Annotated in this window: 39 protein-coding genes and 1 pseudogene; 3 read left to right on the forward strand and 37 right to left on the reverse strand. The window is 58.9% G+C overall.

The features are described from left to right. Positions 1-33: 33 nt before the first annotated feature. Together VPH41_RS12055 and VPH41_RS12060 are read right to left on the reverse strand one after the other, a co-directional pair. Positions 34-282, reverse strand: coding sequence for a hypothetical protein (locus VPH41_RS12055; protein ID WP_328570187.1), 249 nt, complete (start codon positions 280-282; stop codon positions 34-36). Beyond that, positions 279-662: a DnaT-like ssDNA-binding protein gene (locus VPH41_RS12060; RefSeq protein WP_328570520.1), complete on the reverse strand. Its 384-nt coding sequence runs from the start codon at positions 660-662 to the stop codon at positions 279-281. The genes VPH41_RS12055 and VPH41_RS12060 overlap by 4 nt, the downstream gene beginning before the upstream one ends. 109 nt (positions 663-771) lie before the next feature. On the opposite strand from VPH41_RS12060, the gene VPH41_RS12065 reads away from it, so the two are divergent. Then, positions 772-1,461 (forward strand): PEP-CTERM sorting domain-containing protein, encoded by a 690-nt coding sequence (locus tag VPH41_RS12065; RefSeq protein ID WP_328570188.1) that lies wholly within the window; start codon positions 772-774, stop codon positions 1,459-1,461. Positions 1,462-1,803: 342 nt separating this feature from the next. Here the strand turns inward: VPH41_RS12065 and VPH41_RS12070 are convergent, their stop codons facing one another. After that, a complete protein-coding gene (locus tag VPH41_RS12070; RefSeq protein WP_328570189.1) occupies positions 1,804-2,817 on the reverse strand; it encodes a phage terminase large subunit family protein in 1,014 nt (337 codons plus the stop codon). 908 nt (positions 2,818-3,725) lie between these two features. Between VPH41_RS12070 and VPH41_RS12075 the strand changes: the two genes are divergently transcribed. Then, positions 3,726-4,697, forward strand: a complete 972-nt coding sequence (locus tag VPH41_RS12075; protein ID WP_328570190.1) for a hypothetical protein — start codon at positions 3,726-3,728, stop codon at positions 4,695-4,697. Here the strand turns inward: VPH41_RS12075 and VPH41_RS12080 are convergent. The 32 genes from VPH41_RS12080 to VPH41_RS12235 form a co-directional block, all read right to left on the reverse strand. After that, positions 4,671-5,132 (reverse strand): hypothetical protein, encoded by a 462-nt coding sequence (locus VPH41_RS12080; protein WP_328570191.1) that lies wholly within the window; start codon positions 5,130-5,132, stop codon positions 4,671-4,673. The two genes, VPH41_RS12075 and VPH41_RS12080, sit on opposite strands and share 27 nt — an antisense overlap. 196 nt (positions 5,133-5,328) lie before the next feature. Next, complete coding sequence (locus VPH41_RS12085; RefSeq protein ID WP_328570192.1) at positions 5,329-5,754, reverse strand: hypothetical protein; 426 nt, start codon at positions 5,752-5,754, stop codon at positions 5,329-5,331. Then, positions 5,754-6,101 carry a DUF1064 domain-containing protein gene (locus tag VPH41_RS12090; RefSeq protein ID WP_328570193.1) on the reverse strand — a complete coding sequence of 116 codons (348 nt, stop codon included), beginning with the start codon at positions 6,099-6,101 and terminating at the stop codon, positions 5,754-5,756. The genes VPH41_RS12085 and VPH41_RS12090 overlap by 1 nt, the downstream gene beginning before the upstream one ends. Further along, on the reverse strand, positions 6,098-6,340 hold the full coding sequence (locus VPH41_RS12095) for a hypothetical protein (protein ID WP_328570194.1): 243 nt from the start codon (positions 6,338-6,340) through the stop codon (positions 6,098-6,100). The genes VPH41_RS12090 and VPH41_RS12095 overlap by 4 nt, the downstream gene beginning before the upstream one ends. Before the next feature lie 21 nt (positions 6,341-6,361). Continuing rightward, positions 6,362-8,407 carry a flagellar biosynthesis protein FlhA gene (gene flhA, locus VPH41_RS12100; protein ID WP_328570195.1) on the reverse strand — a complete coding sequence of 682 codons (2,046 nt, stop codon included), beginning with the start codon at positions 8,405-8,407 and terminating at the stop codon, positions 6,362-6,364. Continuing rightward, on the reverse strand, positions 8,407-9,492 hold the full coding sequence (locus VPH41_RS12105; protein ID WP_328570196.1) for an EscU/YscU/HrcU family type III secretion system export apparatus switch protein: 1,086 nt from the start codon (positions 9,490-9,492) through the stop codon (positions 8,407-8,409). The genes flhA and VPH41_RS12105 overlap by 1 nt, the downstream gene beginning before the upstream one ends. Beyond that, on the reverse strand, positions 9,493-10,257 hold the full coding sequence (locus tag VPH41_RS12110; RefSeq protein ID WP_328570197.1) for a flagellar biosynthetic protein FliR: 765 nt from the start codon (positions 10,255-10,257) through the stop codon (positions 9,493-9,495). Positions 10,258-10,275: 18 nt separating this feature from the next. After that, positions 10,276-10,542, reverse strand: coding sequence for a flagellar biosynthetic protein FliQ (locus VPH41_RS12115; RefSeq protein WP_328570198.1), 267 nt, complete (start codon positions 10,540-10,542; stop codon positions 10,276-10,278). Beyond that, a complete protein-coding gene (locus tag VPH41_RS12120; protein ID WP_328570199.1) occupies positions 10,539-11,705 on the reverse strand; it encodes a tetratricopeptide repeat protein in 1,167 nt (388 codons plus the stop codon). The genes VPH41_RS12115 and VPH41_RS12120 overlap by 4 nt, the downstream gene beginning before the upstream one ends. An 83-nt stretch (positions 11,706-11,788) precedes the next feature. Then, entirely contained in the window at positions 11,789-12,175 is a 387-nt protein-coding gene (locus VPH41_RS12125; RefSeq protein ID WP_328570200.1) for a hypothetical protein, read from the reverse strand. Positions 12,176-12,202: 27 nt separating this feature from the next. Next, on the reverse strand, positions 12,203-12,790 hold the full coding sequence (locus VPH41_RS12130; RefSeq protein WP_328570201.1) for a tetratricopeptide repeat protein: 588 nt from the start codon (positions 12,788-12,790) through the stop codon (positions 12,203-12,205). A 56-nt stretch (positions 12,791-12,846) separates the two neighbouring features. Further along, positions 12,847-13,602, reverse strand: a complete 756-nt coding sequence (locus VPH41_RS12135; RefSeq protein ID WP_328570202.1) for a sigma-70 family RNA polymerase sigma factor — start codon at positions 13,600-13,602, stop codon at positions 12,847-12,849. An 8-nt stretch (positions 13,603-13,610) separates the two neighbouring features. Then, the gene (gene fliP, locus VPH41_RS12140) at positions 13,611-14,393 is read right to left on the reverse strand and encodes a flagellar type III secretion system pore protein FliP (protein WP_328570203.1); all 783 of its coding nucleotides are present in this window, start codon (positions 14,391-14,393) and stop codon (positions 13,611-13,613) included. Next, a complete protein-coding gene (locus VPH41_RS12145) occupies positions 14,383-14,769 on the reverse strand; it encodes a flagellar biosynthetic protein FliO (protein ID WP_328570204.1) in 387 nt (128 codons plus the stop codon). Before VPH41_RS12145 ends, fliP begins: the two co-directional genes overlap by 11 nt. Continuing rightward, positions 14,766-15,113, reverse strand: coding sequence for a FliM/FliN family flagellar motor switch protein (locus tag VPH41_RS12150; RefSeq protein WP_328570205.1), 348 nt, complete (start codon positions 15,111-15,113; stop codon positions 14,766-14,768). The genes VPH41_RS12145 and VPH41_RS12150 overlap by 4 nt, the downstream gene beginning before the upstream one ends. A gap of 31 nt (positions 15,114-15,144) precedes the next feature. Continuing rightward, positions 15,145-15,918, reverse strand: coding sequence for a FliM/FliN family flagellar motor C-terminal domain-containing protein (locus VPH41_RS12155; RefSeq protein WP_328570206.1), 774 nt, complete (start codon positions 15,916-15,918; stop codon positions 15,145-15,147). Then, positions 15,918-17,108: a flagellar hook protein FlgE gene (locus VPH41_RS12160; protein WP_328570207.1), complete on the reverse strand. Its 1,191-nt coding sequence runs from the start codon at positions 17,106-17,108 to the stop codon at positions 15,918-15,920. Before VPH41_RS12160 ends, VPH41_RS12155 begins: the two co-directional genes overlap by 1 nt. Positions 17,109-17,119: 11 nt before the next feature. After that, positions 17,120-17,524, reverse strand: a complete 405-nt coding sequence (locus tag VPH41_RS12165; RefSeq protein ID WP_328570208.1) for a flagellar hook capping FlgD N-terminal domain-containing protein — start codon at positions 17,522-17,524, stop codon at positions 17,120-17,122. Continuing rightward, complete coding sequence (locus VPH41_RS12170) at positions 17,524-18,348, reverse strand: hypothetical protein (protein WP_328570209.1); 825 nt, start codon at positions 18,346-18,348, stop codon at positions 17,524-17,526. The genes VPH41_RS12165 and VPH41_RS12170 overlap by 1 nt, the downstream gene beginning before the upstream one ends. Continuing rightward, positions 18,332-18,808, reverse strand: coding sequence for a hypothetical protein (locus VPH41_RS12175; protein ID WP_328570210.1), 477 nt, complete (start codon positions 18,806-18,808; stop codon positions 18,332-18,334). The genes VPH41_RS12170 and VPH41_RS12175 overlap by 17 nt, the downstream gene beginning before the upstream one ends. Next, positions 18,808-20,127, reverse strand: coding sequence for a FliI/YscN family ATPase (locus VPH41_RS12180; RefSeq protein WP_328570211.1), 1,320 nt, complete (start codon positions 20,125-20,127; stop codon positions 18,808-18,810). The genes VPH41_RS12175 and VPH41_RS12180 overlap by 1 nt, the downstream gene beginning before the upstream one ends. After that, the gene (locus tag VPH41_RS12185) at positions 20,124-20,879 is read right to left on the reverse strand and encodes a FliH/SctL family protein (protein ID WP_328570212.1); all 756 of its coding nucleotides are present in this window, start codon (positions 20,877-20,879) and stop codon (positions 20,124-20,126) included. Before VPH41_RS12185 ends, VPH41_RS12180 begins: the two co-directional genes overlap by 4 nt. Further along, the gene (locus VPH41_RS12190) at positions 20,867-21,385 is read right to left on the reverse strand and encodes a hypothetical protein (protein WP_328570213.1); all 519 of its coding nucleotides are present in this window, start codon (positions 21,383-21,385) and stop codon (positions 20,867-20,869) included. The genes VPH41_RS12185 and VPH41_RS12190 overlap by 13 nt, the downstream gene beginning before the upstream one ends. Next, complete coding sequence (gene fliF / locus VPH41_RS12195; RefSeq protein WP_328570214.1) at positions 21,382-22,830, reverse strand: flagellar basal-body MS-ring/collar protein FliF; 1,449 nt, start codon at positions 22,828-22,830, stop codon at positions 21,382-21,384. The genes VPH41_RS12190 and fliF overlap by 4 nt, the downstream gene beginning before the upstream one ends. A gap of 10 nt (positions 22,831-22,840) precedes the next feature. Beyond that, positions 22,841-23,134 carry a flagellar hook-basal body complex protein FliE gene (fliE, locus tag VPH41_RS12200; protein WP_328570215.1) on the reverse strand — a complete coding sequence of 98 codons (294 nt, stop codon included), beginning with the start codon at positions 23,132-23,134 and terminating at the stop codon, positions 22,841-22,843. Then, positions 23,134-23,568: a flagellar basal body rod protein FlgC gene (flgC, locus tag VPH41_RS12205; RefSeq protein WP_328570216.1), complete on the reverse strand. Its 435-nt coding sequence runs from the start codon at positions 23,566-23,568 to the stop codon at positions 23,134-23,136. Before flgC ends, fliE begins: the two co-directional genes overlap by 1 nt. Beyond that, positions 23,568-23,942, reverse strand: coding sequence for a flagellar basal body rod protein FlgB (locus VPH41_RS12210; RefSeq protein WP_328570217.1), 375 nt, complete (start codon positions 23,940-23,942; stop codon positions 23,568-23,570). Before VPH41_RS12210 ends, flgC begins: the two co-directional genes overlap by 1 nt. A gap of 69 nt (positions 23,943-24,011) precedes the next feature. Then, positions 24,012-25,130 (reverse strand): flagellar basal body P-ring protein FlgI, encoded by a 1,119-nt coding sequence (locus VPH41_RS12215; protein ID WP_328570218.1) that lies wholly within the window; start codon positions 25,128-25,130, stop codon positions 24,012-24,014. Positions 25,131-25,132: 2 nt separating this feature from the next. Beyond that, a complete protein-coding gene (locus VPH41_RS12220; protein ID WP_328570219.1) occupies positions 25,133-25,705 on the reverse strand; it encodes a flagellar basal body L-ring protein FlgH in 573 nt (190 codons plus the stop codon). Between the two features lie 3 nt (positions 25,706-25,708). Further along, a complete protein-coding gene (flgA, locus tag VPH41_RS12225) occupies positions 25,709-26,689 on the reverse strand; it encodes a flagellar basal body P-ring formation chaperone FlgA (RefSeq protein ID WP_328570220.1) in 981 nt (326 codons plus the stop codon). Positions 26,690-26,692: 3 nt separating this feature from the next. Beyond that, on the reverse strand, positions 26,693-27,472 hold the full coding sequence (gene flgG, locus VPH41_RS12230) for a flagellar basal-body rod protein FlgG (RefSeq protein WP_328570221.1): 780 nt from the start codon (positions 27,470-27,472) through the stop codon (positions 26,693-26,695). Between the two features lie 6 nt (positions 27,473-27,478). Continuing rightward, positions 27,479-28,192 carry a flagellar hook-basal body protein gene (locus VPH41_RS12235; RefSeq protein WP_328570222.1) on the reverse strand — a complete coding sequence of 238 codons (714 nt, stop codon included), beginning with the start codon at positions 28,190-28,192 and terminating at the stop codon, positions 27,479-27,481. A gap of 304 nt (positions 28,193-28,496) precedes the next feature. Between VPH41_RS12235 and VPH41_RS12240 the strand changes: the two are divergent. Beyond that, positions 28,497-28,685 (forward strand): annotated as a pseudogene (locus tag VPH41_RS12240) (IS5/IS1182 family transposase); the annotation flags it as partial. 317 nt (positions 28,686-29,002) lie between these two features. Here the strand turns inward: VPH41_RS12240 and VPH41_RS12245 are convergent. After that, positions 29,003-29,587, reverse strand: coding sequence for a suppressor of fused domain protein (locus tag VPH41_RS12245; RefSeq protein ID WP_328570223.1), 585 nt, complete (start codon positions 29,585-29,587; stop codon positions 29,003-29,005). 7 nt (positions 29,588-29,594) lie between these two features. Then, positions 29,595-44,969 (reverse strand): GH-E family nuclease, encoded by a 15,375-nt coding sequence (locus VPH41_RS12250; RefSeq protein WP_328570224.1) that lies wholly within the window; start codon positions 44,967-44,969, stop codon positions 29,595-29,597. Positions 44,970-45,065 lie beyond the last annotated feature (96 nt).

Here is a 45,065-nt window from a genome sequence, read left to right on the forward strand (position 1 = left end):
TTCGCCGCCAGATGAAATTTAATTCATGCTGTTTCAGGCCAGCCGCTGCGGCAGCGCCTGGGTGCAGTCGTTGCGTAGCGCATCAGGATGCAAGCAGATTACACAGGTGAGCATGCCGTCCTGCTGCTCCCACGTGTGCAAGCACGCCATCTGGCGATTGACGTCAAGCCATCGCCCCAGATCCACCACCTTGCAGTGCTCAACGGCTGACTGAAAATCTGCGGCCGATAGGCAGAGGGTCATGTGTGGCGTACGTATCGTGTCGCGTTCCAGCCACTTCATGATCGCACCACCTTGATCGTATTGCCGCCGCCGGCCGAGCCTAAGTAAGGCTCCAGAAGCGCATCCGCAGCCACGAAGCGGTCGCGTGCGTCGGTGGTGTTCTGGAAGTACTCCGTTTCCAAAGGCCCTGTCTTGTCCTTCCTGATCGCGTGCGAACCGGTATCGAGGTCGGGCAGAAGATCCTCGCCGCGGCCGGCGCGCACGGCGAGGTCGATGCAGGCGTTGACCACGTCAGCCGGCACGATGGTGCTGGGCACGATGAAACCGTCGACCAACACGTTGTAACGTGGCCAATCCAGCGCCTGGTGCTGAAACGCGCGGCGGCCGGCCCAGCGCGTGCGGTAGGTCGCCATGAAGATCATTGCCTTGCGCAGCGCGATTTACTTGTCGGCCTCGGCCAGCGCTTCGCCTGTTTCGATAATGATCATAAATATTCCTGCCATTTGGGCAATTAAGATATATCCAGCAAATACCGCATAAAATTGTCGCATGATTAATTTCAGTAATTTTTTAACATCAAAATACAGGGATGAAATGAACTCGAGAACTGTTGCCAAAATTACGATCAGCGCTCTCATTTTCTGCGCCTGCATCTACGCACAAGCCACAACCTTTTCCAACGTCGCGTTACCAGGCGGTGAAATCTCTTATCTGGGTGATCCTGACACGACCAGCTACGGCGAAACCTTCACGACACCATTCGGAGGAGTACTTCAGGATTTCAACTTTCATGCGGCTGAAGGTACCTATGGCGACTTGGGGTTCATTATTGCGGCTTGGGATGGCAGCAAAGCCATCGGGCCAGCCTTGTACGCCAGCTCACCATTCACATATAACAGTGGCGTCCAGATGCTCGGGGCGAATGAAATCAATTTGACATTGCTAGCCGATGTAACTTACATCGCATTTTTAACAACTGCAGGCATCAAATATCCAGTTTCAGCCGTGACGATGCAAGGTTCGACTGGCGACAGTGGATTGGGAGGCGAATTCGTATATCTGAATTCCAATGGCGCCCATCCCCTTGACTCGAATGGGGCGTGGGACCACTATTTTGTAAGCAACATGGCCTATACAGCGAATATCACGGTAGTACCGGAGCCAGAAACCTACGGCATGATGTTGGCAGGCTTGGGCCTCCTTGGCTTCGTGGGGCGTCGCAAAGCCAAGTCGCTTTAATTGAAATCGGCGCCTTGCACGATGGCGCCGGTTTTTTTCCAGCTATCACTGCCTCATCAAGCACCCAGCAGCGCTTGAAGTTCAGCCTTGTTTGCCGCCGCAGGGGACTTGATGCCCTTTCTATCTAGCGCCCCCTGCAGTTGCTCCTTGCTCATACCGGTGGCTTGCGAACTGGCGACCAAACCAACAGCCAAGGCTGCGGCCTCGCCACGCAGGCGCTGCGCTTCGGCTTCATTCGCGGCGGCCTCGTCCGCGCTGCGGATGGCAGCAACCCCGTTTTCGCGCGCTTGCTCGACAACGCACTCTTTCTCGGCCGCCAGCTCGCGTTCGCGTTGCTATAGGTTAGCGCTTCACGAGGAAGTACCCGTTTGCGTCATTCGGGTGGTCATGGCCAGATTTCTTGTCCGGCTGGCCGTCGGCGCCACACACCTGCGGCTCCAGCGCCTCGGTGGTGGTCGGGCACTGGTCGGTGTTGATCTTCCAGCGGCGCTCGCCCTGGGCGTTCAGGATCATGCCGTTGTAGGCGTTGACCCGGTCCTTGACCGCAGGGTTTGAGTGGTTCACTTCGAGCAGGAAGCCCGCCTGGCGCAAAATGGACAGGTCGGACTCGCTCGCGTTCTTGCTGCTGGTGTTCTGGCCGGACACATCCGGGAAAATCTTCACCTGGTGGCCTTTGTCCTTGAAGTCTTCCTTCAGGATCTTGGCCATGGCTGGCGTGTCACGCACTTGCACGCGCTCGGCCAGCGTGCGCGGCAGGCCGTCGCGCACCACGTTGACGCATGCTGTCATGTTCTGGACGTTGAAGTCCAGGCCAACCATCAGCGGCTCGCCGGGCAGGATGAATTCGTTCGTGTGGTTCAGCATGCGGTCGAAGTCGGCGTACACGCTGCCGCTCGTCAGGTTGGTGAACTTGCCGCGAAGGTAAGCATCGATCAGCGCTGGCGGGTAGCTGGCCATCAGCGAAGAGATGTAGTCGTCAAGCAGGTTCAGCCCATTGTCGAACGTGCTGGCCTGGATCAGGCCATACAGGCTGGCCAGCTCCGGCTTGTCCCGGATGGCCTTCACGCACTGCTGATAGACGAACTTGAAGCCCTCGGGCGTCGTCGTCACGTCGATGCCGTTCATGAGTCCCGGCACCTTGTAGCGCATCCGGGCGATGATCTTGCGCCAAGCCGTCTGCGCCTTCTTCAGCCGCATCACGTCCAGTTCATCGATCAGCGCGTGGCCGATCTTGAAGCCGGCGATGGTTTCCGGCTTTTCCATCGAGCGGCAGATGACGGTGCCACGGTACCGGCGGCCCTCCTCGTACACCTCGACTTCGTGGTCGCCCTGCTTCACCTTAATGCGCAGGCCCATCGCGTAGGCCACCTCCTCCATCCATGAGATCGTTTCGACGGAAGGCCATGCGCTGCCACCTCAAAACCACCAGCAACACCCTGCTGATAAGCCCATAAAATGGCATTTGGTGGTTTTCGCTATGCATAACAAACCAGCATAAGTCACTCAAAGTAGGCAAGTCGGGCAAGTCGCCAATCACGAAAAGAGGTATGCCAGGCGAGAAGAACTGGCGCGGTTCGACATATAGAGATAGAGAAGCGGACAGCTGCGGGCCCATGAGGGCCGGCAGCTTAGCAAGCAGCTGTTTACCCCTCCCAGCCAAGCTTCCTGTGATTGGTACCGGGTTAAAGCATCCCGGCGTCGATTTAGCGCGCGGCCTCAAGGCGGCGCCCGACCGATTGCCCTGCTTCGTTGCTGGATCGCTACTTTACTGGGCACCTCCTTTTCGCGCCTGCGGCGGCATAATTGCGCGCGCATCCAACCTGTTCAGTTTCGTTCGCCGCCCTTGGCCTGTATCTGGCGATCAGCAGCAATCAAGGTCCAGCCAGTTCGCGGCGCACCTCTTCCCCCGTGGGTAAAGATTGGGGCGCCAGCGTGCAGCGATCTAGGTAGTTGCGAACAAGGTGTTGTGGCAGTTAGGTAGTTTCGGACATAGCGGCCTCGAAAGTGGACACGTAATAGAAAAAGCCCGCATGAGCGGGCTTCGATGTTTACTCGCCACAACAATCTGCATGGTGAGCTACACAATTTTAACGCGAACTAATCCATCAATGGACGGGTGCCCGGCGAATTCCCACTATCGTTGCCGCATGATGCGATCATTACGAGTACGAGAAGTCTTTTCAGTTTACGTCAAAAAAAATAGAAATTACAAGTCAAACCTCGACAGCGAGCGATATTGCTACTAAAATAATATACTCACGAGAATGGAGATACCAATTCCTGATACTTCGCCTCAACCGATGCAAGCTAAAAATACAAGTTTGTGTATAGAACACGAAAAGCTTAAGTTACATTTTTCCTATCTAGTGATTATTCTAGTTTTTGCGATGATCTTACTGGCAACGGGCCAATTTACGCCTAAGGAAAAGTTCACAGAATACCTATCGAATGCCGCCACTCTCGTCTCTGTGGTGCTTGGCCTGGTAGCTATTTTTTATTCCTTTGTTTCAAATGACAGCCTTTCAAAAAGTTTAGGGTCAATTAGCAATGTGTCTGAGCAAATTGCAAAGACAAGAGAGCAAATAAGTATTTATGTTGATCGAACCGCGGAGACTGGACAAATTGCCGAATCTGGCGCTAAATTACTAAATTCTGCCTCCGTTGAAATGAAGCATAGTCTAAGTACATTAACGGAGGCAATGGAAGCCATTAGAACTCAGACCGGTGAATTTTCTTCTATTGTCGGAGAAATACCCGTAAAACTAGAAAAATTAGAAACAACCTTTCTAGATGCTGCAAAATCCTTTGGCGAGAAACCAAAGGTAAAAACAAATCAAGCACCCAATATCATATTGAGTGATCCAGTGATTGAAAAATTTCTTGCAACGTCCTCCCTAAGTTCAAATCTAATTACAATTGCCTGCGTACTAGCAGCCAAGGCAAATCAAGATCTAGAGCTGGATAAAATTTGCGACAAAATAAATATGCCAATATCTGACCTAATGACCGGATATGTAGCAGCAATGAATGCCGTAGGGCTGATTTCAGCTAAGTACATTTCCGGAACAAGGAGTTTCAAAGTAACAGAAATCAATAAACGTCTTACGGAAAATGCGGAGAGTTATTACGAAAAATACATAAATGACACTTTCAAAGACGACACTGAGAAACTGGAATTATGGAAAAAAAGACTAACTGCTATTAAGGAGCTATTCCCTACCCTTTTGACGAAGTAAAGATTGGCTATTAAATACATTTTTTATTTTACTAGCAGCGCGTGCATTGTGAGCCTGCAGCAACCCTTCCAGTTCGCTTACCATATCTGTAATGCGCTCGCGTTCAAACCCGCCTGCGCATTGCACCGTCACCTTCCCGCTCCCCTTACAGGCCACGCAAAACTGACGATTGGTCATCACATCGGTGCCACGGCAAGCTTCACACTTATCCGCTAGCCAGTGTGCAAGTGATGCGTTCGCAACGCGGCGGTAAAGAGCCTGCGCCGCCTGCTGATCCCACGCAGTGTTCGCCTTCACCCAGCCACGCGAGCGCCCCTTTTCAGCAACAGCTGCCGTCCAAATACGCAGTAACTGCGCCAGGTTCGCCGAGCCACTTTCGAAGAGCTGGCGCGCTGCACCGTCCGCGTACTTCACGCGCGACAGCAGGGCCCCCAAACCAGCGCCCGACCGATCAGCCAGCGCAGCAGCCGCAGCGCCTCCGCAAGGTGATGCCGCTCATCGTCCTTCAGGTTGGACGAGTTGATCGATGCGATATACTTTTCTGCGAGTCCCATGTATTCCCTTTCATTCCGTACGTCAACGTTAACACCCTTTTTTGACCTGTGCTAGCCCTGCCACTCCCAGGCGCCGCTCATACGCGCAGCACGCCAGTTCGGTTGAATTCGCGCACGGCCGCTAACCCGGCACGCGCGATCTCGACGTTCGACGCGCCGCGCAGGAAGACCATCGTCGTGCCGATGCCCTCTCGCAGCACGCGCATTTCGTCGCCGTTGACGCCGAAGCCGCCCGTGCGCTGGGCCAGCGCCTGGATTTCGGCAATCGCCTCGACCATAGCCTGGGCCACAGGCAAAATTTCATGACCATCTGGCGCGATGCGGCGAGCCATGTCCGCGTTGCTCAGCAGATCGTAGACGTGCTGCTCCTGGAAGTGGCCCTTGCCCATGGCCTCGCTGGCCTGGAAGCCTGGCATTTCGAAGGCTAGGTCTGAGCGCAGGCCAGCCGGCAGCACGGCCGGCTTCGGCATGTACCGCTTGCGCGGCTTCTTGTTCGCGCCCATCAGAATTCCTCCGTCTTCCAGCCGCCGCCCAGCTTCTTCGGCAGCGCCTGCACGGCGACGAAGCGCAGCGGATACATGTCGGCCGCGATCTTGATCTTCGCGCGCGCATCGTCTTGCCAGTGCCCTTTCACTTCGTGCGCCTCCTGCGCGCCGCCGGCCAGCTGCACGGCAAAATCTGGTGTGTAAAAAGTGTTGTCGGCAAGTCGGAATTTCAGGCCCTCGAACTTGTACCAGGCCACCTCGCCAGCGGCCTTGCGCAGCTCCAGCGTCTGCGCATACGCGGCCTCGGTCTTGTTCATGACGCCGACCTTGAGGCGGCCCAGCGCCTGCAAGCCGCGGGCCATCATCGCGTTTTCTCCAGGCGATGCGTCACCGCCTTGACGATTGCGGCGCGCGCCGCCGCATCCTTGTGCAGATAGAACCGGTACCACTCCAGAAAGCCACTGGCATCGACACCGGCAGACATCGGCATCAGCCGGATCTCGAACTGCACAAGCAGCGGCGCGGCCGCCTTCCAGTCGCCCAGCCAGTCCGGCACCATGGCTTGGCCGCGACTTGCGGCGGCGCCCGCCGGCGTCGAGTACATTCTCAAGACCGCTGCCGATCGCTACAAACTAACAGTACCATATGCCTTTAAATTGACCGTATTCGGGATTTCGGCCATCGACAGGACACGCATATGCGGAATCACCCGCTCGGACAAGGCACGGACATGGCGCCGCAAGTCGGGGGAGCATAACAACACCGGCAGCATATTCGCCTTCATCATGCGTTCGGACTGGGCGGCCAGGCGCGTCAGTAATTGCTCCGCATACTTGGGTTCCACCACCAGCGTGCTGCCCAACTCGGCATTGCGCACGCTTTGCATCAGGTTCTGCTCGATGGCCGGATCCAAGGTCAGCACATTGAGTGCTGGGGTCTCACCCAGCAGCGATTGACAGATGGCTGAGCCGAGCTTTTGACGCACCAGCTCCGTTAGATAATTCAGGTCTTTGCTGTTTTTGCCCATGTCGATCAAAGTTTCCAGGATACCTTCCAGATTACGGATCGAGACTTTCTCCCTGAGCAGGTTTTGCAAAACCTTTTGGACGTCGCCAACCGACAAAACGGTCGGAATCAGCTCTTCGACCATGCCAGGCTGCTGTTGCCGCACCCGTTGCAACAGCCGTTCGGTTTCCGCACGGGTCAGCAGCATCGCCGACTGCTGCTTCAGCACCTCGCTCAAATGCGTGATGAACACGGTGCTGGCGTCGACCAGCGTGTAGCGGGAAGCGCGCGCAAATTCCTTCTCGCTATCCTCGATCCATACCGCGGGCAGCCCATATGTAGGCTCGCGAGTTTCGATCCCCTTCAGCGGCCGCGCTTCTCCCCCCGAATGAATGGCCAGGGTGCGCTCGCTCATGATCTCGCCACGCCCGGCAGGCACACCAAATACCTGCAGCTCATACGCATTGGCCGATAAATGCGCAGCGGCGCGAAATCGCACGCGCGGCAACACCATGCCCGACTCCAGCGCATATTGCTTGCGTATTGCCGCGATGCGCTCCATAAAAACCGTTTTCTCGCCATCAACCAGCGGTGACAGACTCGCACCGACCAACACTTCGATCGGCTCCACTTTCAACATCTCGTAGGCATCCTGGTCGTCCGCTTCTTTCTGCTCGGACTTATCCAGATCCACCTTGCCTGCTTCACCTTGACCTCGCTTACGCACCAGGACGGCGGCCAGCAGCAATACGGCAATAATCGACAGCACCGGCAGTACTGGAATGCCGGGTAAAAAAATCAAAATGCACAGGGCAGCGGCCACCACCAGCAACGTTTTCGGAAAGGAGGTCAACTGCCGCAGCACTTCGGCACTCAGATTCCCGTCCGAAGCAGAGCGGGTCACAATAATGCCGGTACCAACCGCGATCACCAGCGCTGGCACCTGGGTCACGATACCGTCGCCGACTGTCAACAAGGTAAAGGTTTGCAATGCCTGGTCCCAGCGCATGCCCATTTGCATGACGCCAATCACCAGGCCACCAATGATATTTATCAAGAGAATCACGATGCCGGCGATCGCGTCGCCTTTAACGAATTTACTCGCGCCATCCATCGCGCCATAAAAGCCGGTTTCCTTTTCCAGCGTCTTGCGCCGCCGCTTGGCCTCTTCCTGATCGATGAAACCCATGTTCAGGTCCGCATCGATACTCATTTGCTGTCCAGGCATGCTGTCCAGAGTAAAGCGCGCCGCCACTTCCGACACGCGTTGCGCGCCATTCGTCACGACGACATACTGCACCACCACCAGGATCAGGAAGACGATCAGTCCAATCACATAATTGCCGCCCACGACATAGGCGCCGATGGAAGCAATCACGCGGCCCGCATCAGCGTCGGACAGGATCAGGCGCGTCGCGGCCACATTGAGCGACAGGCGGAACAGCGTGGCGATCAACAGCAGCGAGGGAAAGGTAGAAAACTCCACGGGCCGGCTGATATAGAACGTCAGCAACAGGATCAGCAAAGCAAAACTGACATTGGTCAAAATCAGAAAATCAAGCACGGCCGACGGTATGGGCACAAATAATACTGTCAGTATGCCCACCACCAGCAACACCATCACCAGATCCGCATTGCTGCTAAAAATACGACGCAAAGCCGACATCAAACTACCTTTCCAGAAGCACGCCTTGCATCGCGCATTGTATAAACCCAAATCATGATCTTGGCGATTTGCGGGTACAGTTTCTCGGGCACGAAGGCTTCCTCGCCCACCTCCCGAAACAATATCCGCGCCAACATTTTGTTTTGCACTACAGGAACATTATGGCGTCCGGCCATTTCCCGCATACGTCGCGCCATCTCGCCCGCCCCCTTGGCAACCACCTGTGGAGCACTGGACTTTCCATGCTGATAACGCAAAGCCACTGCCAGCCGGGTTGGGTTGGTAATCAGTACATCGGCCGACGGCACGTTGGCCAGTCCTTTGCTACGTTTCAACACTTCCTTGCGCAACTCGCGGATGCGTGCGCGAATGCGCGGATCCCCTTCACGATTCTTCGACTCATCCTTGACATCGCGCTTGCTCATCCGCATGCGCTTGGCAAATTCCCAGCGCGTGAAGCCGAAATCGACCAGGCCGATGAACAACAGCGTCAGCACCAGCTTGACCAGCAAGGCCGCAATCAGGGCGATCAGCATGCGCGAGTAAGCCTTGGCATCCAGCGACGGCAAACCGATCAGCCCAGGAATGGCCTCCCGCACCAGGTAGTACGCTACCGTCCCCAGGATCGCCAGCTTGATCAGGCTCTTGGCCGTCTCAAACAGCGTACGCATCGAAAACACGCGCTTCAGGCCAGTGGCCGGGTTGAGCCGGTTCAAATCCGGGATCAGGGGATGAAAACTGAAGATAGGACCAGTCTGAAACAAGTTAATCAGGACCGCTACGACGGCCAGGGTCAGGAACAGCGTTCCCAAAATGCTCAGCATATCTGTCAATAACTGCGCAATCCAGGCAGCCGTACCATCAACACTCCAGTCCGCTTGATTGCCATGGGCCAGAATTTTTTTCTGTAATAAACCAATACGCTGCCAGGCGTCCCAGCCACTGCCATAGATCGTCACCACCACTGCGGCCAACATGGCCAAGGCATTGAGGTCATTACTACGTGGAACGGAGCCCTTCTTGCGCGCCTCCTGCAGCTTGTGTGGGGTGGCCTGTTCCGATAAATCCGCATCTTGACTGGACATTTAAGTCAGCACCTGTTCCCAATAAGTAAAGATCGAACTGTAGACGCGCCCCATGGCAGGTCCCATCGAGCCAACGGTCAGTCCCAGCACCGCCACGCCGGTAAAAATCTTCACAGGTACGCCGACCACGAAGACATTCATCTGCGGCAAGACGCGCGACACCACTGCCAGCGCCGTCTCTGCCAGCAATAAGCAAAAAATGACGGGAATGATCAGCGCCACGCCAAGGGAAAACATCAGACCAAACTGGCGCAGCACCGCATCGAACGCAAAGCCGGAAAAGCCGCTCCCTGGCGCAGTGATCTGCAGCGAAAAAGCCAAACCGCGCAGCAGGGCGTGATGGCCATCCATGCCAAAGAAGACGGCTACCGCAAGCAGGTTGAGCATGCTGGCAAACAAGGGAGCACTGGTGCGCGCCACGGGATCATAAACATTGCCGATACCAAACCCGCTTTGAATATCCAGTATTTTTCCTGCCAGGGAGAACGCGCCAAAGGCGGCAAAAACACCAAACGCCAAGGTGGCACCATTCGCCACCTCGGCAATAGCCGCCAGCACCACCGGCCCCATCGCCAATACCGTACCGGACGGCCGCACATGCAAGCCTGCCACCAGCATCACGCTCAACGCCAGCGTAAACAGCACGCGCACCGTCACCATTCCCGTCAGGCTGGAGAAAATGGGCGTCATGACCAGCACGACACCGATACGCAGCGCGGTGTAAAAGACGGCCATGAACCATGCCGGATCGATGTCCACTACCATAAGGCAAACCCGGATGCGTTAGAAATAAGTAGGTATATTGCTGATCAAGCTAACTGAAAAGGCGATCAGGCGCTTGAGCATCCATGGTCCGCACACCACTAGCACGACCACCGCAGAGATGATTTTGGGGATAAACGTCAGCGATGCTTCCTGCACCTGAGTGACCACCTGCACCACGCTGACCAGCAAACCGACTGCCAGCGTGACCGCCAGCAGCGGTGCGGAAATCAGCACTGCGTTCCACAATACATCGGCCAGCAGTTGCAGCGCGAGGTCAGGCCTCAAGCGCCGCCCCTTGCGCCTTGTTGCACATGCGCTTGCACCACTTTGCCCAGGTCATCGTCAAATATGCCCGCCTTGGAAGAAAGCAGCCTGAAAGCCAACTGGCGGAATGCGTGCGGATCGACCGTCTCGCCGGCCAAGATCATCTGGGCATAACGGGCAGACAAACCATGCGGATCCAGCCTGAGGGCGCGCTCGATGCTGTGTGCAGCCGGCTCGCGCTCACCCAGTTGGGCCTGCACCACAGCCAGCGCCCCGTGACTCTCACCAAAGTTGCGGTCCATTGCCAGCGCATGTTCGAATACCTGCCGCGCGCCCGCCAGGTCGTGCTCAAACAGCCGGCACCAGCCGAGCAAATGCCAAGTACCAATATGTGATGGCAGCAATTTGACGGCTTGTTCCAATTGCGTCCGCGCAGCACTGAGATCGTGCGTAAGCAGGCTGCTCATGCCAAGCCCGGCCCAGCTGCGCCCCTCTTGCGGATGACGTGCAATGACTTGTTCAAAACGTTCCATGGCCGCGGCTGCATCGAAGCGTGCCAGTGCCATCGATCCGTTGACCATTAATGCCTCGAGCGGCGGGACCGGATCGGTGAGAGCGGCCAGGCTCAGACGCTCTGCCTGAATCGCGTCGCCGGCATCCATGTAGACCAGGCTGGCGACCGACAGGAAGTGGCGGTCGGCGCTGCAATGCGCTTCTTGCGCTACGGCCAGCGCAACTGCCTCATCCAACCTGCCCGCGTGATGCAGCACGCGCAACAGCAAAGTTACGGCCTCCGGCCAGAGGCCGGCGGCCGAGCCGAACGGGGCAAGCGCCTGCGCCGCATCGGCATAGCGCGCCAGCCAAAAATAGCAATATGCCAGGTTATACGCCAGATGCATGTCGGCATGCACTGCCAGCAATGGAGCAAACACGGCAGCCGCATCGTCCCAGCGCTGCTGCGCCATCAGTATATTGCCACGCAGCGACTGGAAAACAGCATCCTCCGGAAACCGCGCCAGCGCCGCGTCGGCATGGCCAGCGGCTGCCTCCAGGCGGCCCAGTTCCAGACATTGATCGATTACTGTAGCCAACAGGTTGCGATTGCCTGGATCCGACTTCAAATACTGTTCAGTACGCTCAAGCCGGCTGGCCGCCTCTATCAGATTGCTTGGTTCTGCCTGCATAGGTTTCAAATCTCATTCAAAAAACCAGGACCATCCTGGTTAACCATCAAATATAGGTCGATGGCGCTTCCTTGCGCCACCCTCTACCCGCCGGCCAGCAAATGGCCTATGGCACTCTGTATCATTACCGCACTGGCGGTATCATGCTCCATGGCCGACTGGATATCATCGAGCACTTGATAAAACTTCGGATCGTGTGCCAATGCTTCCCCGAAATGCGCCAGCAGCACAGCCTCGAGGAATACCCGGAAAGCCTTGCGGCCACGTTGCGGGTCATCCTGCGCAATCTGCTTCACCCGCTGTTGAATCAGGCCGCTCAGCTTATGTGCAGCGTAATCGTCCTGCGCCGCTTTACGGGGTGCAATGCGTCCCTTGCGTTGCTGCACGGACGCCGCACCGCCCAGTTGCGCCTGGATCAGCGTGACGAGTTGCGTAACTGAGGCAATCGACGATGCCATGTCAGTCAACATGAAGAAAGTTGATCATGCCGCGCACCGTTAATGGCTTTGATTTCCGGTATAGGCGGAGAGCAGAATGCTGCGCTCGCCTTCACCGATTTCGGCCGCATTCGATACCGCCGGCGGTGCGGCCGCGCGTAATATGCCAATCTCGCCCAGGACTTTTTGCATGTCGCCATTGAGCGCGGGATTACTGTCATTCAAGCCAATCCCCTGCCGCAAAGAGTCTTCCGCATCGCTTAGTTGTTCACGTATCAGATACTGCAGGCCGCGTCCAAAATGGTACAAGGGATCCTGCTGATTCAACGTATCGAGGCCAGCGAACACTTCAGCGGCGCGTGCACTATCATTTCCCGCCAGCCATAGCAAGCCGAGCTGCAACCGTGCCACGGACAGGGCCGGATCCAGTGCCAGAGCCGCTTCCATTTCATCGATAGCCCTCGGATACATCTTAATCTGTGCATATTCGGCCCCCAGCATGTAATGCGCGGCGGCGCTGCCATCGGGACGCGATACGGCCTCCTTCAAATAGCCGATCGCGGCGCCCGAATCACCGGCAGCACTGGCATTCAAAGCCAGCTGCAGCAATTCGGCTTGGTCAAGCATGGACAAGGTCGCACTAGTCATTTTGGAATCCGATTCAAGTTTATTTTTTCGTACAAATAGTAGAAACACTGCGGATGCTAACAATATAAATCCAGGCCATCACGCTTTCGCAAGGCCTCGCGCAGATTGCCCAGGGCTTCCTTGTGTATTTGCGCCACCCGCCCGCGCGACACACCGAGGATCTGTGCAATTTCCTCAAAAGCAACTTGCTGCAAATAATGATACGTAATCACCTGGCGCTGCTTGCCCTGCAATTGGGCGAGCGCCACCTGAATACTTTCTTTTAACTGCATCAGCTCGATGCCTTGATACGTATTGTCCTGATAATGGTTACCTGTATCAGAATACATGCCAGTATCATCAAGTGCAAACCCCACGGCCAATCCGATCGCCATTTCGGCAAGCTGCGCAAACAACACAGCAGGATCGGCAGGACAGGGATCCGCACCGCGCAATGTCTCGACGCGCTCGGCAACAATACGCTTACGGGCTACGATCTGCTCCTGCACCTCGCTAAGCGAGCGCAAGCCATTCAGTACCGCACCGTGAATGCGTTTTGCCGCAAATGTTTCAAACTTGACGCCACGTGCGACCTCAAAGCGGTCGACCGCTTCCAGCAGTCCAAGGCGCGCGTATTGCAGGTAGTCCGCAAACTCGGCAGCAACATCGTGCCGCCCCGCATACAGCTTGGCTGCCATGATGCGCGCGAAGCGCAAATAATGCGCCACGATGCGGTTGCGCAACTCACCATCACGACTTTGCTGGAACATGCGCCACAATGCAGCCACGTCGGTGTCGCTGGAAACAAGCTCAGGTTGCAGGGCGCAGTCCACGCAGTGCCCTAGGAAAAAGTGCCCAGCAACGCACGCACGACCAGATTCCAGCCATCAATCAATACAAACATCAAAATTTTCAGCGGCAACGAAATCGACGCCGGCGGCACCATCATCATGCCAAGTGACATCAGCGCACTGGATACGATCAGGTCGATCAGCAAAAACGGCAGAAAAATCACAAAGCCGATCTGGAATGCGGACCGCAATTCCGACAGCATGAACGCCGGAATCAGCTGCACCATGCTGATATCGTCGATCACCTTGGGTGCCTCGCCTTTGGACAGTTCGACCATCAGCGCAAGGTCCTGCTCACGCGTCTGGCGGACCATAAACTCGCGCAAGGGCAATACGGCACGCCCCGCGGCGGCCTCGGTACTGAGCGTGCCGGCGATGTACGGCTGCAGCGCCCTGGTATTGACCTCCTGCAAGGCTGGCGACATGGTGAAGAAAGTCAGGAACAGCGCCAGGCTGATAATCACGGTATTGGGCGGCGTTTCCGGCATGCCCAGCGCGTGGCGCAACATGGACAAGACAATCACAATCCGGATAAACGAGGTCATCGACATCAGGATGGCTGGCGCCAGGCTCAGTACCGTCAGGCCCAGTAATATCTTGATTGCCGAAGAGACATCGGCCGGGGCGCCTCCCCCCCCGGCCAGGCGTACCTGCAAGCCCGGCAGCGCAAGCGCCGGTTCCGCCACGCCGCCAGCCCATGCCGCCGCCATTCCGCCACAGGCAGCGGCCAATAGAATTCCTAGCAAGGCGCACTGCCGCAACTCAAGGCGCATCACTAACCTCCAGGCTGCCAGGTGGTGCATCCACCACGATCGTGTCGATACAGGTGATGCCATGCTCGCCTTGCGCGAGCAAATGCTGCTTGCCACCGAATTCGACCACGGAAATCAGCGTACGCGGCCCCAAACGGCGCGTTTCCAGCACACGCAGCAGCGCCGGCGCACCCTTCGCCCGCATGCCCAGCTTCAGGCGCTTGCGAACCAACACGACCGCGCCGATGGCCAGCAGCGAGACCAGCAACACCGCCATCCCGCCCGAGCCAGCCAGGCTTGCTGCCTCAGCATCGCGTTTGAACGGAATCGCCTGCGTCGCCAGCGCCGCACCGCCATACCATGAGCAAGCCAGCGCTGCGATGATGCCCCGTCTCATGCGTGGGCAACCTTCGCCAGTTCACTGATGCGAACGCCAAAATGGTCATCGACGACCACAAGCTGGCCGCGCGCGACAACATTGCCGTTTACGACGATATCGATCGGATAATCGGCCTTGCGGTCCGTCTTCAGCACGGACGCTTCCTTCAGCCCCATCAATTCGCCAACCGTGGTCTGGATTTCCCCGACCATGACGTTCAGGCTCACCTTGACGCTGTCGAGCAACCCCAGGTTCCCGGCAAAAATAGCCGGCCCTGCCGGGGACGGCTCCTTGAATTCGGATAATTCAACGACCTGGGCCTGCGCTACCGCGGCGCCATTACTGTTTGATGTACTGCTCATTCCACTACTCCATGCTCAATCATGCACATTGTTAATCACGCCGAACAACTTCAAGCGCTACTTTTTGGTCTGCGAGACCGAGGTATGCATCGAACAATGCGTCCCCTCCCGGCCCCATGACCGTCAGCGGCCGGTCCGCCAGCGTATCGAGCCGGATCACGTCGCCGACCCCAATCAACATCAAGCTGCCAAGCCCTACCTCGGCACGGCCGATTTCCAGCGGCAAACTCAGAGGGATGTTACGCAAGGCGTGCTGGTAGTTCACGGCGGCAAGCGGCGCCAGGCGTCCTGCAGCGTGTCCCATCTGCTGTGCGATGCGCGATACGGCCGCCTGGCTAACAATCACGTGCATGCTTTGCTTGCCAAGACCCAGCCTTAACGCCACCACACCGGCTCCGCGCAACCAGGATGCTGCTGGCGGTGCCAGTGGCATACCGCCCTGCGCGATGCCACTCAACGACTCCAACAGGGCCAGACTTGCCGCATCGGCGGCTTCGTCCGCCATCCCGGCTTGCGACGCTTGCAAAGGCTCGGCCACACCCAGTGGAAACATTGCGTGACGTAGCTGCAGGTTCCACCCCGGTGTACAGGCGCACCACCAGGTCTCGTCGCCGCGGCTGCGCACGGCGCCCCACGCGGCGTCTGGGCAGACAGCTTGCGCTTCCCAGCCGCGCCTGCAATCAAAGTCCATGCTGGACGCTGGTATGCCCCACGCAATGCACCAGGCTTCGAACGCACGATGCAACGACCCAGCCACTGCCTCCAGCACAGTATCGGATACCAGCAAATACGGCTGTGCCTGCATCAACGGCGTCCTTTCATGTCAAACAACTCCTGGATCATGTCATTTGCCGTACTGATCACGTGTGACGAGGCCTGGTAGCCGCGCTGCATCAGGATCAAATTGCTGAACTCCTCGGCAAGATCGACGTTGGAACCTTCACGGTGGCCCGAGGCGAGCTTCCCATACGCATCGACGCCGGCATAGCCGTACTGGACCGGGAGCTGCGCCGCTGCGGCAAAGGCACCACCGCCTACCTGTACCAGATCACCCATGGCATGGAAATTGGCCAGCGCCAGGCGCGGTCCCTTTGCCGTCTGATTATTGGAGTAGCGGATCGATAAGGTGCCATCGGCGCCGATTGCCTGTTCCGTCATGCTGCCAGCCAGGTAGCCGTCCTGGGATATCAGGCTCAAACTGCTGGGAGTGGGAAAGGAGTTGACGTTGCTGGTGAAGTCAAGCTTGACGTCGAAGGCCGGTACGGTGGCCGAACTATAGGCAAAGGTCACCACGTCGAATCCCGGCAGCAGGAAGCCGGAATTGAATTTCAACTCGCCTGTGCCGACTGCCGTTCCTGTCGCGACATCGTTGACGGTGACCTTGAAATTTCCGCCGCCCCCATCCTTGAAAATCAGATTGACGGTATGGCTGGCTCCGGCAGCATCAATGATGTTCAATCCTGTCATCGTCGCATCGATGGCGGGCGTGGCAACAGTGCTGGTCAGATTGCCGCTGATTTTGATCGTGCTCGTTGCCTTGGGTGGATTGCGCGCCAGTGTCCCAAGCTGAACGTCACCGAGCTTGCCGCTACTGTCCAGGGCCTGGACATGGTCGCCACTGGCATTGACCAGGATATCCTGGGCATTGAACTGAAAATCGCCGGCACGGGTATACAGCAATTGATCATCGCGGCGGATAACAAACATGCCATTTCCATCAATCATGACATCAAGTGGATTGCCCGTGCCCTGATCAATCCCGCTCTTGAAGTTGATTTGTGTCCCCAAGGTATTCAAGCCAACGCCGCGCGAACCGGCGCCACCGCGGCCATTGGCATGCGCGGCGTTGCTGCCCTTGTCGAACAAGTCGGAGAACTCTGGCTGCGACTTTTTAAAGCCTGGTGTATTGACATTGGCCAGGTTATTCCCCACGACGCGCAAACCCTGCGAATAACCCAACAGGCCGGAAGTACCGATCAACAGCGTATCAAGCATGATGTTTTCCTTTAACGGACATTCGTAAGTTGAGACAACGCCACCTTGTCCTGGAAGGCCCCGGAAGAGGTCTGCAGGGTCAGCAGCGGCTGGCCGGAGGCGAAATCGAGTGCCGTCACCTTGCCGGTGACCACACCGCCGCCCTGATTAATATCCACCGTCTTGCCCAGCAGGCCCACCGACTGCAGCGATGACTGCACCGATAGCAATTCATCAATCTTGGCGTTGAGCTGGCGGCTTTGTTCCAGTGAGGCGAATTGCGCAATCTGCGCCACGAACTCCTGGTTATCGACGGGCTTGAGCGGATCCTGGCTATTCAGCTGCGCGGTCAAGATTTTCAGAAAATCCTGGATTGCGATATTGCTGGACTGGGCCGGCTGGTTCGCGCTTGCCGCAGAAATAGGGTTGACGGCCATCAGAGTGCATCCTTTGTCTTGAGTGGGATTCCGGCGCTGCCGGGAAACATTGGTTCGGCTATAAAGCAGTCGGTAGCGACACAGGCTTTCTGCTTGAGGGGTATCTCTTTTCCATTCACAGTCAGCGCCGTGATCCGCGTGCCAGCGCCATGCAACTCCAGCAGCATGGTTTGCGCCACCAGACGTTCCTGCACTGCACTCAGGGAAGCGTCGCGTATCCATGCCCGCACGCCGTCGCTTTCACGCAGCAGATGCAGTTGCCGCAAGGCGTAATCTTGCCTGTCTTCCTGCGTCAATTGCGTTGCCGGCAAATTGGCCGATTCCGTCTCCGGCATTGGCCCCGAACCCAGGCTTGCAGCGGCACCAGCGCTCAGGCTGGAAGGCAGCGTCAACGGCCGCGCCGGTATCACATTAGCACTATCGTTTTCGCCAGACGCCGTGGACATCATGACCCGGCCCGGCGCATCGCCCGCAACCGCCCCGGGACCAGCGGCGAGAGGCAGCACACCATCAGCTGCGCCATATAGGGCATAGGCGCCTGGCAGTGCGCCTGGCACGGCAGGCGCTGGCTGCAAGTTTCCATTGAGAGCTCCTGCAGCAGCGCTCAAAGGCAGCGGTGCGCCAGCCTGCTTCGGCTGCGGCTCTGGCGGGTGCCCACGCTCCCCTGCATCAACAGCCGCACGCTGAGTATTTTTCTTCACGCCCTGCTCAAGCAAGGCTGTTTCCAGTTCAAATAGCCAACGTTCCTGCTGCCCCTGCGGTTGTGCAAATGGATTGCCAGGTGATGGCGCATGGCCATCGAGCGGGTTAAGATTCACTGTCATATGCTATCCCCGTCTGTCGCGACATTCCCCATTGATCATCGGCGGCCTTGAAATCAAGGCTGATCCGGTCTTGCAGGAATCGCAGCTGCATCTTTTCCCGATGCTCCTGCACCGCATCGAGCGCCCGCTGCGCCTGGTGCAGACGATCAGTCAATGCGTCGCGCCGCTGCGTCAGGCCGTCGAGCGCTTCTTGCGCCTGCCTTGCCTGCGATCCGCAATCATCGATATAACGCGCCAGCATGACAAACCTGTCCACCGATAGCGGTGCCCCGGCTCCTCCGAGACCGCCCCATTCCTGCATCGAGACCTGTTGACGCTGTAACAGCGCCGACACTGCGCTCTCTTGCGCAAGCCATGCCGCGTTCAACTCGCCCAGCTCCGAGCGCAGGCGGTCGAGTTCCCATTGGCGCGTCAGCAGCATGGGCTGCAAGGCATACTGGAAGCGGCGATTGCTGCCCATTAGGTACCGTTTCCGGCTGCGAGTGCCGCCCGCAAGCGCGCCAAGGCCTCGGCGCGTGTCGTCGACTCCTGTACCGGCTGGCGCAGCACCTGAATAATCGCCGGATGCAAGGCGATGGCACGGTCGATCGCCGCGTTGCTGCCGCTGCGGTAAGCCCCCATATCGACCATCTGCCGGTTGCGCTGGTAAGTGGACAGCACTTCCACCACGGCCAGCATCAGGTCCTGATCGTCGCGCCCCACCAGCTCCGAAGCCAGGCGGCTGGTGCTTTGCAAGACATCGATCGATGGAAAATGTCCTTCGTGTGCGAGTTCGCGCGATAGCATGATATGGCCGTCCAGCGTGGCCCGCACGATGTCTGAAATAGGCTCGTTGAAATCGTCGCCTTCCACCAGCACCGTGTACAGGGCGGTGATGGCGCCACCGGAATCGGTCGTGCCGCAGCGCTCGCACAGAGCCGGAATGTCGGAAAAGACCGATGGCGTATAGCCGCGCGCGGTGGGCGGCTCGCCCGCAGCAAGACCGATCTCACGTCGCGCCATGGCAAAACGCGTGATCGAGTCCATCATCAGCAGCACCTGCCGGCCTTCCTCCCGAAAGTGCTCGGCGATGGCGGTTGCGGCGTACGCGGCGCGGGTACGTACCAGCGCCGGCTGGTCCGACGTCGCCACCACCACGACACTGCGCTCCAGCCCCTTGGGGCCCAGCTGCTTTTCCACGAATTCACGGACCTCGCGTCCACGTTCACCGATCAGCGCAATCACATTCACATCCGCCTGGACGTCGCGCGCCAGCATGCCCAGCAAGGTGCTCTTGCCAACGCCGCTGCCAGCAAAAATGCCCATGCGCTGGCCCCGTCCCAGTGGCAACATGGTATCGATGGCACGTACTCCCGTGTGCATCAGATCCTTGATGCGCGGCCGGCTGAGCGGATTGATCGGGGCGGCATGCAGGCTGCGCGTTTTTTGCAATGCCAGTGGCGCCCCGCCGTCGATCGGTACGCCAAAGGCATCAATGACGCGGCCCAGCAAGCCGGCTCCCACCGGAATGCCGGGTGCCTGGCGCACGGCTTCCACGCGGCTGCCGGCGGCAATGCCACGCAAGTCGCCGTAAGGCATCAGGATGACACGTCCGGGACGCATGCCGACCACTTCGGCGAGCAGCTTGCCCGGCGCCTGGCCCAGGCTCACTTCGCACACTTCACCGATGCTGACATCGGGTCCCTGCGCTTCGATGCTTTGGCCCGAAATGCTCAGCACGTGCCCTGAGCGGCAAGTCAACTCGGCATGATGCGCGGCGTCCAGGTAAGCCTGCATCATGCTGTACCACCGCTCCTCACAGCCAGCAAAGCCTCGCCCAAACGGGACAGCTGGGTTTCCAGGCGAGCGTCGAGCGTGCCTTTATCGCTGTCGACCATACAGCCGCCAAGCGCCACCGCGCTATCGGCCTGCAAGCGGATGCGCGCGTCGAGCGACAGCTCCTCCGTCTGCAGCGTAGCCAGGTCTTGCGGATGCATACGTATGCGCAATTGTTTGGCAGCATGTTCATCGCGCGCAATGGCCCGCACCATGTCCAGCAGCGTCTCCCGGCTTGCCGCCGTGGCGCCGACCATGCGGCATACTGCGGCATAGGCGATTTCCACCAGCATGTCTTCAGCTTGCCCGAGTGCAAGAGTTCGCGACGTCTCCACTGCATCGGCCAGTGATGCCAACAACTCGATCTTGCGCGCAGCCAGATCCAGCGCCTCACGCTCGCCCTTTTCTTTCCCTAGCGCCAGACCCCGGCGTTCAGCATCGGCCAGCAGCGCAGCCGCCTCGTCATCTAACTTCTTTTTGTCGAGCAATAATTGTGCTTTTTGTTCGGTCACTTGCTTGACCGCAGCATCAAATGCCTGGCGTTCTTCCGCAGACACTGGCGCAGGCACCGGTGCCTGCGTGACAGGCGTGGACAGAACACTTTTCGCAATCTGCGCAGCGACTGGCACCACCGGTATCGCTTCGACACGATTTACCGCGCCGCGCAACTGCCGTGGCACGGACGACACGATGGCTGCGCGGATTATCGGGTCCATGCTGTCACTTTGCGTAGCAGGGCAGCCAGGGGCGACGCTGGCCGCGTTTGCCGAGGCGGACAAACCGCGCCGTCGACACGCGCGAGCACCGCGTCAAACACGCAACGCCGGCGCGCCGGTGCGTCTGGCATCGGAGACGGCCGTGCTGCGCGGATGCGTTCGCGTTGCGCCACTGTAAACAGGTCGAGCATCGCCGGCGCCCAGGGCCAATCCTGCATCGCCAGAAACTGCGCCGTCATGGAGGCCGGTTCATGCTGGAAAATGGCATACATGGTCTCGGGCGTAGCGGCGATGATACGGTCAAGCGACGTTAACGCCGGCGCAACAGTGGCTGGGGCCGACAGTACCTCGCCCGCATCCGCGCCGTCGAACCCCAGTTCCTTCAGTTCGCGCAAATAGCCGCTCAAAGTGGCGCGATCGGCGGGCGGCAGTTCGGCCAGGATCAGCCGACGGTCTGCGGCAGCGACCGCATGCAGCGCAATGGCCGCCTGGCGATATCCGCTCACTTGCGCTCTCCATACAAGGTACCGCCAGCAGGCGTGGCGATCCACTGCCTGACGTCGTTAAGCAACTGCTGGCGGGCGGCAGGATCCAGCCGCTTTTCAGCACGACGCCGGCTGCGGCGCTTGACGAAGAAATATAGTGCGCATGCCAGGCACAGCACAGCCAATATGGCCAGCAGCACGGCCACTATCGGCCACTGTGGCGCTGCGGCCGCAGTCACCGGTGCCGCTTGCAGCGGCACATCTGTGGCAGGCGCAGCCACTGCTGGCGCGCGTTCGGCGGCCAGGGCAAATTTATCCATCGAATACACCACCACAGCATCGCCACGCTGACTATTGAAGCCGATGGCCAGCGCGACCACTTCTTTCAGATGCTCCAGCTGGGCATCGTTCAATGGCTGCTTCACCAGCACCGCCACGGTCATGCGCTTGACGGTGCCGCTAGCTGGCACCAGCTGTTCGACACGCCGTCCGACCTGATAATCGGCCTCGCTGCTGGTGCCGCCGGTACCCTGCCCTTTCTGTTCCGCGGTCGCCAACGCGCTATTGGCTTCGCGGCTGGTCTGGCGGTCGCGCACCATCACGCCGGCAGGCTGGACGTCGGCTGCCAGACCTTTGGCCGGCAAGACCTCCTCCGTCGTGATCTTGCTCTGGTCGAGGTTGAGCACCACGTCAACGCTGGCCACCGTTTCACCGGCGCCGAATGTACGGTCCAGTACCTGGGTCACTTTCTTGACCAGGTATTCTTCCGTACTGCGCTTGGAATCGAGCTGCGAAGCGCCTTGTTCACCCCCGTCCGCCTGGGCGATGCGCGTCAGCGCCACGCCATGCTGGTTCAGCACGGTGACATCATCGCTGACAATATCGGGCACGGATGCCGCAACCAGCCGCTGGATGCCGGCCACTTGCGCGGCGCCAAGCACACGGCCATTCTTCATGGTCAGCGTCACCGAAGCCTTCGGCTTGGTGACGGCCTTCTTGAACAGCCCCTGTTCCGGCAGTGCCAGGTGCACGCGTGCGGCCTGGATTTCTTCGATGGAGAGTATGGTGCGCGTCAATTCACCCTGGATCGCACGCAGATAATTCACCTTCTGCACAAACTCGGTCATGCCAAAGTCGGCATTATTGAATACTTCAAAACCTACCGCGCCATGCAATGGCATTTCCTTGCCCATCAGCTTGAGCCGGGTTTTATAGACGAGGTCTTTCGGCACCAGGATGGTATTGCCGCCATCGGTCAGCTGGTATGGCGTTTTCATGCGATCGAGCTCGGCGGTCATCGCCGCCGCATCGGCCGGCGCCACGTCGGAAAACAGCACCTGATAATCGGCGCGGTATGCCCAGAACCCCAGGCTGATCACCAGGCCCGCGATCAGGACGATGCCGGCAATGATGCCGATGCGCGCCTGCATTGCCAGGCGCTGCCATGCTTGTACTAGTGATGTCACCGTCTTGCTCCTATACCTGCATCCGCATTACTTCTTGATACGCATCGAGCAAACGATTTCTCACCTGCGCCAACAACTGGAACGACAACTTGGCCTCTTCGAGATGGATCATCACCTCGTGCAGGCTCTGGGTTTCCCCCGCCGCCAGCTTTTTCACGTCCGTGTCGGCCAGCTCCAGGCTGGTGTTGACGGACTTCAGCTCAGCGGCAAACCACTGGCCGAAACCTGCGGCGGGAGCTTGCACGCTGACAGGCGCCACTCCGGGCTGGACCAGCGCGGCAGCCGCAACCGATTCGATCACCATCACTGGCCTCCGATTTCAAGGGTGCGGGCAGCCATGGTCTTGGCTGCGTTCATGGCCGCCACATTGGCCTCATACGCGCGCAACGCCGTATTCAGGTTCACCATTTCAGCCGTATGGTTGACGCCCGGATACGCCACGAAACCCTTGGTATCGGCATAGGGATGGCCCGGTTCGTACACCATGCGCGGCTGCACCGCTTGCGGTTCGACCGACGCCACCTGCACGCCGCCCTGCCCGGCCGCATACAATGCGCCAAACTGCTGGCCAAATCCCATTGGCGCCTGTTGCGCCAGCACCTGCATGGGCCGGTACAGCTGCGCCGCCGACGGTGCCGCATTGTGCATGTTGGCGATGTTGGCTGCCGTCACGTCGAGCCGCAGTTTTTCAACCCGCATGCCACTGGCGCTGATCTGGAATGCCGCGTTATAGTCCATCAGCGTTTACCCTCATTGATCGCACTGCCCAGCAGCGCAAAGTGTTTGTTCAGTGCCTTCAGCAAGGCTTGCTGATGCAAGGTGTTCTCCGATAGCGCCGCCACCTCCATGTCGAGCGCCACCGGTTCGCCATTGCCCGCCAGTTCGTACGCCGGCCGGAAATCTCCGAGGCTGGCCAGCGAGGGTGGCACGCCGCCCGTGCCGGTGTTACGGGTCAACTCAGCCAATCGGCCTTCAAAACTGACGGCCAGGCGCTGGTATCCGGGCGTATTCGCGTTGGCGATATTTTGTGCGATCGCCTGCTGGCGCATGCCTGCAGCGTCCAATGCCAGACTCAATAAACCAGTCGTGCTGCTATCGATAAGGGATACCATGGAACCACGCTCCTGCTTCAATATTCATGACTACCGCCAGGGCCATCGACTGGCGCCGGCGCCCGCTTGTTATTGCACCACCAGCTCCGCATGCAGTGCGCCGGCAGCTTTGACGGCGCGCAGGATCGAAATCATGTCGCGCGTATTCGTCTTCAGGCGCGCCAGCGACTGCACCAGGTCGGCCACCGTATTGCTGGTCGCCGCCACATAACCCGTTTCACCACGCTCTTCCACATCGACCCGGCTGTTGGCGACACGCAGGCTGCGCACGCCGTCGCCGACGCGGCTGACCAGCAATGGCTGGGATACCGAATTGTCGGTAAGGATGGTCACCTTCAACTCACCGTGCGACACCACCACCTTGGAAATACGCACGTCGCCGCCCGATACCACGGTGCCCGTCCGCTCGTTGATCACGACCCTGGCGCGACGATCCGGCTCGACCGTGACGTTTTCCAATGCTGTCAGGAAATCGGTGACGCGGCTGCGCCGCGCTTCCGGTATGCGCACCTCGATGCCTGCTGCATCCTGCGCCACCGCCAGACCCGTGCCCAGTGCGCTGTTGATGGCACTGGCAACCCGGGTGGCAGTCGTATAGTCCGGCTCGGCCAGGACAAAAGTGACGCTTTGGCCTGCGTGAGTGACATCTGCCGGCACACCGACCTCGACGACGGCGCCGCCAGGCACCGACGCGACGGTCGGGTGGTTTTTCTGTACGACGTTGCCGTTCATGTCGTACTTGTAGCCGCCGACCGAGACGGGACCTTGCGCCAGTGCATAAATACGGCCATCCGGTCCCTTCAACGGCGCCAGCATCAGCGCACCGCCGACCAGGCTGCGCGCGTCGCCGATCGAGGTGATCGTCACGTCGAGCGTCTCGCCTGCGCGGGCGAATGGCGACAGCGTGGCAGTGACCATGACCGCGGCGACGTTGCGGCTTTGCACATCGTCGGCCACGATACTCATGTCAAAGCGCGACAACATATTGGCGATCGACTGGCGCGTCGCCTTGTTGCGGCTGGAGTCCCCCGTGCCGGCCAGGCCGGTCACGATGCCATAACCGGTCAGCGCATTGTCGCGCCAGCCCGCCATCTTGCCGAGGTCCTTGATGCGGATCACCTCTGCCTGGCTCCAGCCGCTGCACAGCAACGCCGCCAGCAAGCCAGCACGCAATAGATGTTTGATCATGGTTACAGTCCGAAGAAGGTCAGGAAGCGTTGCCACCAGGCAGGGCGCTGAGAGTCAGCCAGGTCGCCCTGGCCGGCGTAGCTGATCTTCGCGTCGGCGATGCGGGTCGACAAGACCACGTTCGCATCCGACACATCCTGCGGACGAATACGGCCCTCCACCTTGATCGTCTGCTGCTCGTTATTTACATTCAGTATTTGTTCACCTGCGACGATCAAGTCGCCGCCAGCCAGCACTTCGCGCACGCTGACCGTAATTTGCGCCAGCACCCGTCCTTCGCGCGCCGTGCGGCCACGGCCATCCATCTGATTATTCGCATTGATGCCGACGGCATATCCGCGGCCAGGGCGCTGGATGTCGAGACCCACGCCGGCATCGCGCCCGGCGCTGGTATTGGCAGTGCTGGTGGCGCTGGCATTTTCATACACCATCACGGTAATCAGGTCGCCAGCCCGGCGCGGCCGCAAATCCGAGGTCAGCGACTGGTAGCTGCCAGGCTGATACAGGCTGTCCGCGTGCGCGCACGCCATGCCTGCCAGCATCGCCAAGTAGCCTACAATTTTCAAGTAACGCATTGCCTACCTTCCATCGATTCGCACCTGGCCCGGCGCAATGACTTTTGCACTGACCGCCTCGCTACTCTGCTGCAATTTGACTGGCACCATTTGTCCAAGCTGCCCATCGGCTTGCGCCACTGCTACTGTTTCCAGCAAAATTCCATGATTCCTGACCTCTACCGCCACCCTGTCGCCGCGCATGACCATGCCGGGAGGCGCTACTTGCCGCACTGTCAATACCTGCCCCTGTGCCAGCGCGCCCCGCAAACGCGGCGTGCCAGCCAGCGCCTCCGGCTTTATCGCCGCATCCGCCAGGCCAGCCACATCGCGCACGCCCAGCACCACGTCCTGCGCCGTCACCGTGTCGCCCTCGGCCAGCGCGCGGCGCGCTACATAGACCTCTTGCCGCGCCACGACCGCCAAGGTCACCACCACCGAGCGGTACAAGGCACCATCGACGAATACATCGACCCACACGGGCAGCCGTGCCCGCAAGGACTGGCGCTCGATGGCACGCGCCCGGTATTCCACCTGGCCTGATGGCAAGGCCAGCTCCGCCAGCGGCGTCGCCAGACTCAGTTCCAGCGTCTCATAGTGGGGACCGAACACTGCCGACACGTGCCGGACCGCTTCGGCCAGCGGCAAGGCCGGGTCCAGCGCGCGGCTTTCCCGGCGTATCGTCACGCTGCGCGCCCCCTGCCACTCGATGCGCTGCCCCAATGGAAACTGCTGCCCACGCAAAGCCACTTCCAGTTCGGCGCGGCTGCGCCGGTCGACATGTCCAGCCAGAGGTGCGCTGCCTACCGGCAGCGCGGCAATTGCCTGTGTCAGCCGCGCGTCACCGGCATCGACCTTGGCAAGATCCGACAACGCCATGCGCGGGCTGCTCAGCAAGACCTCGTCGCGCAACTCAATTTTTACCGTCGAAGCTTGCGCTGCCATACTCAGCAAGGCAAGCGGCACGCAGAGCAGCCAGCGATGCATGCAACGTGCGGCCGCCATACCTTATTTCCGCAGGTTATTGCTCATGCCCAGCATTTCATCGGAAGCCTGAATCACTTTCACGCTGCTTTCGTACGCGCGTTGCGCCACCATCAGGTCGACCATTTCCTCGATCAGCTTGACATTCGACGACTCGACAAAGCCTTGCGCCAAAGTGCCCAGCCCATCGTCACCCGGCTTGCCGTAGATCGCGTCGCCGGAACGTGCCGACGGTTTGTACAAGTTGCCGCCCAGCGACAGCAGGCCGGTCGTGTCGGAAAACCGTGCCAGCTCGATGCGCCCCGCCTCGCTTGCCTCGCCTTTGTCGCGGCTCACCATCACACGGCCATCGGTAGTCAAGGTGACTTCCCTCGCATCGTTGCCCACATGGATCGCCGGCTTGAAAACGTGTCCATCGGCGGTGGCCAGAAAACCGTCCTTGTCGACCGACAAGGTCCCGCCACGGCTATACGCAGGCGTGCCATCGACGTCGACCACCTCGAAAAAACCTTCGCCCTTGATGGCGACATCCATGGCCGAGTCAGTCTTCTTCAAGTCGCCGGCAGTAAATACCTGGGACAGCGAAAAAATACCGACGCCGCGTCCTTGCCACAGGTTCTGCCCAGCCTGCACATCATCGCCGCGCACCGCACGCGACACCTCGCGGCTGACCATGTCTTCAAAACTGACGCGCCCCTTCTTAAAACCGGGCGTATTTACATTCGCCAGGTTATTGGCGATGGTGTCGACACTTTTTTGCTGCATGTGCATGCCGGTGGCGGCGATATAGAGCGAATCGTTCATGCTGCGTTAAAACTCCCCAAGCTTGCGTATCGTTTTTTCCAGCACATCGTCATAACCCTGCATGATTTTTTGCAGCGCTTCGAAATGACGCACGGTTTCCGTCAGGCGCACCATCTCCTGGGCGGAATTGACATTCGATGCTTCCTGAAATCCAGCGCGCACCTTGCTGCTCATTTCGCGTTCCGCCAGATGCGCATTTCCCTGCACATACAATCCACCACCGACGGGCACCAGCGCTTCCGGATTGGCGAAATGCACGAGTTTCAAACGCCCGGCAATACGCTCTCCTTGGCGCACATCGCCATTCGCATCGATCTTAAAAGGATCGGGAGTAAGGATAATGTCGCCAGTGGCGCCGACCAGCGACCAATCGTGCGCGCCCACCAGGCGGCCATTCACATCGACGCGCAATGCGCCCTGCCGCGTGTATTGCGGGCCGGAACGGCTTTCGACCTCAAAAAAGGCAGTCCCGTCTATCGCAACATCCTGCGCATTCGCGGTGTAGCGCAAGGAACCGGCGGAGGGGTCGATCGTCAGGGAAGGCGGAAGAATAGATGGAGATGCAGCACCTTGTTCCAAGGCACCCTGCATATGCGCGGCAAACGCGGGACCGACCACCACCTGTTTTTTATAAGCAGGCGTGAGTACATTCGCCACATTCTGGCTGATCGTTTCCAGTCGCTGCAAGTCGTATTGCATGCCGTTGCCGGCGATAGCCATCAAGTCCATACGTACGCAATCAGTACCTGCGTACAGATGCACGAAGGAAATTTAAGTAGACTGAAAGAATATCATACCTAGCAACAAAAATGTTGTCGTGACCTACAACTTCATATACTTAAATATTTGAAGCATTTTTTTAAAAAACAAAATACAATGTCTTTTTATTAATTTCAATATATAACTTCAAAAAAAGTAGATCTCTACAAGCCTGCGAGGGAAACACCAATCAATTCATCGCCCCACTCCCTGCTGCAAGCTGACATGAGGACAATAACGGTACCGCGACAACCCACGATCGATCATGCAAAAGAGCTTCTCCGACCTCGAATACGTCGCCAAGAAGAAACTGACACGGCGCGACAGCTTCCTCACCGAGATCGACGACGTGACACCTTTGGGCAAGCTGCACAAATTCATCGAGCCGTTCTATCCGAAAGGCGAAGGCTCCGGTCGGCCACCGATTGGCCTTACTAGCCCAGCGCAGCTGTTCTGGATTGCCCGCATTGATCCCCTGGATCTGGATCTTGCTCTGTTTGGCCTCATCCAACCAGACATAGCTGTACATGGCATCCACGCCGGTATTCTTGACGCTCTCGGCACACTGAAAGGTATGTGTCATCACACCCCAGGTCTACGAAACGCGGTCATACACGCGTTTTCGCCCCTTACCGGTTTCATGTGCAGTGGCAGATACTAACCAATGCTGAGATCGTGTACGAATGGCAGACCTGACCCCGCCCCTCGCCCCACCTCTGATCAACAACGCGACAGAACCTTAGGTCCTGGCATATTTTCGTGTCGGACATCTTAAACCACTGATGCGCGATTCAAATCAAAAATATCGATGTCCTTTTCTGAAAATAACTTTTCCAATGACTCAGAGCCAAACTCTGCGGCAAATTTCGTTTCAGATTTTGAAATAGGAATGGCGAGTAACCATGCGACAGTTTTTCCGTGCAGAGATAAGGGTTGAAACTTATCTCCCCATAAAAATGGATTTGTAAAATATATATCACTCATCGTTTTCGATAAATTGTGCATTTCCACAACTCCGGGAAATATTATTCCAGGAGCACAAAACCATTTTGAGTTAATAATAAAAAAGGAAGATGTAGCCAAAATATGTGCGAAATCTTTCCTATTAGAATCGCAGGCGCCGATTAACTCGGTTCGCGCCTCAAACTCGTTCCCCTTGAAAAAGAGAGGATGGTCTGATAAACCAACTGTCGCGAACGATGTTAGTCCAACTCCAGGTGAGTCTTTTGCTTCCAATACGTAGATATTAGCGTTTTCCGCTTCATCTAAAAACTGCAAAATAGGCGGCTTTTCTCGCGAAAAATATTTCGCAGTAATGCCTGCCATTTCTTTTTGATAGTCAGTTATCGCTCTCATAATTTCATTACTTCCAGAACAAGTTGGTTGGGTCTTCGCCTAAGTGGCTGCTATTTGATGCTTTGAGTTCTGGCCGATATCTGCTCGGATCATTCAGGATGTCCAGAAATTGACCACGTGTTGTGAATGTACGGTCATATAACCATTGATTGATAGCAAAATCACGTTCCTTCCAATATTCCATTCCAGGCTTATGGCCCATTACCCACTGCTGCGATGGATCTATGCGAATGTTTGTCAGTGGATCATACACACGACCATTAAGCGGATTAGTAGCTGCATCCCATGTTTGTTCTTTTATCCCAGCTCTGAACTTAAAGCCGTCTCGGCTATATGTTTTCGCATCCAAAATCTCGCCACCAGAATTGACGTAGAACCGGGTACTCGGGGTTCTCGGTTCGATTACAGTAGCAGCACGCTGGGGAGAAATTCGACTTAGGATATCTCCTGCAGCCGTATTGGGCAAGTTCATCCCCGCATAAAATATCTGACCCGCTTTCGGAGAATATAACCCCGTAGATGAGCCACCAAACTGGGGCACCGACGTGGGTGTGGTGGGTCGAGCAATAGTGGTGCCCCCGAAACCACCAATCGAGACCATGCTGCCCAACGCGCTAGCTACGGTCGTTGCGTAGTACATCTCTTCTAAAGATCCATCGCGATGTGCTACGAACCCTCCTACGACTGCGGCAAGCGGACTGCTTGTCATGTTGCCAAGTATGGTAGCAAATGGACTCGGCTGCATCAGTCTGGCTCGAATTTCGATCGCATCCGGACGAGTGTAGTTTAGGCCATTGAACAGCGCGACTACCTTGCTGGCGGCGGGCATATTTGAGCCCCATACGCTCGCTAATTCGTCCCAGCGATTATAACTACCCGCCAACGCTTTAGCGTCCCATTGTTGCTCCAGACTAGATGTATCGTTTACCCAGCGCAAAAGGCCCTGACCTGCATCTGAAAGAACATCTCCAACTTGGGAGAGCAACTGTTCGGCAGGAGTGAGGATATTCCGTTGTATCCAGCTTGGCCCTTGGCCTAGGATGGTTACGCTTGGGATTCCATCGACAATCTCCGACGCGCCGAGAACTATTGCTACGTCATATGCAAATCTTTGAGTTGTTCTTGCCGAAGCATAGGTCATGTCGCCGAGCGTAGCTACGTCACCTACAGTATCTGGTTCGCCACCGAGCGTGGATACCAAGCGGGGAGCGGAGAGTGCACGTTGCTTAAGCTTGTCCCACTCATCGACGCTCAAGTCCGGCGTGCCGCTGCTTCGTGCCTGGCTGCTTCCCAGCGCATTACCAATCGCACCGGTGGCAGCTGCCTCAGCCATTTTCTGGGTCACCTGCGCCCCCAGCCCAATTGCATTGCCCACCGTACTCGCGATCACATCCTGCATGATGCCCGGGAAGCTGTTGCGCAGGCTGCCGCCGCGCACCAGACCGCTGGCCATACCCGCTGCTACGCCGGAGGCGGCGCCGCGCGCCATGGTCTTGCCGATATCGCTCCACATCGCAGCGTCCTTCGCGTCTTGCGCCAGACCGTTAAGGTTGGCCCAGCCCTGCTCGCCATATTGCGCTTGCCCGATTGCATTCCCAACTTCGGCGGCAACCCCTCCAGCGATGGCCGCTGCCGCCACGCCGCGCCAGTCAAAACTGTGCTGCAAGCCGGTCGCCACTGCCACGCCTTGGGTGATCGTGTTGCTGATGCCGCCCTGCACGACGCCTCGGGTAAATGCGCTAGTGCCAGGGCTGAACGTCGGCCCCATACTTGTATTCATCACCCCAGCAGTCACCGCCCCACCCAAGGCGCCCAAGGCAACCCCATTCCAGTTAAAGCCGTCCTGCGCGCCAATGGCCATGCCCACCGTCTGGCTGGCAACCGAACCGACGGCACCGGCAATCGCGCCGGCTGCCACAGCCGTCGCCGTCGTACCAGCGCCAAAGATCGACGCTGCTACGCCCGTTGCTGCCCCCATCGTCATATATGTCACGGCGACAGCGACCACTACCATGATGAGCTTACCCATCACCCCGCAGCCGCCACCTTTGGACTGCTGTGGCGGTGGCGGCGGCATCGGTTCCGGAGGCAGTACCGGCATGGTGTCGCCGATGGCCTGGCCGGCGTTATACACCTTGAAGGTGCTGGCGTTGTTGTGGAAGTTGCTGACCTTGTTGGGCACCGTCAGTACCTGCCCTTCGATCAGCGTGTCGCTGATCGTCAGGCCGTTCGCGTCGGCCAGAAGATACCACAGGCTTTCATCGCCCCAGACGGCGCGCGCAATCGCGCCCAGCGTGTCGCCCTTGCGCACCGTATAGGCACTTGCCGTGGCGCCCGGATAGGACGAATTGATCGGCTGGTAATTCTGGTCGAAGTCCGCCGACGACACCGGCTTGGCGTTACGGAAGCCACCCGGTGTCGTCAGGCCGCGCTGCGCCAGCTCCTCCGCATACGAAATCGTCGACGGTCCTTCGCTGCTGACGTCGCCGATGGTATGGCCATTCATATAGTAGAAGCGGTGCGCCACCTCCAGATTGCCATTGGCCTGCGTCTTGTTGCGGCGCAGCACCTGGCCATACTGGTCGCTGATGTAGCTCATGGTGCGGCTCGAAGCGCCGCCAACCACCGCGCCCAGGCTGCCGGCTTCATACGCATTCATCTGTGTCAGGTGGCCGTTGACATCATATTGCAGGTCCGAGAAGCCGCTGGCCCAGCGCTTCGCTTCCGGATTGCCCGCATTGATCCCCTGGATCTGGATCTTGCTCTGCTTGGCCTCGTCCCACCAGACATAGCTGTACATGGTATGCACGCCTGTATCCTTGACGCCTTCGGCATGCTGGAAGGTATGTGTCACCACACCCTGATCGACACCCGTGTAATTGCCACCGCCAACGTCCAGGCGGTAATCGAAATCCGTGACAGTTGTCTTGCCGGCAGCTACGTCAATGTAGCGTTCCTGCGTCACACGGTTATCTTGGTCGAACGTCGAGTACTTCTGCGTCATCACGGCGCTATTCTTGTACTCGATATACCCCGTCACCCGGCCCCGCAAGTCATTTTCCCGACGCGCACCCAACACGCCGTTGATCGTAACGTCTTCCAAATAGCCATCGCTGGTATAGCTGTAGCGCTCGACGGTGCCATTGGCCGCCGTCGCCGTCAAGCGCTGGCCTGCCAGGTCGTAACTGATCCTGGTACCGGTACTGCCGGTGCTGACCATGCCATTGAGCGAAACACCCTTGGTGATCGTAAAACGGTTCATGCTGTCGTACTGGTACCAGTATTCCTGCACCGCCGGAGCACCATTGACTACCGTGTTGTAGGCGCTTTTCACCTGGCGCCGGTTACCATTGGCGTCATAGCTGTAGGTAATGGTCGCTTCCGGGTCGACGAACTTCACCACCCGGTTCAGCTCATCGTAGCTGATATCGGCCAGTTGATAGTAGGTACGCTGGTCATCTTTCTCCAGCTTGGCATACGCTTCGCGGGTGCGGTTGCCCTCCTTGTCATACTCGAAATAGGACTCGACGTTCAAGACCCGGTCTGTGCTGCGCTTCAGGTAGCCATTGGCATAGTATTCGAAGTCAATTTTCTGGCCGGCACTGGAAGTCTGGCGGATCAGGTGGGAGGCATGGTCGTAGCTGTAGACCACGTCGCGCTTTTCCACGTCGACATGGCCAACCAGGTGGCCGAAATAGTCGTTGCTGTCGCTGGTGCTGCGCGCATCGCCTACCGTGGTGACCTTTTTCCAGCCGCCGACCACCACACCGCCCGCACCCAGCATGGCTGCGTCATAAGAATAGCTGTAGCTTACTTCGCGCTGTTCAAAACTGAGCGTACGCACCACCCGCCCCTCGGCATCGTAGTCGGTGCTTTCGGTTTGATTATAGGCATTCGTATGGCTGATGCGGTTGCCTTGCGTATCGTAGGTGTACGTATCGACGTTCGGTATCCCATTATTGAATCCAGGCGTACCCTCCACACGGCGCGGCCGAATCACCTCGATCAGGCGCCCGCCCTGGTCATAGCGATTCTTCGTCACGCGCTGTAATTCGTCCGTCAAGGTGCGCAGGTCGCCGAACACATCGTAGCCAGCCGTTTTTACGCCGCCGTCCGCATGGAATTCGCTGACGATGCGCCCCTCGCTGCCATAACCTGGCAGCAAGGTCTGGGTATTGAGGTTGCCATTCGCGTCGCGCACGCCGATCAGCTGATTGGAGGCATCGTAGTAATACAAGGTCACGGGGCGGCCAGGCGCATTGGTGCCATTTTCCAGTGCAATGGTGGTCATCGGCGCATCTTTGCGCGTCAGTTTGCCTGCCGTGTTGTACGACAAGGTGACCACGTTATTTCTGCCGTCGGTCTCGCTGGCGATCTCGCCAAAGGCGTTGTATGCCTGCTGGCGGTGAATGGTCGCCTCACCGCTTTTCATGTACATCGTCCATTTGGTGAAACTGTAGCTGGTAGTGCGATCCGCCATGACCTCTACCACACCATCGTAGGTAGGTTTGCCATCCGTTGCCGGCTGGCCAGCCGCGTCAAGCAAGGTATAGCTGTATTCAAATTTATTGCTGCCGGACTGCGGACGCAAGCCAGCGTCTTCTACTTTCCAGATGAACTTGTCGCCACTGCGTGGCAACACCACACGCGTATAGGCGCCTGTCGAGCCGAGACTACGGTACTGCAATATCATCTGTGTTGCCGATGGCACGGGCGGCATGAAGGAAACGATACTGGGTTGCGAAGCGTTCTTGTGCGTCGACGGTATTGGATCTTTTCCCAGCCCCACTACACCTTCTGCAGCATTGACACGCTGGCCGCTGGCGTCAAATACCTCATAACTATACTTAACCACATAACTGCTGAATAAAGCATCAGGGGCCACGTCGCTGGCGTTCCAGATGAAGCTGTTCGCGCCATTGCGGTCCAGATTTTTGATACGGGGAATACCATCGGGGCCCGTGTAAAGCAGGCGCATACTGACTGCACTTGTTGGCTGATTGTTAAAAGTCACACTGGCTGGCTTGGCATTGAATGCGATCAATGCGGAAACCTCGACATACGGCGTAAAGGTTCCCTCGGTCCGACCTCCGCCTGGTGCGTTGACCTGCGTCCCCGTCCCAGCTGGCCCTGTGTATGTTTCAAACCAGTACTCGCAGGCGGGCAACCCGTCGAGCGACATCTTGAACCAGCCTGGAGTACCTGGCTCCGCTTCCAACATCTTTTCCTGCCAGGCACCCTTAGTTTCTTTTTCACGGTAGTGGATGCGCATGGATTGCGCTCCACCCTGTTCAGTAATGTTGAGCGATACTCGTCCATTAAGTCGACCACTGCTAATATCATTGGTTTGAAACGCGTTTCCTAGGCCATTCATTGCATGCGATGACTGCACAAGTAATGAGTTACTCTGTTCACTATTGTACGACCCAGATTCTACATTTAATACGACTCCATTCGCTCCCAACGCGATATATTGATATTGCACGTTACCAGATAACATTGGAAGGCCATTGCCAAGCCAACGTGTAACCAAGCCAACGTGGAACCAACCTGCTATTGCTCCTCCTTGGCTATTGTGGGCAACGCCGGCCTCATAGGTCGTCCATGGGCCGGTTGAGCCAAAGGTACGTTGCATGAAAACGACACGCTCAGTCGAGCTCGGCTGATTGCGAATATTTATTCGCGGATTAATAAGACTTGAAGAGGCGAAGCGGCGCTCCGTGAGAATATCGCTCAACGGAAACTCTTCGTTAGCGGACATTACTGTATCGGCCAGCAGTAAGAGACTGGACGCAGCACCATCTTGAACTTCTTGAAGCAATTCAACACGAAAAGGTGGGGAGGGCTTCAAGTTCTTTGGCATATCCCATAGAATTTTCGACGAGATAGAATCAAAAAGTGTCCCAGGAATATCTACACCAGCAACTCGGACGTGTAAATTTCCAAGGCCATTTAGGAAACCTGGAGGAACACTAATATACGATCCTTCTGGTAGCATGCCAGGCTCAAATATGGGCTTTCCATTGCGATAAGTATAAGAAACATTAAAGTCAACTGTATCGGATTTTTGGTATCCTATTGCGCCAGTCTGCGTAGGCAGTTTCTCTCCATTCTCAATGGATTCCCTGGTCGCCCCAACAGTCAAACCTCCTGCCGTAAAATTGGCACCCAGCTCCTGCGTCAGGAACGGTGTATCCGTGACGAAGTTGTGCGAGCTCTTCATCGTCGCCTGGTAGGTGTCGGTCAGCTGGTTGCGCTGGTCATACTTGCTCAGGGTGACACTGATGCCGCCAGCCGCCTTGGCCGCCAGCACCACTGGATCTGTTGATTTTCCTTGTATTTCATTGATTGCCAGGATTTGCTCCAGCGTCATTGGGCGCAAATTCGCGCCGGACGACTGGATCAGGACGGTCGCATTGCCGTTCTGGTCATACTGGTACACCTTGGTCGAACCATCGCCCGCATTCGTCTTCCAGCGCCGCCCCATGATGTCGTACTCGGCAAACTCCGCCGTACCACCATTGACACCCTTGAATACAATTTCGCCAAAGGCGTTATAGCGCACCTCGCGGCTATCGCCCGCAAGCCAGCCTCCTGCACTGTTCACCGGGCCGGTCTGACGTCTGGTTTCGCGCCCCATCGCATCGTAGCCGATCAGGGTGCCGCTGATGCTGGCGGTGCCATCGGCTTTCTGGCCGTTCACCTGCACTTCCGTCACATTGCCGGCCGCGTCGTGGCCATAAACATAACTGCCTGCAATACCATCCGTCGATTTACCCGTCAGGATACCGGCAGCGTCATAGCTGAAGCGTGTGACGCGGTCCTCGGCGCGCTTCTTGCCCAGCGCGGTCGAGGTGATGACGTTGCCGACGCCGTCATACACCGTGTCGGTGGTCGGGCGTACCCATTCCTGCTGGAAGTCCTTAAAACCAGCGCCTTCGGTCCGGGTCTGGCGGCCCAAGGCATCGTAGCGGGTATCGGTGACATCGCCGTTCGCCTCGGTTCTCTTGAGGATATTGCCCAGGCCATCATATTCGTAGGCCACTGCGGTTGCCCTGGTCTGGCTGCTCAGCCCTCCCTTCGTATCCAGGCTGAACACTTCCTGATTAAGCGTGCTCTGCGTCTTGACCCGGTTCATCCGGTCATATGTCGACACGGTGATACGGTCCTCGGCGCTGGTGCCGCTGCTGGCCGTCAGCTCTTCGACGCTGCTTGCCGCATTCGCCACCAGTTTGACCGGCTGGGCATAGCGGTACTCCTGCAGGATATTGCCGGCCGCATCGCGTGACCATACGGTCAGGTAGTTCTTGCCATCGACTTGCGCAATCTTCGCACCAGCCGTGTTGTAGTACGACCAGGTCAAAGTGCCGCGGCCATCCTTCTCGGACACCACATTGCCCAGCGCATCGTAGGTGCGCTGGGTCTCAATCGCGACATTTTTGAAATCGAAACTTCCCTGCTCATTACGTTCGGCCATGGGGACGCTGAAAACCGGATCGCCATTGACCTCCTTCTGCTTGTCGCTATTGCCTACTCGCGTGCCGACCATGCGGTTGGCCTGATCGTAGTCGTAGTAGGTCTGGCGGCGCTCGGCCGGATTGACCGGCTGCGGCGCACCATTGCCGGCAGGCGCGCTGACCGGCGTGTTGTACACCAATGCCGAGGTCATGTTGCCGGCGGCGTCATAGCGCCATTGCGACAGGGTACCGGCCGCGCTCAGTTCCATCTGCTTGCGGTCAGCCGCGTCGTAGTACCAGCGCGTCACCTTGTCATTACCATCCGTGTACGAGGTCTTGTTGCCGCGCTCGTCGTAGGTCCACGCCTGCTGTGGCGCGCCGCGCCGCTGCACGCCGCTGCTGTCGCGCAGCGTGATCTCGTCGCCGCGCTGGCTGACCAGGCGCCCGGCCAGGTCATAGCCGTACGTGGTGCGGCGCTGCGATGCCAGACCCTGCGCTTCGACTGAGGTAATGCGGTTGCCGAATGCATCATAGGTGTAGCTGTTGACGACCGGCTTCGACACGCCATTGGCATCGGGCGCATTGACCGGCAGCGTTTCCGTCAGCAGCGCGCCGCGGCCGTCATAGGTGTAGCGCGTGATGCCGCGCAGCTTGTTCTCATAACTGCTGCGGTTGCCCAGGGCATCATAGGTAAAGCTCTCGGCAGCGCCTTCGGCATCGACAGAACGCAATAAGCGGTCATTGCGGTCATATTCCAGGCGGGTAATGGCATCGCCTGCCGCACTGGCGACCGTGGGCCGCGCGTCTGTCGACCACGGCCCCGTCACCGCTGTTTTGTATTCCGTCACCGCTTGCGGCTTGCCCGACAGGGTATAGCTGGTGCCGACCGCATAACCGAGCGGATTGACCTGCAACACCAGCCGGTTCTGCTGGTCGTAATAGAAATACCCGGCATTGCCCTTCGGATCGACGACCTTGACAGCATTGCCAAAGGCATCATAGCTGGTCCGTGTCACCGCCACATTCGTGCCATCGAGCGGCACCGAGGTCAGCGTCCTGCGCCCCGTCTGGTCAAACTCCTGCCGCGTCACATAGCCGCGTTCGTTAGTGATGCTGATGACATTACCCAGCGCATCGTAGGCGTACAGGATGGTACCAGCGGCCGCACTGCCGGCAGCGCGGGTCAGCTCCTTGAGGCGCCCCGCATTGTTATATTGACGTGTTTCGGCCACATCCCTGGCCGCATCCAGGCGCAATGCGCCCTGCACCGCCGCCGATTTCAGCGCAATGGCACTAGCGGCTGGCACAGCCACGGCATTGGCATAGCGGTCCACCCGGGTTACGTGGCCATTCGCGTCATAGCTGTTCTGCGTGACATAACCGAGCGCATCGATGCTGTACAGCAGCCGGTTGGCGCCGTCGAACACGCGGTTGACGTGGCTCGCCGGCTGCGTATCGAGCGGCAGCAAGGCCAGGATGCGCGCCGTATCGGGCACGCTGTTGCGGTCAAGCAGCGCCGGCACCTGTACCGCATACGCCGTGCTGCGCACCACGTTGCCCGCCTTGTCATACATGCGCCGCGTCACGCCGCCCATGGCATCGACCGCATACACCTGGCGCCCCAGCGCATCATACGTAAAACTGCTGATGCGGTCCGCTGTACTCTGCGCCACGCCCGACAGCACGGCATTGTCCGCCACGGGCACCGCCAGCGCCGTCGCATACGCGATCTGGCGCGTCAGATTGCCGGCCTTGTCGTAGCCGTACTGCGTCACCGCCCCTTGCGCATCGGCGCTGTAGGTCAGGCGGCCAGCGCCGTCGTAATTGCTGACCAGGCGCGCGTCGCGCGCCGGCTGCGAGATTGTCGCCAGTTGCTGGGCCACGCTGGCCAGGGTCAGCGGCTGCGTGATATTGACCGCCGCGGCATACGCAATGCGCACGATGGCGTTGCCGCTGCCATCGTAGCGCTGCTCGGTCACTGCTCCTACGCCGTCGATGCTGTAGACCAGGCGGCCCGCCGCATCGAACAGCTGCTGCGTGACCACGTCGCGGCCGGCCGCGACGGCCGGCGCCGGCGTGGCGCCGCCCGCCAATGCCGCCAGGGCGGCCGCGTCGAGGCGATTCGCGTACGCCGTGCGCTTGACCGTCTTGCCATCGTACTCGGTGCGTACCACCGCACCGCTGCCGTCCACGCTCCAGCTCAGGCGGCCATCCTTGTCGTAACGCCTGACCTGGCTCAAGTCGTGCGCCGTATCGCGCACCACCAGCGACAGGATCTGCTGCGCCGTTTCATTGCCCGTCAGCCCGGCGACCGCCTTGGCATAGCCGATGCTCTGCGCCACATTGTCATTCTTGTCGTACAGCGTCTGCGTGACGCCGCCCTTGGCATCGACCACCAGGATCACCCGGTCATTCGCATCGTACAGATAGCGCGTGACATTGCGGTTCGGATCTTTCACCCACGCGACGTTGCCCTTGGCATCGTAGCCCGTCAGCGTGCTCAGGTTCAGGCCGGCCGGATCGACATGCTGCTCCGTGCGCCGGCCCAGCTTGTCGTACACATAGCTGGTGACCAGGCCGGCAGGGCTGGTCACGTTCAGGACGCGTCCGGCATCATCGTATGCATATTCCGTCGTCAGGCGCAGGCCTTGCGGATCGGCGATCTGTCTGAACACCTTGCCGTTCAGGTCAAACTCGGTCTGCGTCACGGCGCCGGCAGGATCAGTGATCTGGATCTGCTGGCCCTTGGCATCGTACTGGTAACTGGTCCGCAAGTTCAAACCGTCCGGATCGACGCGGCGCGTCAGCAAGCGATTGGCTGCATCGTACTCATAGCGTACCTTGCGCCCGCCCGCATCCACACTTTCCGTCAGGCGGCCAGCGGCATCATAGCTATTCGTACTATTGAGATTCAGGCTACCCTCGGCGGCCCTGGACGCATCCAGGTTGCCGTCCAGGTCATAGTGATAGGTGCTCGTTACCCCCTGCGCGTCGCGCAGCGCAATCTTGCGCCCCTGTGCATCCAGGCTGCTGACCGTCACCAGGCCTTCGGGCGTGGTCACCGTCACCGTCCGGTTGAAAGCCGTATAGCTGTAGCGCGTCACCTGCCCCAACCGGTCCGTCTGCGTCAACACATTGCCGTAGGCATCGTAGCTGGTCAGTGCCGCCTGCTGCAAGCCATCGCGCGCCAGTACCACGCGGCCGTTGCGGTCGTAGTCATAGCTGTGCGTGACCTGATTCGCGTCCACGCTGGCCGCCAGACGGCCAAACGCATCGTAGCGCGAAATGCTGCTCTGGTTCAGGCCCCCGCGGTCGCGCACCTCGCCCGTCACTTGCCCGCGCCGGTCATAGCTCGTTTCGATCAGCAGCGTCACGCCGGCGGCGATCGGCGTCAAACGGCTGACCTGTTCACCAAAGGTGTTGACACCATACGTCGTCACCTTGCCCCGCGCGTCGCTGGACGAGGCCAGCGCGCCGTTGGCCAGGTAAGCATATGCAGTGCCGCTATCCTTGAGCGGATTGGCTATCGCCAGCACGGCATTCTTGAAGCCGGGCGTCGCCACTCCGCCCTGCAAGCCGGCCAGCGTAGCCGCATCGAGGCGCGTGCCGTAGGCAATGCTGGCCACCGTTTCGCCCAGCACGTTGTACACCGTTTCGCGTACTTCGCCCAAGGCATTGACGGTATGTGTGAGGCGCGCATCCGCGTCGTACAGATACAGCGTCTTATTGCCGTTGGCATCGGTCTGCGCAACGCGCAGTCCCGCCTTGTCATAGGTGTAACGCACGCCATACGCCTGCCAGACGGCATCGACCTGAGAGATAGACGGATTGTCGCCCAAGGCAGCCAGCGCCGCACTGCCCTTGCCCGCCAGCGCGCCAATCACGCGGCCCTGCAGGTCGTAGCGGCTGGCCGCGCCGATGCCCGCACGCGTTTGACCGATGACATTGCCGACGCTGTCATAGGACAGGATCGTACTTTCTGTTGCACCACCATCCAGGTAGCGCACGCTGGACGACAGGCGGCCATTGGCATCGTAGCTGTAGCTCTCGCGCTGCAGGGCACCTGGCTGCGTCAGCTGTCCGGCGACCATGCGCGTGCCCTGGCGCGTTTCCGCCAGGCGCGCAGCCGCATCATACGTATAACTGGTGACATAGCCTTCGCCATCGGTGCGCGTCTCAACCAGGCCGCGGCCGTTGTAGGTCGTGGTGGTGACGATATCCTGCGCATGCGCCGCCGGCGTGGCCTGGGCCAGCGAACCATTGGCCAGCGCTGTCGCCGACACCTGGTTCGCATAGCGCAGCGTGCTCACCTGGCGCCCCGCGCTGTCGTAGCGATATTCCGTCATGTAGCGCTCGCCATCGACTTCATAGCGCAGCAAGCCATCCGCATCGTACTTGCGCCACGTAATGCGGTCGTCGGCAGCTGCGGCCACCACGGCATTGCCGGCGACCGGACTGGCCGCAAACGCCGTCGTGTTCAGCGGCGTGCTGCGGGCGATTGTCTGGACCAGCTTGGACACGCCATCGTACACATACTCGGTCACCGCGCCAGCGGCGCCCACCGTCCTGACCAGACGCCCGGCCGCGTCGTACAGACGCCATTCGCTCCGGTCCTTGTCGCTGGCCAGCGGCAGCACGCCCGCCTGCGCCAAGGTTGCTGCCAGCGGACTGCCGTCAGCCGCCACCAGGCGCGCCAGGTTCGCACCGCTGACCGCCTGCGCATAACGCAGCGTACGGATCAGTTGATTGTTCGCATCATAGGTATACTGCGTCAGCGTGCCGCCAGCCGTGATGTCCGCTGCCTTGCGCCCCGCCGCGTCGTACAGCACGTAGCTGCGCTGTCCCGTCGGCCCCGTCGTCATGCGCAGACGCCCATCGGCGTCATACGCATAGCTGGTGCGGCCCAGCTCTTCACCGGCCAGGCCTGTCTGGATCACATCCGTCAGTTCGCCCGCCTTGTTGTACACCGAGGTCGTCGTCAAGCCATTGGCCAGTCTGACCGCCATGCGGCCACCGGCCGCATCATAGCTATTCAACGTGACATGGCCCAGCGGATCGGTCGCCGTCAGCAATCGGCCCAGGCCGTCATACGTGTAATTGGTGGCGGCACCGGCTGTATCGATGCTTTGCAGCAACTGGCCAGCCTGGTCGTACGCATAGCGCTGTACCGTCTGGGTGGCGGCGATGCCCTCACCCGCCGCATCGACTGCGCCATACGACAGCGTGCGGACCAGCAGGCCGCGCGCATCGTATTCGTAATCGAGGCGCACCGTCTGCGATTTTTTGGGATAGTTCACCACCTGCGCGGCGATCTCGGCCTCGCTTGGGGCCACTGTCGACGCCAGTGCGCTATTGTCGAACAGATCGGCCGCATATTGCACGCTGGCGATGCGCTCGCCCTTGGCGTTATAGCGGTACTCGATCGTCCGCCCCACCGCGCTGATCTGGAAGCGCAGATGGCCCGCAGCATCATAGACATAGCGCACCGTCTGCGCCCGGCCCGGCTGACCAGGGCCGGCACCGTCCGGGTCGGCAATCTGGTACGTCGTTTCCGTCAGCAGCAGATTGCGCAGCGGATCATAGGTGCGCGTGATGGTATTACCCAGCGCGTCGCGCTGCAGGATCTGGTTGCCATTGGCATCGTATTGCATTTCGACCATATTGCCGCGCGCATCCACGCTGCGGATCAAATTGCCCTGCGTGTCATACGCATACATGGTCTGCTGGCCCGCCGGCGTGGTCACGCCGGTCAGCTGGCCTTGCGCATCATACGCATACACGCTGACAGCGCCGAGCGCATCGGTCACGCGCGTGGAGTTGATCGTCAGGTCGTAATCCAGCTGCGTGCGGCGGCCCAGGCCGTCCGTCACCGAGGCTACGCGCCACTCGCTGCCGTACTGCTGATAGGTGAAGGACAATGCCGTGCCGTCGGCCTGCGTCACGCTGGCGATGCGTTCACTCGTGCCATCATAGGCATACCGGATCACGGCCACCTTGCCATCGGCGATGCTGTTGTCGTCCGGTGTCAAATCGGTGGTCACCGAGGTCAGGCGGTGCTGCGCATCATAGGCGTAGCGTACGCGCGTGAGCACGGCGCCCGAGGCCAGCACGTCGCGCATCTGCGCCAGGTCGCCATTGCTGTAGTCGAACCAGGTGGTGTCGCCGCTGGCGGTAACCACGCGCGACAGCTGGCCACTGCCGGCATCATAGTAGTAGCTGAGCTGATTGTTGCTGGCATCCGCGGACAGGACGATGCGGCCTTGCTGCGTCGCGTCATACACTTCGCGTACCTGGCCATCGCCGGCCGTCCAGGTCCAGCGCTGCGCCACCGCATCGTAAGCGAGGGTGCGGTAGGCGCCGGTGCCATCGGTCGAGACATACATGCCGCGCACACTGTCATACGCATATGCCGCCTGGCTGCCATCAGCGGCCGTGCGCAGCACCGTGCTGCCAGCGCCGTTCACTACTCCGATGATCCGGCCAACGAACTGGCTGACGCCAAAGGTCCAGTGCCGCGCCGGGCCGCCCTGGGCGTTATAGGCGCGTCCCAGGGACAGGTCAAGGCCGCGCGCCGCCAGCGCATCATCACGCTGGCGGATCACCACATTGCCGTTCGACAGGTTCAGATAGCTGTCGCTGCTGTTGCCGCTGGTATCCACATATGGCGTACGGTTACCGTTCTGGTCATAGCCCCAGCGTTGCAGCGGCAAAGCCATGTGCCAGCCACGGTCCTCGCGGACCGTCGGCACCGGCAAGCCATTGGCGAAATTGGTGACGATGTCCAGCGCCGGTGCGGGTTTGAGCGCGGCTAGGACTTCCTGCAGTGCTGGCCGCTCACCGACGCTGATGGCGGACGCGTACTGGATGGTTTGTTCTACTTTACCGCTGGCATCATAGATATAACGCAGCGCCTTGCCTGCCCCGTCGATGACAAATACGCGCTGGCTGTTCTCGCCATACACATAGCGTTCGTTGACCGAACCCGTCACCAGCTTGATCAACCGGCCAGCCTGATCGTAGCCATAGCGCGTGGTCTCGCCATTGACGGTGCGCGACACCGTCGTGCCGCCATCGGCCTCATAGCTGGTCAACGAGACATTGCCCTGGGCATCGGTCTCGGAGACTGGCCGGTTCTGTCCATCGTAAACAGTCTTGCTACCATTGAAAGCATACGTGCGTTGCTGTAGCTTTCCATCCTGGCCATACACATAATCGACGATTGCCTGCGCTACCAGCCCAACGGCCATGATCTGCTGCGTCATTCTGCCGGCGGCATCATAGCTGATCGTATTGATCACCGGATGCGATACGCCCGCTGCATCCTTTCCGGTTTCCGACGACGTTTCGCGGATCAGCAAACCGCGCGCGTCATACTCGTACGTTTTCACCACGCCATCCGGGTCGGCCGATCGCGTCAGCCGGTCAGTTTTATCGTATTCATAGGTGCTCGACTTGCCATTGATCTGCCGCGACTCCGTCCTGCTGCCATCCGCCGCGTAGGTGTCCAATATGACATTTCCTAGCGCATCCGTATGCGACACACGACGGTCCAGCCCATCGAAAATATCGCGCCGGCCATTACCAACATACGTGCGCTGCTGCAGCTTTCCAACCGGGTCATACACATAGTCGTTGCTTTCCTGCGTCACCAGGCCCACCGCCAGAATCTGCTGCGTTATCTTGCCGGCGGCATTGTAGGTATAGGTATTGATCACCGGATGCAATACGCCCGCTGCATCTTTTCCGGTCGCCGATGACGTCTCACGAATCAGCAAGCCGCGCGCATCGTAGTCGCGCATGATCGACACGCCGTCCGGGTCGGTCGATTGTATCAGGTGGCCAGTTTTATCGTACTCATAGATAGTCGTCTTGCCATCGATCTGCTGTGACTCTGTCCGGCTGCCATCCGCCGCGTAGGTGTCCAATATGACATTTCCTAGCGCATCCGTATGCGACACACGACGGTCCAGCCCATCGAAAATATCGCGCCGGCCATTACCAACATACGTGCGCTGCTGCAG

The sequence above is a fragment of the Janthinobacterium sp. P210006 genome, assembly GCF_036231885.1.
GTDB lineage: Bacteria > Pseudomonadota > Gammaproteobacteria > Burkholderiales > Burkholderiaceae_D > Janthinobacterium > Janthinobacterium violaceinigrum.

Coding starts and splice junctions, on each gene's coding strand:
- VPH41_RS12165 (WP_328570208.1), bottom strand. CDS start 17,524: ATGGCCGTCAACCCTATTTCTGCGGCAAGCGCGAACCAGCCGGCCCAG.
- flgC (WP_328570216.1), bottom strand. CDS start 23,568: ATGGACTATAACGCGGCATTCCAGATCAGCGCCAGTGGCATGCGGGTT.
- flgG (WP_328570221.1), bottom strand. CDS start 27,472: ATGAACGATTCGCTCTATATCGCCGCCACCGGCATGCACATGCAGCAA.
- VPH41_RS12110 (WP_328570197.1), bottom strand. CDS start 10,257: ATGGTAGTGGACATCGATCCGGCATGGTTCATGGCCGTCTTTTACACC.
- fliE (WP_328570215.1), bottom strand. CDS start 23,134: ATGGTGATCGAATCGGTTGCGGCTGCCGCGCTGGTCCAGCCCGGAGTG.
- fliP (WP_328570203.1), bottom strand. CDS start 14,393: ATGCGCCTTGAGTTGCGGCAGTGCGCCTTGCTAGGAATTCTATTGGCC.
- VPH41_RS12215 (WP_328570218.1), bottom strand. CDS start 25,130: ATGATCAAACATCTATTGCGTGCTGGCTTGCTGGCGGCGTTGCTGTGC.
- VPH41_RS12145 (WP_328570204.1), bottom strand. CDS start 14,769: ATGAGACGGGGCATCATCGCAGCGCTGGCTTGCTCATGGTATGGCGGT.
- VPH41_RS12090 (WP_328570193.1), bottom strand. CDS start 6,101: ATGATGGCCCGCGGCTTGCAGGCGCTGGGCCGCCTCAAGGTCGGCGTC.
- VPH41_RS12160 (WP_328570207.1), bottom strand. CDS start 17,108: ATGCTTGATACGCTGTTGATCGGTACTTCCGGCCTGTTGGGTTATTCG.
- flgA (WP_328570220.1), bottom strand. CDS start 26,689: ATGGCGGCCGCACGTTGCATGCATCGCTGGCTGCTCTGCGTGCCGCTT.
- VPH41_RS12235 (WP_328570222.1), bottom strand. CDS start 28,192: ATGGCTATCGCCGGCAACGGCATGCAATACGACTTGCAGCGACTGGAA.
- flhA (WP_328570195.1), bottom strand. CDS start 8,407: ATGTCGGCTTTGCGTCGTATTTTTAGCAGCAATGCGGATCTGGTGATG.
- VPH41_RS12180 (WP_328570211.1), bottom strand. CDS start 20,127: ATGATGCAGGCTTACCTGGACGCCGCGCATCATGCCGAGTTGACTTGC.
- VPH41_RS12130 (WP_328570201.1), bottom strand. CDS start 12,790: ATGACTAGTGCGACCTTGTCCATGCTTGACCAAGCCGAATTGCTGCAG.
- VPH41_RS12150 (WP_328570205.1), bottom strand. CDS start 15,113: ATGAGCAGTACATCAAACAGTAATGGCGCCGCGGTAGCGCAGGCCCAG.
- VPH41_RS12220 (WP_328570219.1), bottom strand. CDS start 25,705: ATGCGTTACTTGAAAATTGTAGGCTACTTGGCGATGCTGGCAGGCATG.
- VPH41_RS12095 (WP_328570194.1), bottom strand. CDS start 6,340: ATGTACTCGACGCCGGCGGGCGCCGCCGCAAGTCGCGGCCAAGCCATG.
- VPH41_RS12085 (WP_328570192.1), bottom strand. CDS start 5,754: ATGGGCGCGAACAAGAAGCCGCGCAAGCGGTACATGCCGAAGCCGGCC.
- VPH41_RS12170 (WP_328570209.1), bottom strand. CDS start 18,348: ATGACAGTGAATCTTAACCCGCTCGATGGCCATGCGCCATCACCTGGC.
- VPH41_RS12210 (WP_328570217.1), bottom strand. CDS start 23,942: ATGGTATCCCTTATCGATAGCAGCACGACTGGTTTATTGAGTCTGGCA.
- VPH41_RS12185 (WP_328570212.1), bottom strand. CDS start 20,879: ATGGACCCGATAATCCGCGCAGCCATCGTGTCGTCCGTGCCACGGCAG.
- VPH41_RS12155 (WP_328570206.1), bottom strand. CDS start 15,918: ATGCAGGCACAGCCGTATTTGCTGGTATCCGATACTGTGCTGGAGGCA.
- VPH41_RS12075 (WP_328570190.1), top strand. CDS start 3,726: ATGGAGATACCAATTCCTGATACTTCGCCTCAACCGATGCAAGCTAAA.
- VPH41_RS12055 (WP_328570187.1), bottom strand. CDS start 282: ATGAAGTGGCTGGAACGCGACACGATACGTACGCCACACATGACCCTC.
- VPH41_RS12125 (WP_328570200.1), bottom strand. CDS start 12,175: ATGTTGACTGACATGGCATCGTCGATTGCCTCAGTTACGCAACTCGTC.
- VPH41_RS12065 (WP_328570188.1), top strand. CDS start 772: ATGATTAATTTCAGTAATTTTTTAACATCAAAATACAGGGATGAAATG.
- VPH41_RS12245 (WP_328570223.1), bottom strand. CDS start 29,587: ATGAGAGCGATAACTGACTATCAAAAAGAAATGGCAGGCATTACTGCG.
- VPH41_RS12070 (WP_328570189.1), bottom strand. CDS start 2,817: ATGGGCCTGCGCATTAAGGTGAAGCAGGGCGACCACGAAGTCGAGGTG.
- VPH41_RS12175 (WP_328570210.1), bottom strand. CDS start 18,808: ATGGGCAGCAATCGCCGCTTCCAGTATGCCTTGCAGCCCATGCTGCTG.
- VPH41_RS12120 (WP_328570199.1), bottom strand. CDS start 11,705: ATGCAGGCAGAACCAAGCAATCTGATAGAGGCGGCCAGCCGGCTTGAG.
- VPH41_RS12105 (WP_328570196.1), bottom strand. CDS start 9,492: ATGTCCAGTCAAGATGCGGATTTATCGGAACAGGCCACCCCACACAAG.